This window comes from Propioniciclava sp. LT294 (genome assembly GCF_059516005.1).
Genome location: NZ_JCAKNG010000005.1, coordinates 223,919 through 280,248 on the forward strand (window position 1 = coordinate 223,919; position 56,330 = coordinate 280,248).

Sequence of the window (56,330 nt, forward strand, 5' to 3'; positions counted from 1 at the left end):
CGCCCGGTTCCTCGACGCCTACGGCATGCGCGGCGTGGCCGAGATCGACCTGGGCGCGCTCCGCTGGCGTGACGACCCCACGCCCGTGATGCACACGATCAAGTCCTACCTGTCGCTCCCGGCGAGCGCCTCCCCCCGCGCGCTCCACAAGGAGGGCCAGCACGAGGCGGGTCGCTCGATCCGCCGCCTGATGGACGCCTCGCCCCCCGCGCGGGCGCTGCGCATCAAGCGCTCGGCCCAGGCGATCCGGGGGCTGGCGGGCGGACGTGAGACGCCGAAGTTCACGATGATCCGGTGCTTCGGGATCATCCGCACCGGCCTGGACGCCTCCGCCGCCGAGCTCGTGGAGGCGGGCCGCCTCGGGGCGGTCGCGGACCTGGCGTTCTTGCACGTCGACGAGCTGAACCGCGCCTTCGCCGCCGACTGGCACCAGCTCGTCGCCCAGCGCAGGGCCGTCGCCGCGACCGAGGCGCGCCGCGCCCGCGTGCCCCGGGTGCTCGTCGAGGACGGCCGCGCCTTCCACGAGGGGATCTCCGCGGGGAACTCCGAGCTGGGCGGGATGGGCGTGTCGCCCGGGGTGGCGGAGGGTGCCGTCCGCGTGGTGCTCGACCCGCGCACCACGCAGCTCCACCCCGGCGAGATCCTGGTCTGCCCCGGCACCGACCCCGCCTGGACGCCGCTGTTCCTCGCCGCCGCCGGCCTCATCACCGAGGTGGGCGGGCTGATGACGCACGGGTCGGTCGTGGCCCGCGAGTACGGCCTGCCCGCCGTGGTGGGCGTCCACGACGCGACCACCCGCCTGGCCGACGGCCAGCGCGTCCGGATCGACGGGACGTCGGGAGCGATCGAACTGCTCTAGGGGGACGTGCGCCGCCCGGACCGGAGGGCACGCACGTCCGCCCGCGTCACGCGCGCCAGGATCCCGGCGAGCGCGGCGGCGACTCCGAGCACGGACGGCGCGACGAGCGCTGCGGACGCCCCCAGGGAGTCGATCAGCCAGCCGGCCGCCGACGCGCCGCCACCGACGCCCACCATCGAGGCGGTCGACAGGAGGGTGAGCACGAGGGTGTTGCCCGCCTCGGCGAGCCGCTCGGTGCCGGTGGACGCCGCGATCAACAGCGGGGCGACGCACAGACCGATGCCGAAGCAGGCCAGGGCCAGGGCCCACGGACGGTCGGTCAGGGCCAGGCCGGCGGCCAGCACGGCCAGGACCAGACCGGACCCGACGACCCGGACGGGCAGGGACCAGCGGCGCAGCAGGCGGTGGGCGAACGCACCGGACAGGGCGCTCCCCACGCCCATGGCGCCGTAGACGACGCCGGTCCAGACCTCGTCGGGGGTGCCCTGGAGGAGGGCGGCCAGGCCGGTCTGGGTGGTGCCGAACACGGCGCCGACCACGAAGGACACCGCCAGCCAGGCGGCGATCCGGCCCGGGACGCGGCCGTGGGGCCGGCCGCCCGCCGTGGTCCGGGCCGCGGGCAGCTGGAACGCGAACGCAGTCTGCGCGACGACGAGCAGCACCCACGCGACGCCGAGGGCGAACACCGGCGACAGCGACGCGGCCAGGGTCGCGCCCAGGATGGGGCCCGCGACGAAGGAGACCTCGTCGGCGACCGTCTCGTAGCTCATGGCGACCTCGACCTGGTGGAACCCCTGGGGCTCCTCGTCGAGGGCGGCCGACCAGCCGGCGCGCGCCATCGCCCCGACCTGGCCGTTGCAGGCGCCGACCACGGCGGAGACGAGGACCTGCACGGCCAGCGGTGCCGGCACGAAGGCCAGCGCGGCCAGCGCGGCGATCGACACGGCGGCCGCCGCGGTCAGCGCGAGCAGGGCGCGTCGGCGTCCGAACCGATCGGCGAGCAGCCCCACGATCGGGGCGCCCGAGGCGCCGCCGAGGCTGTACGCGGCCATCAGCAGCCCGGCCAGCGCGAACGAGCCGGTCAACGCCCGGCCGAACAGCACCATCGTGAGGGGGAGCATCGCGTACGGGAGGCGGGCGACGAAGGCGCTGGCGATCCAGCTCGGGCCGGCGCGACGCACCAGCGTCGCGTAGGCGCTCTCAGGCGTGCCTCGCCGCCTCAGGGCGCCACCACCAGCAAGAGGTCTCCGCCCTCCACCGCCTGGGAGTGCTGCAACGCCACCCGCTGGACGACGCCGGCGACCGGGGTCGTGATGGACGCCTCCATCTTCATGGCCTCGATGGTCGCGACCTGGTCGCCCGCCGCCACCTGGTCCCCCACCGCGACGGTCAGGGTCACCACGCCCGAGAACGGGGCCGGCACCTGGCCGGGCTCCGCCGGGTTGGCCCGCTCGGCCGCCACGACGGACGACGTCACCGAGGCGTCACGCACCAGCACCTGCCGCACCTGGCCGTTCACCGTCGCCAGCACCGGACGCAGGCCCCGCTCGTCGGCCTCCCCGATCGCCTGCAGGCTCATCAGGAGTGTCTTGCCGCGCTCGATGGGCACCTCGTGCTCGATGCCGGGCTCCAGGCCGTGGAGGAACTGCCGTGTGGTCAGCACCGACAGGTCGGAGTAGGTCTCGGTGGCCTCCTCGTAGTCCTTCGTCGGTCCGGGGAACAGCAGGCGGTTCAGCGTCCGCCGCGGGTCGGACGCCAGCGCCGCGGCGTCCGCGGCGGCCAACTCGGTCTCGACGGGCCTGGTCCGGCGTCCGGCCAACGCCTTCGTCCGGAACGGCTCGGGCCACCCTCCGGGCGGCCGGCCGAGGTCGCCGTTCAGGAAGCCCACCACGGAGTCCGGGATGTCGTGGCGCTGCGGGTCGTCGGCGAACGCCGCCGGGTCGATGCCCTGGCCGACCAGCGCGAGCGCCAGGTCGCCCACGACCTTCGACGAGGGCGTCACCTTCACGATGTTGCCGAGCATGGCGTTGGCGGCCGCGTACATGTCCTCGATCGCCTCGAACCGGTCACCCAGGCCCAATGCGATCGCCTGTTGGCGCAGGTTCGACAGCTGGCCGCCCGGGATCTCGTGGTGGTACACCCGCCCCGTCGGGCCGGGCAGGCCCGACTCGAACTCGCCGTAGAGCACGCGCACCGCCTCGAAGTACGGTTCGAGGTCGGACGCCGCCTGGAGGCTCAGGCCGGTGGCGCGCTCGGTGTCGTCCGTCGCCGCGATGAGCGCCGACATCGACACCTGTGAGGTCGTCCCGGCCCACGCGGCGTTGGCGACGTCCACGGCGTCCACGCCCGCACCGATCGCGGCGAGCAGCGTGCCCAGTTGACCGCCCGCGGTGTCGTGGGTGTGCAGGTGGACGGGCAGGTCGAAGTTCTGGCGCAACGCACTGACCAGCCTGGACGCCGCGGGCGCGCGCAGGAGGCCCGCCATGTCCTTCACCGCCAGGATGTGGGCCCCCGCCTCGACGAGTTGCTCGGCCAGGCGCAGGTAGTAGTCCAGTGTGTAGAGCCGCTCGCCGGGCGAGGTCATGTTGCCCGTGTAGCAGAGGGCGGCCTCCGCGACGGCGTGGTCGGTCTCGAGCACGGCCTCGATGGCCGGGCGGATCTGCTCGACGTTGTTGAGCGCGTCGAAGATCCGGAAGATGTCGACGCCGGTGCGCGCGGCCTCGGCCACGAACGCGTTCGTGACGGCCAGCGGGTACGGCGTGTAACCGACGGTGTTGCGCCCCCGCAGCAGCATCTGGAGCGGCAGGTTGGGCATCAGCTCGTGCAGGAGGGCGAGCCTCTCCCACGGGTCCTCCTTGAGGAACCGCAGGGCGACGTCGTAGGTGGCCCCGCCCCAGGCCTCGACCGAGAACAGCTGCGGCAGGGTCCTGGCGATGGTGGGCGCGACGTTGGCGAGGTCGCGCGTCCTGACACGCGTCGCGAGCAGGGACTGGTGGGCGTCCCGGAAGGTCGTGTCGGTCACCGCCACGGCCTCCTGGGCGCGCAGTGCCCGGGCGAACCCGGCCGGGCCCACGTCGAGCAGGCGTTGGCGCGAGCCGGCGGGCGGCGGGGCTGCGAGGTCGACCTTCGGCAGCTTGGTGCGGGCGACGACCGGGGTCCGGGGGTCGCCGTGGGGCTTGTTGATCGTCCGTTCGGCCAGGAACTGCAGGAGCTTGGTGGCGCGGTCGGCGGACTCGTGCGGGCGCAGCAGTTCGGGGCGCTCGTCGATGAAGGACGTGGTGGCCCGCCCGGCCAGGAAGTCGGGGTCGGCCAGCACACCGCGCAGGAAACCGATGTTCGTGCTGACGCCCCGGATGCGGAACTCCGCCAGCGCCCGCTGCGCCCGCCGGACCGCGGTGGGGAAGTCGCGGCCGCGGCAGGTGAGCTTCACCATCATCGAGTCGAAGTGCGCCCCGATCTCGGCGCCGGCGAACACCGTTCCGCCGTCGAGGCGGATGCCCGAGCCGCCCGGCGTCCGGTACACACTCAGGCGGCCGGTGTCGGGGCGGAACCCGTTGGCCGGGTCCTCGGTGGTGACGCGGCACTGCAGTGCGGCGCCGCGGACGTGGATGAGGTCCTGGGCCAGCCCGAGGTCGGCGAGGGTCTCCCCCGCCGCGATGCGCATCTGCGACGAGACCAGGTCGACGTCGGTGACCTCCTCGGTGACCGTGTGCTCGACCTGGATGCGCGGGTTCATCTCGATGAAGACGTAGCGACCGTCCGGGCCCAGCAGGAACTCGACCGTCCCGGCGTTCACGTACCCGATGTGGCGCGCGAAGCGCACGGCGTCCGCGCACATCTGGTCACGGAGTGCCGGGGGGAGGTTGGGTGCCGGGGCCAGCTCGACGACCTTCTGGTGGCGGCGCTGCACCGAGCAGTCGCGCTCGTAGAGGTGGATGACCTCACCCGTGGCGTCAGCCAGCACCTGCACCTCGATGTGCCGCGGCTGGTCGACGGCCTCCTCCAGGTAGACGCGGGCGTCACCGAACGCGGCGTCCGCCTCGCGCATCGCCTCCTCCAGCGCGGACGGCAGGCGAGCCGGATCGTCGACGCGCCTCATGCCGCGGCCACCGCCCCCCGCGACGGCCTTCACGAACACCGGGTAGCCGATCTCCTCGGCGGCGGCCACCAGGGTGGGCACGTCGTCCGACGGTTCGGCCCCCTGCAGCACCGGCAGTCCGGCCTCCTGCGCGGCCGCGATCGCCGTGGCCTTGTTGCCCGTCAGGTCGAGCACCTCGGCGGACGGGCCGATGAACGTGATGCCCTCCTCGCGACAGCGACGGGCCAGGCCGGCGTTCTCGCTGAGGAAGCCGTAGCCGGGGTAGATCGCGTCGGCCTGGGCCTCCTTCGCGGCCGCGATGATGCCCTCGACGTCCAGGTAGGCGCGCACGGGGTGACCGCGTTCGCCGATCTCATAACTCTCGTCCGCCTTCAGGCGGTACTCGGCCAGCCGATCCTCGTACGGGAAGACGGCGACGGTCTTGATGCCCAACTCGGTGGCGGCGCGGAAGGCGCGCACGGCGATCTCACCACGGTTGGCGACCAGGATCTTGGCGAACATGGGGTCAATCTAATGACGCGCGGCAACCCCTGCCAGAAGCCACTGTCCGCGCCTGGACAGCGGTAGGCTCCCACGCCATGGAGGCGCACAGCTACATCGAGAACATCGCCAATCGCACGACCATGCGGGGCGTGATCTCGACGATGACCCGGCTACTGCTCGTGGTCGTCGTGATCGGCGCCATCGCCATCCTCGTCCTGACCAACTTCCACCCCGTGGCGCTGATCGTGGGGGCCGTCCTGTTCGTTCTGTCGGTCGTGCTGGTACGCGATGTCGTCATCGTCGGCAGGCAACTCCGTGCGGAGCCGCTCGACCTCGCCTTCGAGCCCGCGCCGAACCGCGGGCTCGTCACGCCGGGCACGGTGTTCGGACTCGCCGGCGGCCTCACCCTGTTCGGCGTCGTGATGGGCGTGGTGATGTGGATCGGCTCGGGGAACAGCAGCTTCATCGGCCCCATCGCGCTCGTCGCGGTGGGCGTGGCGCTGGCGATCATGGGCATTCCCACCCTCGGCGTCCAGGACCGCAAGTGGACGGTGCTGGCGGACGCGCTGCGCGACCATCCCGAGCTGATCCCCTTCCTGCAGGACGCCCGGGCGCGATTCCCCCAGTCGGCTCCGTTCCCGTTCTCGGCGCCGACCGACCAGGTCACGATCCCCTGAGCGGTGGGCCACCCGGGCGGTGACCCGGCCCGACCGCGACGGCTCTCAGCGGGCGCGCAACTGCGGCGGCTCGTGGGCGCAGAACGGCTCTTCGGCGAGGTGGTCGCCGGTCATGGCGTAGGCCCGGGCCCTGCTCCCGCCGCAGGCGTCCCGGTAGCCGCACAGGCCGCACTTGCCCTTCAGCAGGGTGCGATCGCGAAGCTCCTTGAACACCGGCGCGTTGCGGTAGATCTCGATGATGTCGTCGTCGCGGATGTTCCCGGCCTTGATCGGCAGGAAGCCGGAGGGCATGACGTCACCGGTGTGGCTGATGAACACGAAGCCGTCACCGTCGTTGACGTTGCGCGCGCGACCGATGCCGTCGCTCTGGGAGTAGTGCATGCCGCGGGTCATCACCTCGTGGACGTCCTCGTCCGCCCCCGCGCGCACCTCGGCGCGCTTGCGCTGCATGACGACGCGTGAGTACTGCGGGGCGGCCGTGGCCTTGATGTCGAACGGCGCGGTCTTGCTCAGGTCGTAGAGCTGGTGGAAGACCTGCTCGAACTCCTCCGCGGACGCCACGTCGTCGGCCTTCGCGCGACCCATCGGGACGAGGAAGAAGACCTCCCAGAACACGACGCCGAGCGTCGTCATGAGTTCGGTCATGGCATCCATGTCGTCGATGTTGGCCTTGCGGATGACGGTGTTGACCTGCGTCGACAGCCCGACGTCCTGGGCGTCCTTCAGGATGCGGAGGCCGTGGTCGAACGAGCCCCTGACACGGCGGAACTCGTCGTGGATGTCCGCGTTGGAACCGTCCAGGGAGATGGCCAGGCGGGTCAGACCGACGTCCTTGAGCTCCTGCAACAGCTCCTTGGTCGCCAGCGAGGTCGTGGCGGGCGTGATGCCCATGCGCAGGCCGAGGTCGGCGCCGTACCCGACGAGCTCGACGATGTCGGGCCGCTTGAAACAGTCACCACCGGAGAAGACGAACACGATCGGGCCGAACTCGCGGAGGCGGCGCATCATCGCCTTCGCCTCCTCGGTGGTCAGCTCGCCGGCATTGCGCAGCGGCTGAGCCATGGCCCGGCAGTGCTGGCAGGCCAGGTCACAGGCCTGGGTGGTCTCCCAGATCGCGATGAACGGTGCGGAGTCGAAGTCGAGGTTCCGGCGCGACGGGGCGCTGTGCGGGTGCCCGCCGGGGTGGCCCCCCGGATGACCGGGGCGGGGCGGGGAGTTGCGGGTGGGCTGCGCTGCCGTCTGGGTCATGGGGTCAGGGTACTACGACACGGCGTAGGACATCATGTGGGCATGCGGCCCGCCCGCGGCCCCTGCCAGCCGGGGTGTCGGCCGCGGTGGGTTGGGTCGTGCTCGGTTGGTTCCGCTGAGGGACCCGCCCTACGCTGGCGGCGTGTCTCGCCTGATCCCCGGACTGGTGGGCCTCGTGGTGGCCGCCGTGGTGGTCACGGGCTGCACAGCCCCCCGGAACACCGCTCCGGCGCCGTCGGCCGCCTCCCCCTCCCCCGTTCACACCGTCGCCCAGCCCCCCGGTCGCGGCGCCGCGGAGGCGCGTCCCCCCGTCACGCCCCCTCCGACTCCCACCGACACGGCCACCACCCCTGGGCCCCGGCCGGGGCCGACCGTCGCCCCCACCGACTCACCCAAGGCAGGCAGGGCGACCGGCCCGATCACGGACACTCCCTTCGAGGTGAAGGGCATCCCTGTGGTGAGCAAGGACCATCGCCTGTCGGCGTCGTACGTGCCGCCCTGGGCCGGGCAGCCGCACGGCCTGCACCCGGACGTGACCGCCTCCTTCCAGCGGCTCCGGGCCGCCGCAAGGGCGGACAACCTGACGCTCACGATCCGGTCCGGTTACCGCGGCCACGCCACGCAGAAGGACAGTTTCAACAGGGCCCTGACGCAGTACCCCGAGAAGACGGCCCGGCTCTACTTCGCCGAGGCCGGGGCGTCCGAGCACCAGACCGGTCTGGCGCTCGACGTCTGGGACGGCCTCAACCGCGGCGCCGCCTTCGCCCGGACCGAGCACGCGACGTGGCTCGCCGCCAACGCCCACACGTACGGCTTCATCATCCGCTACCCGCAGGGCAAGACCCACATCACCGGCTACGCGTGGGAGTCGTGGCACCTGCGCTGGGTCGGCACCGAGGTCTCATCCCGGTTCGGCCCCCACTCGAGCCTCACACTCGAGGAGTATCTGGGCATCGGCTGACCGGTGCCCGTGGGGACGGTGCCTAAGGTGGGGGCATGACGAGGATCGGATTCCACGCCAACCACGAACAGATCTCTCCCCGACAACTGCTCAGCGACGTGCAGCACGCCGAGCACGTCGGCTTCCAGATGGCCATGTGCTCCGACCATCTCCACCCCTGGTCCGAGCGGCAGGGCCACTCCGGCTACACATGGAGTTGGTTGGGCGCGGCGTTGGCGACCACGAAGCTCTCCTTCGGCTGCGTCTCCGCGCCGGGGCAGCGCTACCACCCGGCCGTCATGGCCCAGAAGATCGGGACGCTGGCGTCCATGTTCCCCGGCCGGTTCTGGACGGCGCTCGCCAGCGGCGAGGCCGTCAACGAGGTCGTGACGGGAGAGCCCTGGCCCCGCAAGGAGGTCCGGGTCGCCCGCCTGGAGGAGTCCGTCGACATCATCCGCCGCCTGCTCGCCGGCGAGGAGGTCACGCGGACCGGCCTCGTCGACGTCCAGCACGCCCGGGTGTGGGACCGCCCCGATGACGTGCCCCCGCTGATCGGCCCCGCCATCTCGCCGGAGTCGGCCGCGCGCGTCGCCGGCTGGGCGGACGGCCTCATCACCGTCAACCAGAGCCACGACAAGCTCCGTGAGGTGCTCGACCGGTACGGGGAGGCGGGTGGCCGCGGCCCGCGCGTCCTGCAACTGCACCTGTCGTGGGCGCCCACCGAAACCGAGGCCGAGGCCATCGCCTGGGACCAGTGGCGCTCCAATGTGTTCAGCGCGACGGTCCTGGGCGAGGTGACCCATGTGTCGACCTTCGACGACCTCTCCCAGCACGCCTCCCGCGAGGCGGTCGCGGGTGCGGTCCGGATCGCGTCCGACCTGGGCCGGCACGCCGAGTGGATCCACGAGTACGCCGAACTCGGCTTCGACGACATCTACCTGCACTTCGTCGGCCAGGACCAGCGCCCCTGGCTGGACGCCGCGGGTGAGGACCTGCTGCCGGCCCTGCGCTGACCTCGACCCCACGAGACAAGGAGCACGATCCATGCGCATCACCGACACCAGCGACCTGTGGTGGAAGAGCGCCATCATCTACTGCCTCGACATCGAGACCTACCTGGACACGGACGGGGACGGCTGCGGCGACCTCGCCGGGCTGGCCCAGCGCATCGACTACCTGGCCCAACTCGGCATCAACACGCTGTGGCTCATGCCGCTCTACCCCAGCCCCGACCGCGACGACGGCTACGACGTGATGGACTTCTACGGGATCGACCCCCGTCTGGGCAACCACGGGGAGTTCGTCGAGGTCGTCCGGACGGCCCACGACCGGGGAATCCGCGTGATCGTCGACCTGATCGTCAACCACACCTCGGACCGGCACCCGTGGTTCAGGGAGTCGCGCAAGAGCGTCGACAATCCCTTCCGCGACCACTACGTGTGGCGGGACACCGACCCCGGTGACACCTCGGACGAGGTCGTGTTCCCCGACCAGGAGAAGGGCATCTGGACGAAGGACGACGCGACCGGCGAGTGGTACCTGCACCACTTCTACCGCCACCAGCCCGACCTCAACATGGCCAACCCGAAGGTCATGGACGAGATCCTGCGCGTCGTCGGCTTCTGGCTCGAGCTGGGGGTGGACGGCTTCCGGGTGGACGCCGTCCCGTTCCTGGAGCAGAACAAGCAGGAGACCGGCACCAGGACCATGGCGGTCGACCCCCACGACGTCATGAAGCGCATCCGCGGGTTCCTGAGCCGGCGCAAGGGCGACGCGATGATGCTCGGCGAGGTCAACGTCCCGCACGCGGACCAGAAGAAGTTCTTCGGCGGGGATGCGGCCGACGAGTTGCACATGATGTTCGACTTCATCGGGATGCAGGCGACCTACCTCTCGCTGGCCCGGGCGGACGCCCGTCCGTTGGCCAAGGCACTGCTCGCCCGCCCGCAGATCCACCCGACGTGCCAGTGGGCCACCTTCCTGCGCAACCACGACGAGCTCACCCTCGACAAGCTCTCCGAGTCCGAGCGGCAGGAGGTCTTCGACGCCTTCGGACCCGAGAAGGAGATGCAGGTCTTCGACCGCGGCCTCAAGCGGCGGCTCCCCCCGATGCTCGGCGGTGACCCACGCCGGATCCGGATGGCGTACAGCCTCCTCTTCTCCTTGCCCGGGACGCCCACGCTCTACTACGGCGAGGAGATCGGCATGGGCGAGGACCTCCGCGCCGACGGCCGCATGGCGGTCCGGACCCCCATGCAATGGGAACGCGGCCGCAATGGCGGTTTCTCGGACGCGGAGCCGCGCAGGCTGATCCAACGGGTCACGCCGGACGGCTACGGCCCGGAGCACGTCAACGTCGCGGCGCAGCAGCACGACCCCGACTCGCTGTGGTCCTTCATCCGCTCGCTGATCGGCGTCCGGCGGCAGCGGCCCGAGTTCGGCTGGGGCGCGTTCGAGGTGCTCGAGCAGCCGGAGAGGCAGGTCTTCGCGCACCGGATCGGCCTGGACGACTCCTTCGTCGTCGCCGCGCACAACCTGGGTGCCGACCCGGTGACCATCACCCTGGCCGACCAGCTGGGCGACGGTGACACCCTCGAGGACCTCCTCGACGGCGCGGCGGTCCTGCCGCACGACGGTTCCCTCGAGGTGGCACTCGAGGGCTACGGCCATCGCTGGTTCCGGGTCAAGGTCGCCGGGTGAGAGCAGCGACGGTCATCCCCCCCCCCCCCCGGCTAGGCTCGACGAAAGCCCCACGGCAAGGAAGGCGACGATGCCCACGATCACCGAGACCACCATTCCCGTGAGACTCCCGGGTCCCGACGGATCCGAGATGCCGATCACCCTCCTGCGGCCCGACTCCGGCCGCGGCGGCGGGATCGTTCTCGTCCAGGAGATCTTCGGCCGCAGTGACTACATGCGATCACGCGCCCGGGACCTCGCCGAGATCGGCTACACCGTCGTCCTGCCCCAGTTGTTCTGGCGGGTGGGTGAGGACGCGATCCCCGAGGACTCCCCCGACGCGCTGCAGGTGGCGATGGAGGTCACGGGGAGGCTCGACTGGGAGGCGGCCGTCTCGGACATCCGGGACGCGGTCCAGTGGCTGCGGGCGGGCGAGGACACCGACGGAGCCGTCGCCCTGGTCGGCTTCTGCCTCGGCGGCGGGCTCGCCTACGCCGCGGCCCAGGAGCCCCCGCGGGAGGCGCGCCCGGACGCCCTGGTCAGCTACTACGGGTCGGCCCTGCCCCAGCTCGTGTCCGGGGCCCGGCCGGGTGTCCCGAGCCTGCACCACTTCGGGGACTCCGACACGTTCATCCCGCAGGATCAGGTCTCCCGCATCCGGGAGGTCGTCGAGTCGGACGGCGCCGAGTTCCACCTGTGGGACGGCGCCGACCATGCGTTCGACAACCCGTCCCCGAGCTTGGGGTTCCACCATTCCCGGGCCTCGCGTGAGGCGTGGGAGGTCACCGTCGACTGGCTGGCCCAGCACCACCCGGTCTAGGACGGACCGCCGGGGACCTCAGCCCTTGAGCACCGCAGCGATCGACTCGCTGACGTGAGCGATGTTGCCCGTGTTCAGGGCCGCCACGCAGATGCGTCCGGTGTCGGTGCCGTAGACGCCGAACTCGTTGCGGAGGCGCACCATCTGGTCCTTGGTCAGGCCCGAGAACGAGAACATGCCCACCTGGTCGGTGATGTAGCTGAAGTCGCCCTCGACACCGGCGTCCTCCAGACCGGCCACGAGCGCGGTGCGCATCGACTTGATGCGGTCGCGCATCTCGCCGAGCTCCTCCACCCACTGGGCGCGCAGGTCGGCGTCCGACAGGACGGTCGCGGCCAGGAGCGCGCCGTGGGTCGGCGGGTTGGAGTAGTTGGTGCGGATCACGATCTTCACCTGGGAGAGGACGCGCTTGGCCTCCTCGGCGTCGGCGCACACGATCGACAGGGCGCCGACGCGCTCGCCGTACAGGGACAGGCTCTTGCTGAACGAGGTCGACACGAAGAAGGAGGGGACGCGCTCGGCGAACTTCCGGACGACGGCGCCGTCCTGTTCGAGCCCTTCGCTGAAGCCCTGGTACGCCATGTCGAGGAACGCGACGAGGTCGCCGGCGAGGACCGTCTCGACGACCTGGTCCCACTGCTCGTCGGTCAGGTCGTAGCCGGTCGGGTTGTGGCAGCAGGCGTGCAGGACGACGATCGTGCCGGGGGCGGCCGCCTTCAGGTCGGCGATCATGCCGTCGAAGTCCACGCCCTTGGCAGCGGCGTCGTAGTAGGTGTACTTGTCGACGGTGAACCCGGCGCGGGTGAACAGCGCCTGGTGGTTCTCCCAGCTGGGGTTGGAGATGAGCACCGTGGCGTCCGGGGACAGCTGGTGCAGGAAGTCGGCACCGATCTTCAGCGCGCCGGTACCCCCCAGGGCCTGCACCGTGACGACGCGGTCCTGAACGGCGGAGCCCTCACCGAAGACCAGGTCCTTGACGTCGGCGTCATAGGTGGCCAGGCCGTCGATGGGCAGGTACCCCTTGGCGGCGGCCTTCTCGGCGAGCTTCTTCTCGGCGGCCTCGATGCAACGCAGCAGCGGGAGCTTGCCGGTCTCGTCCTGGTAGACGCCCACACCGAGGTTGACCTTCTTCGGGTTGGTGTCGGCCTTGAACTGCTCGGTCAGGCCGAGGATGGCATCGGGAGCTGCCTGCTGGACATCGGAGAACAAGGACATGGGGTCCACCTTTCGTGCGCGGGAGCCAGCCTAGTGCGCGGGTGCCTCCGCGACACCGGTCGTCCGCAATGGCAGGGCGGCCATCGCGGCCAGCGCGTCGCCGTGGGTCCGGTACACGGTCCACTCGTCCATGGCGACCGCACCCATCGCCCGGTAGAAGTCGGTGGCCGGGGTGTTCCAGTCGAGCACCCACCACTGGAACCGCGTGTAGCCGCGCTCGACGCACCGCCGTGCGAGCGTGATGAGCAGGTCGCGGCCGAGCCCCGAACCCCGGAACGCCGGATCGACGTAGAGGTCCTCCAGGTAGATGCCGTGGCGTCCGTCCCACGTGGAGTAGTTCAGGAACCAGATCGCCATCCCGACGACGCGGCCCTCCACCTCGGCGACGTCCGCGAACAGCGCCGGCGCCTCACCGAACAGCGCTTCCTCGAGGTCGGACGCCGTGGCCCGCACGGCGTCCGGCTCGCGTTCGTAGACCGCCAGGTCCACGATGAACTGGTGGATCGCCGCGACGTCGCGTCGCTCGGCAGGCCGGATCATGCGAGCTGCCCCTCGGAGCCGGTGTCGCCCACCAGGGGGTCACGGATGAGCTCTGCCATGCCACCCAAACTAGCCGGACACCCCCGTCGACCGAAGGAGCCGCGCTCCGACCGAAGTCGGACGCCATTTCCTTCCGGCGCGTGGTGGGATGGGCACCGTGGACACCAGCACCCCCGTCATCGAGGTCGACGACTTCAGCATGCGGTTCGGCGACAGAACGGTCGTCGATCGGCTGAGCTTCCACGTCCAGCCCGGCGAGACGTTCGGCCTGTTGGGCGCGAACGGCTCGGGCAAGACCACGACCATCCGGGCGTTGCTCGGCATCCATCCCCCGACGACGGGCCGTCTCCTGGTGCACGGCGCCCCCTTCGACCCGGCCGCCGACTACTCGCTGGGCTACCTCCCTGAGGAGCGCGGCCTCTACCGCAGGGAGAAGGTCCTCGACGTGATGACCCACTTCGGCCGGCTCAAGGGCATGCATCGCGACCGGGCCACCCTGTGGAGCCTCGCCTTCCTCGAGCGCGTGGGGCTGGCGGACAAGGGCAACGCCAGGCTGACGACGCTCTCGGGCGGCGAGCAGCAGAAGGTGCAGCTCGGCGTCACGATCATGGACAACCCCAGCCTCCTGATCCTGGACGAGCCGACGAAGGGCTTCGACCCGGTGAACCGCCGCCTCCTGCTCGACCTGGTCGATGCGCACCGCGCGGCCGGTGCCACCGTCGTCATCATCACCCACCAGATGGACGAGGTGGAGCGGCTCTGCGACCGCGTCCTGCTCCTGAAGGACGGGAAGGCCGAGGCGTACGGCACGGTCGCCGAGGTGCAGGACGCCCACGGGACCGGCATCGTCCGCCTGCACTTCGGCGGCGTCCTGCCCGAGCCGCGGGGTTGGCGTCCGGTGATCGTGGAGCGGAACTACGCCGAGATCGAGCTGTCCCCCGGCACGGACGCCCAAGCCCTGCTCCGGCACCTGGTGGACGCCGGGGTCGAGGTCCGCAGCTTCGACGCGGCACGGACGTCGATGGAGCAGGTCTTCCTGACGATCTACGGCACCTCGACCGGGGAGGGTGCAGCCGCATGAACCTCCACAACGTGGGGACGGTCATCGGCTTCGACGTGCGCCGCACGCTCATGAGGCCGTCCTTCTGGTTGACCTCGCTCTCGGTCCCGGCGCTGGTCCTCGTGATCTTCGCGCTCATGTGGTTCTCGAACAACAGCGCCGCGGCCTCGATGCACGCGCAGTCCCAGCAGCGCACCCCCTTCACCTACACGGACGCCTCGGGAATCGTCGAGGCGGATGTCGCCCGGGAGATGCGCGGGACGTCGACGACGGACGCCGCTGCCGGCGCCGCTGCCGTGCGCGAGGGCCGGTCGCCACTGCACGTGGACATCCCGGTCGATCCCACGACACAGCCGGTGCGCATCGTGGGGCAGGACCTGGGGCTCGTGCAGTCGGGCCAATGGCAGGCGATCGCGCGGGAACTGGTGCAGCGCTCGGCGGCTGAACGGATCGGCGACCCGAGGCTGACCGGCGTCCTGGACGGGGTGCGTGTCACCGCCGAGCTCTGGAAGGACGGCACCCGGGCGCCCGGCATCGCCGCCGCCGTCGCACCGGGACTCTTCCTCCTCCTGCTCTACATGGGCGTGCTGATGCTGGGTCAACAGATGCTCAACATCACCGTGGAGGAGAAGGAGAACCGGGTCACGGAAATGATCCTGACCATGCTGGATCCGCGCGTGTTGATCATCGGCAAGGTGACGGCGGTCCTCTTGGTCGGCATCATCCAGGGCCTCGCCCTGCTGGTGCCGCTCACCGCTCTCGGTCTCCTGTCCCTGGGCCTGCCGTCGGGGATGGCCGCGGGACCCGCCGGAGCCGGGCCGACCCCGGACGAGATGGCGGCCCTGGGGCTCGACGGAGGCGTCGTGCTGGATCCCGTGCGCATCGCGTTGGCAGGGGGCCTGTTCACGGGCGGCTTCCTGGTCTTCACGGGGCTGCTGGTGTCCATCGGCGCCGTCATGCCGACCGCCAAGGACGCAGGCACCGCCTTCGGGACCATCATCCTGGCCATGTTCCTCCCGCTGTACACCGGGGCGATGGTGGTCAACGAGCCGACCGGCGTCCTGTCGGAGTTCCTGACCTGGTTCCCGTTGACGGCTCCTGTCACAGCCCTCCTGCGCAACGCCCTCGGCATCGTGCCCGTCGGGCAGGCGGTCGGGGTCGTGGTCGTGCTCCTGGCGTCCGCCACTGCGCTGCTGTGGCTGGGCGTTCGGCTCTTCCGGCAAGGGTCAATTTCGTACGACAAGCGCCTTTCCATCAGGAAAGCCTTGCGTTCATCTCGTTGATGGCTAAACATTTTTCGCCACGGGGGCACCGACGGCTTGATAGCATCAGGCATCGCCCGGGCCGCCGGCCCGTCTGTTGTGAGAGCTGGGAAACCATGGCCCTGGAACCCCGCAGCGACCGCCAGCGCGCCGCCATCGACGAGGTCGAGACCTACGGTGCGCACAACTACGCGCCGCTGCCGGTCGTGATCGCCGCGGCCGAGGGCGCCCGGGTCACCGACATCGACGGCAACCGGTACATCGACTGCCTGTCGGCCTACTCGGCGGTCAACTTCGGTCACGGACACCCGGCCCTGGTCGCCGCCGCGCAGGAGCAGTTGGCGAAGGTCACCCTCACGTCGCGGGCGTTCTACTCCGAGCCCTTCGGCCCCTTCGTCAAGGCGCTCGCCGACCTGTGCCGCAAGGACATGGTCCTGCCCATGAACTCCGGCGCGGAGGCGGTCGAGACCGCCATCAAGTCGGCTCGCAAGTGGGGCTACGAGAGCAAGGGCGTCCCGGAGGGCGAGGCGACGATCATCGTCATGGAGGGCAACTTCCACGGCCGGACGACCACCATCATCTCGTTCAGCAACGACGAGGAGGCCCGCCGCTCCTACTCCCCGTACACGCCCGGCTTCGTGCACGTCCCGTTCGGGGACGCCGCGGCCATCGAGGACGCCATCGACGACAGCACGGTCGCCGTGCTCCTGGAGCCGATCCAGGGCGAGGCCGGCGTGATCGTCCCACCGCTGGGGTTCCTGACCCGGGTGCGCGAGATCACGGCGCGGCGGGGCGTCCTGATGATCGCCGACGAGATCCAGGCCGGTCTGGGCCGCTCGGGCGCCACCTTCGCCTGCGACCGCGAGGGCGTCGTGCCCGACATGTACGTGCTCGGCAAGGCCCTCGGCGGAGGGATCATGCCGCTCTCGGCCGTGGTGGCCGACCGCGACATCCTCGGGCTGTACCAGCCGGGCCAGCACGGCTCCACGTTCGGCGGCAACCCGCTCGCCTGCGCCATCGGGTCGGCCGTGATCGACCTGCTGCGGACGGGTGAGATGCAGGCCCGCTCACGCATCCTCGGGGAGCGCTTCGCCGCGGGCCTGCAGCCACTGCTCGACAGGGGCTGGGCCACCGAGATCCGCCAGGCCGGGCTGTGGCTGGGCGTGGACGTCAACCCCGACCTCGGAACCGCCAAGGACATCTGCTACCGCCTGATGGTCAAGGAGGTCCTGGCCAAGGACACCCACGGCCACACCATCCGGTTCGCTCCCCCGCTGGTGATCAGCGAGAGCGACCTGGACGCCGTGGTCGAGCACACGCTGGCCGCGTTCGCGGACGCCGCGGGCCACGTCGGCGACGTCCATGCAGACGTGGCTGCGGAGATCGACGCCTGACGATGCGTGCGAGCACCCGAATGACAAGGCTGTAGTTTTCCCCACCTGGGGACAACCCTGGGGACAACGTGGGAATGCACGCGGGCCCCGTCCACGAAGGACGGGGCCCGCGGCGTCCGATCCAACAGCACCCACCCCCAGGGCGTCAGACCGGAAACTTGAGGAGCAGGATCAGGCCTGCTTGATGGCCGAAACCTCGAACTCGAGGACGACCTTGTCGGCGACGAGGAAGCCGCCGGTCTCGAGCGCGGCGTTCCAGGTCAGGCCGAAGTCGGCGCGGGAGATGGCGGTCTGGCCCTCGAAGCCGATGCGCTGGTTGCCGAAGGGATCGGTGGCAGCGCCCTGGAACTCGAAGGGGATGGTGATGGTCTTGGTGGTGCCGCGGATCGTCAGGTCGCCGGTCACGTCGACCGTGTCGCCCTTGATGACGAAGTCGGTGCCACGGAAGGTGAGCTCCGGGTAGGTCTCGACATCCAGGAAGTCACCGGAGCGCACGTGCGCGTCACGGTCCGCGTTGCGGGTGTTGATGGAGGCGGCCTTGATGTCGACGTTCAGGGTCGAGGCGGACGGGTTGGCGCCGTCGATCGTGGCGGTGCCGGTGTACTCGTCGAAGGAGCCACGGACCTTGGTGACCATCGCGTGGCGGGTCACGAAGCCGATGGTGCTGTGCGAAGGATCGAGGACGTAGGTCCCCTGGAGCTCGGTGAGCTGCGACATGTGTGTTGTCCTCTCGTGGGTTGCTTGCAGGAACAACGGTACCGGAACTTGCTTGAAGTGTCAACTACTTTCCGGTGGGGCCGTTTTGGCTCCTCGTGAATCCGTGCCTGTAGGGTGACGACCGAGCTACGACAACGCCTCAAGGAGGAGTTCAATGACGACCCCTGCCAGCCTTACCCACGGCGACAACACACTGGAACTTCCGTTCGTCCAGGCCACCCAAGGCAACAACGGTTACGACATCAGCAAGCTGATGGCCCAGACCGGGGACACGACGTTCGACATCGGGTTCGCGAACACCGCTGTCTGCAGGTCAGCCATCACCTACATCGACGGCGACGCGGGTGTCCTGCAGTACCGCGGCTACCCGATCGAGCAGCTGGCCGAGAAGTCCACCTTCCTCGAGACCTCCTACCTCGTGCTCTACGGCGAGCTCCCGACCAAGGAGCAGCTGGCCGAGTTCACCGAGAAGGTCACGAACCACATGGTGATCGACGAGCGCATCCGCGAGATGTTCCGCATCTTCCCGCGCAAGTCCCACCCGATGCCCGTGCTGTCCGCCGGCATCACGGCCCTGGGTCTCTTCTCCACCGACACCATCGGCTTCGACGACGAGCGCATCGACGCGGCGACCCACCGCCTCCTGGCCAAGGTGCCCACGATCGCGGCGTACTCCTACAAGAACTCGATCGGCTCGCCGACCCTGTTCCCGGACTACTCGCTCTCCTACGTCGAGAACTTCCTCCGGATGTCCTTCGGCACGGTCACCCACCCGTACGAGCTGGACGACGAGATCGTCAAGGCCATGGAGGTCCTGCTGATCCTCCACGCCGACCACGAGCAGAACTGCTCCACGTCGACCGTCCGCCTCGTCGGCTCGGCCCAGACGAACATCTACCAGTCGGTCTCCTCCGGCGTGAACGCCCTCTACGGCCCGCTCCACGGTGGTGCCAACCAGGCCGTCCTCGAGATGCTCGACGACATCGCCGCCCGTGGCATCTCCGTCAAGGACTACGTCAACAAGGTCAAGGACAAGTCCTCCAACGAGCGCCTCATGGGCTTCGGCCACCGCGTGTACAAGAACTACGACCCGCGCGCCGCCATCATCAAGAAGCATGCCGACGCCATCCTCCGCAACCGCGCGGGCGGCAACGACCGGCTGCTCGACATCGCCCTGGAGCTCGAGGAGGCGGCGCTCAGCGATCCGTACTTCGTCGAGCGCAAGCTCTACCCGAACGTGGACTTCTACACGGGCCTCATCTACCGCGCGATGGGCTTCCCGACCGACATGTTCACCGTCCTGTTCGCCATCGGCCGCCTCCCGGGCTGGATCGCCCAGTGGCGCGAGATGATCAAGGACCCGAGCAGCAAGATCGGGCGTCCGCGCCAGATCTACATCGGTGCCACCGAGCGCGACTACGTCCCGATGGACGAGCGCTGACATCAGGTCCACCGAAGGGGGTCGATCCGCGAGGATCGGCCCCCTTCGTACGTCACCGCCCGTCAGCGTCGGGACGTTCCCGTCCGGTTCGCCGCCGCGGGACGAGCGGGACGGACCAGCCGGCTCACGGCGTCCGCGAGACCACGGGCGGCGTCCGGGATCCGCAGCGTCCGGCGCAGGTCGAGCCGCCACTGGACGCCCGCGACGGACTCCACGAAGCCAAGGCTCTCCAGCCAGGTCGAGGGCAGGTGCCGGCAGTCGCCGGCCCGGTGGGTGCCACTCGCCACGATGCAACGGACGCGTGGGGGGGCTGTGGCAGCCAGGCGCTGGACCAACTGGGTGCCGATGAGCTCGCCGAGATCCTCCCGCCGCACCCACAGTTGCAGCACGACGACGCTGTTGGACGGGTACATGCCTCCCAGTTCGGACGCCGGCGCCGCGGCCAGCACCCCCACCACCTCTCCGTCGCGGACGGCCTTGAGGCCGTGGGTCGCGCCCCGCGGCGTCCGCCCGCACCAGGGGCACGCCAACGCGCGCAGGTCATGGCTGTCGAGCGCCACCAGTGACCGCATCGCCGCCTCCTTTGGGACCCGCGCCCGACCGGTGAGAGAATGGCCGGGTGAGCTCACTCGAACCGTCCCGCCGCGACACGCGGCTGGATCCGTACATCGACCAGTATGCAGACCGCACGGGATCCATGACCGTGTCCGCAGTACGAGCTCTCTTCGCCGTCGCCAACCGCCCCGAGGTGGTCTCGCTGGCCGGTGGCATGCCCAACATCGCCGACCTGCCCCTGGCCGAGCTGGGTGCGAGCTTCGACCAGCTGATCCAGGCCAAGGGCGTCCAGGCCATGCAGTACGGGTCGGGCCAGGGCGAGCTCTTCATGCGGGAGAAGATCGTCGAGGTGATGGCCGAGGAGTCGATCCAGGCCAACCCCGACGACGTGGTCATCACCTGTGGCTCCCAACAGGCGCTCGACCTCGTGACCCGCATCTTCGTCGACCCCGGCGACGTGATCCTCTGCGAGGCACCGTCCTACGTCGGCGCGATGGGGACCTTCAACGCCTACCAGGCCCGGATCCACCACGTGGAGATGGATGAGCACGGCCTGGTCCCCGGTGCGCTGCGCGAGGCCGTCGTGTCGCTGCGCGCTGCCGGCCGCCGGGTGAAGTTCCTGTACACGATCCCCAACTTCAACAACCCGACGGGCATCACCCAGCCGCTGGAGCGGCGCCGGGAGGTGCTCGCGGTCGCTCATGAGCTCGACGTCCTCGTCGTCGAGGACAACCCCTACGGCCTCCTCACCATCGAGGGAGCGCCCATCGACGCGATGCGCTCGATGGATCCCGACGTCATCTACCTGGGCTCGTTCTCCAAGACGTTCGCCCCGGGCTTCCGGGTGGGGTGGGTGCTCGCGCCGCACGCCGTCCGTGAGCGGCTCACCATCGCACAGGAGGCGGCCGTGCTGTCGCCGCCGGTGTTCAGCCAGTTCGCGATCACGAGCTACCTGGAGAACTTCGACTGGCGGGGCCAGATCGACGCCTTCCGGGGTATGTACCGGGCCCGCCGCGACGCGATGCTGGACGGCCTCGCCCTCCACATGCCGCCCGGCACCACCTGGACCTCGCCCAACGGTGGCTTCTTCGTCTGGGTCACCCTCCCGGAGGGCCTCGACTCCCAGGCGCTGCTCCCCCGCGCGGTGAACGAGCGGGTGGCGTACGTTCCCGGCACCGCGTTCTACGCCGACGGCTTCGGCAGCCGCAACATGCGCCTGTCGTACTGCTTCCCGACGCCGGAGCGCATCCTGGAGGGAACCCGACGCCTCGGCAAGGCCATCGCCGACGAGCTCGAGATGCACCGGACCTTCGGACTCGGCGCCCAGGCGCACCTGCACACCGACCGCAACCTCGGCCCTGCGCCGGACGTCTCCTGAGGAGCCCTCGTGACTGACAACGTGATCGTCCTGGCCGGTGGGCTCTCCCACGAGCGTGACGTCTCGCTGCGCTCCGGTCGCCGCGTGGCCCAGGCGCTGCGCGACTCCGGGCACACCGTCCTCGAGGCGGACGTGAACGCCGACCTGCTGACCACGCTCGCCTCGGTCGCGGATCCGGTCGTCTTCCCCGTGCTCCATGGCGGAGCCGGCGAGGACGGGGCCCTGCGCTCGGTGTTCGACCTGCTCGGGACGGCCTACGTCGGCTCGACCGGACCGGCGTCGCGCATGGGCTTCGACAAGTCGGTGGCCACGCCCATCGTGGCGCAGGCCGGTGTTCGGACGCCGCGGCAGTCGGCCCTGCCGCACGACATGTTCCGCGAGCTGGGGGCGGCCAATCTCGTGGCGGCGCTCGGCGAGAGGATCGGATTCCCCATGATGGTGAAGCCGGCACGCAGCGGTTCCGCACTGGGCTGCACGCGCGTGGACAAGGCTGCGGACCTCCCGGCCGCCGTCGTCGCCGCCTTCAGCTACGGCGAGGTCGCCATCGTCGAGGAGTTCATCGAGGGCACCGAGGTGGCGGTTTCCGTCATCGACGACGGTGAGTCGCTGCGGGCCCTCCCCGTGGTGGAGATCCGTCCCCGATCCGGCATCTACGACTACACGGCGCGGTACACCGCCGGGGAGACACGGTTCCTGGCGCCTGCCGACCTGCCCGAGGAGGTCGCTGCCGCCTGCGCGGAGATGGCGCTGACCGCTCACCGCGTGCTCGGGCTGCGCGACCTCTCCCGCACCGACATCATCGTCCGTGACGGCCGACCTTTCTTCCTGGAGGTCAACGTGGCCCCCGGGATGACCGAGACGTCCACCCTGCCCCTGGCCATCGAGGCCTCGGACGACACGTTCGCGGCCGTGTGCTCCGCGCTCGTGGCGGCGGCCCGCAAGCGCTCGGGGGGCGCCGATCCCGCATGAGCACCCGCCTGAAGCAGATCCTGGTCGTCTCCATCGCCGCTGTCGGGGCGTTGGTGATGGTGTTCCTGGGCCTGTGGCAGATGCAGGTGTTCGTCGACGAGGGGAACAGGACGGTGCAGGACCGCGCAGCGCAGGCTCCCGTGCCGCTGGACGAGCACATGGGGTCGGCCGGTGAGATCGGTGACATCTACGGCAAGCGCGTGACGATCACCGGGCGGTACCGCGACGAGCAGGTCCTGGTCCCGGGCGTCGGGGGTCGCCGCGTGCTCGCCGCCTTCGAGGTGCGGGACGGCCGGACGCTCCCCGTCGTGCGCGGCTTCGTCGCTGACGGGGTCCCCATTCCTCCCCCGCCGACCGGCGAGCGCGTCGAGACGGGGATCTTCCTGCCCGGTGAGGGTGATGTGAAGGACGACCGGAACATGCCCGTGCCGGTACCGCCGGGTCAGCTGGCCTCGGTGCGGATGCCCGCGCTGGCCCAGCTGTGGCCCCAGCAGCTCGTGCCGGGCTTCGTGACACTCGACGAGTCGGACGCCACGGCCCACGGCCTGGCGCCGGCCCGGGTGCACCTGCCCACGGGCGACGGATCGGCCCGCAACAGCGGGTACGCGCTGCAGTGGTGGGTCTTCGCCGCCTTCGGGTTGGGAATGGCGATCAAGATCGCCCACACCATGGGCGTCAAGGAACGACGCGCCGCCGACGCGGTGGCGCTCAGCAACAGGGAGGAACTTTCATGAGCATGTCGCTCGACGAGAGCCCGATCGAGGTCGACGAAGTACCGGGCATCCGGGGTGCCCTGGTGCGCTACCGCGTCATGGCATGGATCGTGGGCATCCTGCTCGCCGTTCTCGTCCTGGTGGGCTTGCCGCTGAAGTACTTCGGGGGCAACGACGCCGTCGTGGTGGCGACGGGTGTGCCCCACGGATGGTTGTACATGGTGCTGCTCATCACCGCCTACGACCTCGGACGCCGCGTCCGTTGGCCCTGGCTGCGCCTGATCCTGATCGCCCTGGCCGGGACGATTCCATTCCTGTCGTTCGTGGCCGAGCACCACGCCACGAAGGATGTCCGGGGGCGGCTCAGCGCGGTGAACGACTCCCTGTCCGCCTGAACGGCCCCCACGCGGCGCAGCCAGCGCCGTGACCCGCCCGGACGCCCACAGCCCCGTCGGCTGTGGGCGTCGTCACCTGTGTGGACGAGTCTCAGGTAGATGAAGCGGTTTGTCGATTTATTGCTCTGTTGCTATGCCTTGTTTGAGGACGGTCAGGATGCGTTCCAAGTCGTCCTCGCCCGCGAACTCGATGGTGATCCGGCCTTTGTTCCGGCCGATCTGGACGTTGACGCGGGTGTCCAAGGAATCGGTGAGCACCTCGGACAGCGCAGCGGCGCGGGGCGAAGGCGTGCGGAGCGCCGGCATCCGTCGTGCCTTCTCCGGCCGGTCCCCCAGCGAGACGATCTCCTCCACGCTGCGAACGCTGAGTCCTTCCGCCACGATGCGTTGGGCAAGGCGCTCCTGCCGGATCGGGTCCGAGAGGGCCAGGAGCGCCCGCGCGTGCCCGGCGGACAGGATTCCGGCGGCCACCCGGCGCTGGACGGGCGCCGGCAGACGCAGGAGGCGGATGGTGTTGGAGATCTGAGGCCGGGAGCGCTTGATCCGCAGGGCCAACTCTTCCTGGGTGCATCCGAAGTCGTCCAACATCTGCTGGTAGGCGGCAGCCTCCTCCAAGGGGTTCAGCTGCACACGATGCAGGTTCTCGAGCAACGCATCCCGAAGAAGGTCGTGATCCGCCGTCTCTCGGATGATGGCCGGGATGGTGGCGAGCCCTGCCTTCCGCGTCGCCCGCAGGCGGCGCTCGCCCATGACCAATTCGTAGGCGTCATCGACGCGCCGGACGACCACCGGCTGAAGGAGGCCGACCTCACGAATGGATTCGACCAGTTCAGCGAGGTCGTCCTCGTCGAACACCTGACGCGGCTGTCGGGGGTTGGCTGTGATGCGATCAACCGGCACCTCCAGGAACGCGGTGCCGGCGGGGGAGTGAACCAACTCCGCCTCCGTGTCGCCTGGGGCTGCCGGGTGTTCACGCTCGGCGTCCGGAGTGGTGGGCCGGATCAGGTCGCCGAGCCCCCGCCCGAGGCCGGTCCGCTGTCGTGGTGCTGCCATGGAGATCCTCTCAATCAGAAGCTGGTGGCGCCGCGTTCGGCGATCTCGCGGGCCGCAGCCAGATAGGCCTGGGCGCCGACGGAGTTGAGTTGATAGCTGATGACCGATTGCCCGTAGGACGGCGCCTCGGCCACCCGCACCGAGCGCGGGATCACCGTCTGCAGGGTCTCCCGGGCGAAGTGACGACGCACCTCATCAGCAACCTGCGCTGAGAGGTTGGTGCGAGCGTCGTACATCGTCAACATGACGGTGGAGAGCACCAAGCCGTCGTTCAGCCGTCCCTTGACGAGGTTGATCGTCTTCAGGAGCTGTGTGACACCTTCGAGCGCGTAGTACTCGCACTGGATGGGGATCAGGATTTCGTGGGCGGCCACCAGCGCGTTCAGTGTGAGCAGCCCCAGCGATGGGGGGCAGTCGATGATGACGTAGTCCACGTGGAAGTGGTCAAAGAAGCCGTCGAGCGCGGTCTTGAGGCGTGTTTCACGTGAAACGGTGGCAACCAAGCCGATCTCGGCTCCCGCCAGGTCGATCGTGGCCGGGAGCACCCACACATTGGGGTGATCCGTGCTGCGCTGAAGCGCGTCCACCAGTGGGTGCTGGTCGACGAGGACTTCGTACGTCCCCAGGGTTCCCTCGGTGTGATCCACCCCGAGCGCCGTGGAAGCGTTGCCTTGGGGGTCGATGTCGACCACCATCACCCTGAGGCCACCTTCTGCGAGCCCGGCCGCCACGTTGACCGCTGTCGTCGTCTTACCCACGCCACCCTTCTGGTTGGCGACCACCATGATCCGCGGTGACCCTGGTTCTGGGAGTGTCGGCGTTTCACGTGAAACACCGGCCGCCAAGTCGTCGGGCGGCTCCGGTTGGCTGAACGACTCCTCCGGTACATCAAAGGCGATGCGCCGAGGTGTCGTGGGGGAGCTGGTCACTACTGGGCCACCTTTCCAGGCTTGCAAGGGACGCCCTCAATCTATCGGAGTCCAACACCCGCACGACGCCGGGCCCACCACGCAGGGCCCACGACTTCAGGCCCACCCCGCCATGGGCGGACGCGACCAGGCCGCGTCGCTCGGCTGACCAGCGCCGGCCGCCACCGCCGCCACGGCCGCCGCGCTACCCGCCCGCGCGGAACAACGCGGGGGCTGGCCGGCCGGGCTGGTCCTGAGTCGCGATGGCGACGCCGGCATCAGCGCAGCCGTGAGGAAATCGTGCACTCATGTCGTCAGGTGGTTTTGTCGACATGCAGATCAATACCTAGATACTTCTATCGATCCAGCGCCACGTTGCCACTCAGGGCCACCTTGCCCGTGTGCGTCGGGCCCACCGCCAGACGGGATCCCATACCTTGCCGGATCCGCACCGCTCGACCCAGGTGGTGCGCCAGGAGCATCGCGGCCGATCCGGTGGCTTCGTCCTCTGCCACGCCGATCTCGTCCACGAACGCCCTCGCCCTCACCAACCCGCTCGCCTCATCGATCCAGGCCCAGACGTACTCGTGGGAACCCTCCCACGGCCGATAGTCGTCCACGACCTCGGGAGACACCACCTGGGTCAGGTCGATCGCGGGGCTCCAAGCCGGGTCACCCAGAATGGTGGCCCCTTCCCGTGTGGCCACGCAGTGCACCCTCCCGGCGTCGCACTGAAGGGAATGCACTTCGTGCCCGAGGTGGTCGATCAACCACGCGGCACCCACGGTCGGGTGACCCGCGAACGGGAGCTTCACGCTCGGCGTGAAGATGCGCAACCGCCCGGACAGCACGTCATCGATGAACACCGTCTCACTGAAACCCAGGGCCGACGCACGTGACTGACACACCTCGTCCGACCAACCCGCCGCATCGAGGAAGGCACCGAGGAAGTTGCCGAAGCGGTTCTCCTCGTCGGTGAAGACGCGCAAGACGTGGTCAACGGGTCGCATGGCCACCAAGACTATCGCCGACTCCTGAACCCATCGACTTGCGCCAAGCAAAACCCATTCGTATGCTTATTGCGTCCCACTGATCTGACATCGTATGTCTAAATGCTGGATGACAACGCACGACCCCGCGACCGCATGGAGGCGGCGTGGGCACATGAGAAAGCGGAAGCAATGACGACAACCGTGACGGGCGAGCAGGATCTCGCCCTCAAGAACGACCCGTACGTCCTCGATCCTGCCAAGATCCAAGAGCCGCCCGAGGGCTGGCGCGCGAGCCTCAAATACCTCGGCCCGGGCATGGTCACCAGTGCCGCCGTCGTCGGATCGGGAGAGCTGATCACGGCCACCACGCTGGGAGCCCAGGTCGGATTCATGCTCCTGTGGATCGTGCTCATCTCCACCTTCGTGAAGGTCGCCGTCCAGATCGAGCTGGCCCGGTGGTCGATCTCAACCGGCAAGGTCGCCATGACGGGCTACGACCAGGTCCCCCCGAGGATCGGCAAGCGCGGCTGGATCTCCTACATCGGTCTGCTCATGTTCCTGCAGATCCTCATCGGTCAGGCTGGCGTCCTCGGCGCCGCGGCTCTGGCCATGTCGATGATCCTGCCCATCGGCGGTGACCCGATGTCGACGGTCTCGCTCGGCTTCTGGATCGCCGTGATGGTGGTCCTGGCCATCGCCATCCATGCGGCCAACAAGTACGACGTCGTCGAGAAGGTCTCCACCGTCCTGGTCGTCCTCGTGACCCTCCTCGTGGTGGCGATGCTCTTCGGCGTCCAGTTCACGCCCTTCAACTGGACCGCCGGCGACCTCGCCCACGGCCTCACCTTCCAGATCGCAGCCGGCTCCATGGGCGTCGCCCTCGCCATGTTCGGCCTGACCGGAGTCGGTGCCGGAGAGATCACCGCCTACACCTACTGGTGTGTCGAGAAGGGCTACGCCGCCTGGACCGGCAGGAACGACGGTTCCCAGGCGTGGGCCGCTCGGGCACGCGGTTGGGTCAAGGTCATGCAGCTCGACGCCTGGGTCTCCTGGGTGATCTACACGGTCTCCACCGCCGCCTTCTACATCCTCGGTGCCGCCGTCCTCCACCCGCAGGGTCTCGTGCCCAAGGGCAACGCCGTGCTCGAGACCATCTCGCACATCTTCACCGACACCATGGGCGGCTGGGCCGGCGTCGCCTTCCTCATCGGCGCCGCGGTCGCCCTGTTCAAGACCATCCTCGCCAACGCCCCCGGCTTCTCCCGCCAGGTCACCAACACCCTCGCCGTCTTCGGGGTCTTCAGCTGGACCGACCTCGTGGCACGGGACAAGTGGATGCGGGCCCTCGTCATCGCCCTCCCCATCGCCTGGGGCCTGTTCGCCGTCGTGTTCAAGTCGCCGCTCGAGCTCCTCATCATCGCGGGCATCGGCAACGCCCTCTTCCTGATGGCCGTCGTGGTCGCCGTGCTCCACCTGAACCGCACGGAGACCGATCCGCGCATCAAGGGCCACGGTGCTTGGTACGTCTACCTGTGGGTCTCTGCCATCGCGGTGTTCGCCGTGGGTGCGCTCGGCCTGTGGGACCAGATCCAGAAGATGCTCTGAGGAGGCTGACCATGAAGGCAGTGGTGGTGCATGCGGCGGGCGACCTGCGCGTCGACGACATCCCGGATCCGACCTGCGGTCCCGACGAGGTCCTCGTCTCCATGGAGTGGGGCGGCGTGTGCGGCTCCGACGTGGCCTACGTCCGGTCCGGCACATCGGGCACGGCGGTCCTGCGCGACCCGCTCGTCCTCGGCCACGAGGTCGCCGGCACGGTGGCCGAGGTCGGCGCGCGGGTCACCGGGGTCCAGGTGGGGGATCGGGTCACCGTCCATCCCGCCACCCCGGTGGGGAATTTCGACGTGCCCGAGGAGGTGGCGCACCGGACCAACCTGTGGCCGCAGGTCCGCTACTTCGGCTCGGCGGCGTTCCACCCGCACGAGCAGGGCGGCTTCTCCCGGCTCCGCGCCGTGCGACCGGACCAGCTCCGCCTGCTGCCCGCCGGTGTCTCCACCAAGGAGGGCGCCCTCGCCGAGCCGTTCGGCGTAGCCCTGCACGCGGTCAACCGCGCGGGTGACATCGCCGGTCGCTCCGTCCTCGTCAACGGCGCTGGCCCCATCGGTGTCCTCGCGGTCGCGGCCGCCAAGGCGAAGGGTGCCACCACGGTCTACGCGTCCGACCTCTCGGAGGCCGCCCTCGGCATCGCGGCCGCCATGGGGGCAGACCGTGTGGTCCGCGTGGCCGGCGGCGAGGCGCTGCCCACCGACGTGGACGTCGCGATCGAGGCGTCCGGCGCGCCGGGCGCACTGGGTGGTGTCATCTCCGCTGTCCGGCGCGGCGGAACGCTCGTGCAGGTGGGCAACCTGCCGGGCGGGGAGATCAATGCCGTCCTGGGCAACATCGTCACCCGGGAGATCGACTTCAAGGGGTCCTACCGCTTCGTCGACGAGATCAGCGAGGCCGTCGCCCTGATGGACGGCACCGTGGACGTCTCCCCGCTGATGACGCATGAGTACCCGCTGGAGGACGCCCTCGAGGCCTTCGCCGTTGCCGGCGACCGCTCGACCGGGTCGTCCAAGGTGATGCTGAAGCTCTCCTGACGCGAGTCGTGAGAGGCCCCCGCCGTTCGGCGGGGGCCTCTCACGCATTCTCAGTCGATCTCGTGTCTCACCACGGACACGATGCCCCGGGCGAAACCCTCGGCGGCGTCCTCGTCGCGCCGGCCGATGGCGGTCGCGAGTTCACGGTGCCGTTCGAGGTTGCTGGGCGCGGGATCGGCCGGCGTGAGTCCCACGGCATTGCGACCCTCGAGGCACGCGATGATGCTCTCCACCAGCGCACAGAACGCATCGTTGCCCGTCGCCTGCAGCATCGTGCTGTGGAAGACCACGTCGGCTGCGAGGAACTCCGGGCTGTCGCCGCGGCCCCCCCGTCCGAGTTCCACCATCTCCTCGGCCGCACGCACCATCTCCCGTACCTGCGCGGATGAGGCGCGCCGGGCGGCGAAACGGGCCGCCACGGGTTCGATCGCGGAACGCAGTTCGGTGAGCGCCTGCAATTGGACGCGGCGCTCCGGCCCGGCGACACGCCAGCGGATGACCTGCGGCGCGAGGACGTTCCAGTCCTCGCTCGGCTGGACGGTGGACCCCACCCGGGTGCTCGCCCGCACCAGACCGAGGCTCTCCAACACACGGATCGCCTCGCGGGCCACCGAGCGGGACACCTGGAACTCGCGCTCCACGTCAGCTGTGGTGAAGGTCGATCCCGGCGCCAATCGCCCCGCGACGATCCTCTCGCCGAGCGCATCCACGACGCGCGTGTGCAGGCTCCTGGCGACCATCAACGGTGCCTGTCGCACACGATGAGCCAGGTCGGGTCGGCACCGGGATGGGTCACGACCGCGCGCACCTCGGCGCGGAGACCGCGACGGCGGAAGGCGGCCGCAGCCTCCACGACCTCCGCCTCGGCCGAGCTGCCCTTGAGCGCCACCAGCCGTCCCCGGGGCGACAGCAGGGGAACACACCACTCGAGCAGGCGGGGGAGCGGCGCCACAGCCCGGCTCGTCACCACGTCATAGGTCCGGTGGTGCCCCAGCGGATCCTTGTCCGCGGCGGCGACGGCCCGTCCGCGCACCACGGTGACGCGGTCACCGAGGCCCAGCTCGTCCACCACCTCAGCCAGGAAGGTCGCCCGACGGAGCAGTGGCTCCAACAGGGTCACGCGCAGGTCCGGCCGGGCCAGTGCGAGGGGGATCCCCGGTAGCCCGGCACCGCTGCCGACGTCGACGACCGAGGCGTCCGCCTCGATCGCAGCCCCGACCGCGACGCTGTTGAGGACGTGGCGCTCCCAGATCCGATCCACCTCGCGGGGTCCGATCAGGCCCCACTCGATTCCCTTGGTGGCCAGCAGCTCCGCGTAGCGAGCAGCGCGTCCGGCCTCATCGCCGAACACCGACGCCGCGGCCGGATGGGCCGCGGCGTCAGGCGTCTCGGGCCCCGGGAGACCCACGGTGTCAGGCCTTGGGGAGGACGACGACTCGGCGACGGGGCTCCTCGCCCTCCGACTCGCTCACCAGGCCGGCCGCCGCGACCGCGTCGTGCACGATCTTGCGCTGGTACGGGTTCATCGGCGCCAGGCGGGCGGCCTCGCCCGTCTGCTTCACCTCGGCGATGGCGTCGGCCGCGAGGTCCTGGAGCGAGGCGCGCTGCCGGTCACGGTAGCCCGCGACGTCCAGCATGAGGCGGGACCGGTGCCCGGTCTCCGTCATGACCGCGAGGCGCGCGAGCTCCTGGAGCGCGTCCAGCACCTCGCCGTCCTTGCCGACCAGGACCTCGGACTCGGTGATGATCGAGATGTGCGCCCGGCCACCCTCGTTGAAGGTGTCGATGTCACCGTCGAGGTCGGCGATGTCCAGCAGTTCCTCGAGATAGTCGGCAGCGATCTCACCCTCGTTGTTCAGGGCCTCCTCGCGCTTGCTGACGCGGGGAGCGGCGCCATCCTGCTCGTCGCTCTCCTCAGCGGTCCCGGCGTCGATCGCCTCGACCTCGGCGTCCTCGGGCGTCACGCCCAGGGCGTCCTCACTCATGTGTCACTCCTTCGTGCCGCCGTCCGCCTGACGCGGGCGTGCTTGCTTGCGGTTGGCGCGCGTGTTGCGGCTCGGCTGCTGCCGGCGGACGCGCTGCGTGGTGTCGTCTGTGGCGTCCGCCGTGCCGTCGGCCGGCGCCGGCGCTGCGGTGCTGCCGCCGGAACCCTGGCGGGCGACCTTGGTGGGATCACCCGGGGTGGCGACGGGGCCACCCCTCTTGCGCCGCATCTTGGCGGTGCGCTGGCGGATGATCTCGTCCGGGTCCTTGCCCTTGGCGCGCATCCGCTCCTCCCAGTCGACGAACGCGGGGGTGTTGGGCGTGGGGTTGTTGTGGATCAAGAGGTACTGCTGCCCGATCGTCCACAGGTTCGAGGCGAGCCAGTAGATCATCACGCCGATGGGGAAGGCGTAGCCCGTGAACAGGTAGATGGCCGGGAAGAGGTACAGCATCATCTTCTGCTGTTGGGCGAACGGGCCCTCGAGCGCCTCCGGCGGCATGTTCTTGCGCATGAGCATGAGCTGCATGAAGAACAGCGAGACCACCATGGCGATGACCAGGAAGCCGGCCACGAAGAGCGTCGACCCGACCACGAACCCGTTCTGGGCGAGCGTCGCCGAGATCTTGGCCCCGAAGATCGTCGACTCGCGCAGGGAGTCGACCAGGTGCGGGTTCGTCTCGAACCAGAACCCCGTGGGGTGCCCGGTCGCCGCGCCGTTCAGCACGTAGAACAGGCCCAGGAACACCGGCATCTGCAACAGCAGGGGCAGGCAGGAGGCGGCGGGGTTGACGCCCTCCTCCTTGTACAGCTTCATGACCTCCTGGCCGTACCGCTCGCGGTCGGAGCCGTACTTCTCCTGGAGGGCGCGCGCCTTGGGCGCGACCAGCTGCATGGCCCGGGAGCTGTTGATCTGGCGCACGAACAGCGGGATCATCAGCGTCCGCACCACCACGGTCAGCGAGACGATCGCCAGCACCCAGGTCCAACCGGAGTTCGGGTCGAGGACGGTGCTCCACAGCGAGTGGGCACCGACCAGGATGCCCGACATGACCCAGTAGATGGGCTGCATGAGCGTGTCGAGGAATTCAAGCACGATGCACCTTCTGTGCGTCAGTGGTCGGCACGGGGTCGTAACCGCCGAGCGACCAGGGATGGCAGCGCACGAGGCGCCTCAGGGTGAGCCAGGTCCCCTTGATGGAACCGTGGATCCGGACCGCGTCCAACGCGTAGGCGGAGCAGGTCGGGTGGAACTTGCATACGTCGCCGTACAGGGGGCTGATCACGGCGCGGTAAACCTTCAGCAGTCCGATGAGCACGTACCTCATGGGATCACGCCGTCCGGCCGAGCTTGGCCACCGCCGACGCCCAGGCCGAGGCGAACTCCTCGGCCAGGGGTCCGGACGCCGCGGGCGCGAGCGCGCGCACCACGACGTCCAGGGGAACGGGGGACGTCGACAGGCTGCCGGCCACGAGGTGCCGCAGGCGCCGCTTGACCCGGTTGCGCGTCACGGCGTTGCCGACGGCCTTGGACACGACAAAGCCCGCCCGTGACGGCGGGCCCTGCCTGGGACGTGCGTGCAGCACGAGCGTCGGCCTGCCCACCCGGATGCCACCGCGCACCACGGAGCGGAACTCGTCCGAGGCGCGCAGTCGGTGCGGGGCGGGCAACACCGCGACGGAGGCGATGCGTCAGCCGGCGAGGCGGACGCGGCCCTTGCGGCGGCGGTCCGCCAGGATCGCGCGACCGGCGCGGGTGCGCATGCGGAGGCGGAAACCATGGGTGCGGCTGCGACGCCGGTTGCTCGGCTGGAAAGTGCGCTTGCTCACGCCATTCTCCCTTATCTTGTGACCACGGGTGCGGATCGACTGCGCCCACAGTGGACACAGGCATCGCCTCGGCGGCGACTGTCCAACGATACGCGGCCCACCCGGGTCGGGGCAAACTGACGGTTCGGTTGGCCCAAGTCGAGCCGACACGCCGCACGATGTCCAAACTGGGCCGTCGACCATTTGCTCGACCAGGGGCTTCGGGCTAGCGTTGCCTCTCCCGGCCACTCCAACGCGTTTTCCTGTTGGAGGTGCCGGCCATCATGCATAGTTGTCCACATCATGTGGACAAACATGTGGATGAACGGACAACCAAGGGAAGTGATCCATGACGCAGGACGGTGTTGACGCCCTGAACGGAGCATGGAACCGGGTTTGTGAACTCGCCGACACACCCTTGAAGCCGTGGCTCAAGTCCGCCAAGCCGGTGACGATGGTCGGCGACACGATGGTCATCGTCGTGCCCAACGATTTCTCACGCGAACGCGTCGCCGTGAAGTACCGCGAGTGGATCGAGACGACGCTGGCCGGCCACTACAACATGCCGATCAAGCTCGCCGTCTCGGTCGACAACACCTTGGAGGTCGACCTCGAGGAGGGCACGGCCGCTGCCCCGGAGCTGCCGCTGGAAGCCCCCAGCCTGGGGCTGGGCACATCCCAGGCGCCCGGCGCCCCGGGCAATGGTGACCGCCTGAACCCGAAGTACACCTTCGAGAACTTCGTCATCGGCTCCTCGAACCGCTTCGCGCACGCCGCCGCGGTGGCCGTCGCCGAGGCACCCGGCAAGTCCTACAACCCGCTGATGATCTACGGCCCGTCCGGCCTGGGCAAGACCCACCTGCTGCACGGGATCGGCCACTACGTGCGCCAGTACTTCCCCCAGGTGCGCGTGAAGTACGTCTCCACCGAGGAACTCACCAACGACTTCATCAACGCGATCTCCGAGAACCGCACCGTCGAGTTCCGGAAGACCTACCGCGAGATCGACGTCCTGCTGATCGACGACATCCAGTTCCTGGAGAGCAAGATCCAGACGCAGGAGGAGTTCTTCCACACGTTCAACACGCTGCACAACGCGCAGAAGCAGATCGTGATGACGTCCGACCGCCCGCCGAAGGCGCTGGAGGCACTCGAACCCCGCCTGCGGTCCCGGTTCGAGTGGGGCCTGCTGACCGACATCCAGCCGCCCGACCTCGAGACGCGCATCGCGATCCTGCGCAAGAAGGCCACCGCTGAGCATCTGGTCGCCACGCCCGAGGTGTTGGAGTTCATCGCCGACAGGATCGCGACGAACATCCGCGAACTCGAGGGGGCGCTCATCCGCGTGACCGCGTTCGCGTCCCTGAACCACCAGCCGGTCGACCTGCGCCTGGCCGAGGAGGTGTTGAAGGACCTGATCCCCGAAGGGGTCGAGGCCCAGATCACGCCGCCGCTGATCATGAGCCAGACGGCCACCTACTTCAACATCACCGTCGACGACCTGTGCGGCCCGGCCAGGACGCACGTGCTGGTGACCGCCCGGCAGATCGCCATGTATCTGTGCCGGGAGCTGACCGACTTCTCGTTGCCCGCCATCGGACGCCTCTTCGGCGGACGTGACCACACGACGGTCATGCACGCGAACAAGAAGATCCGCCAGCTGATGGCCGAGCGCCGCACGATCTACAACCAGGTCACGGAGCTCACCAACCGCATCAAGCAGGCTGCCTCCGCCCGCTGAGGTGGGCGCGCGGTTCCGCGTCGGTGTCTTGGGGGGGCGCGCTCCTGCTCGGGGGCCCGACACTCAGACTTGTCACAAGAGTCCCTGTGGCGCCACCAAGGCCCCGGTGGCGAAGTTGAGTGTCGGCGCAGGAGCCCCCACCCAGGAGCCCCCACCCTCGAACACCGAGGACCCCTCCGGACCAGCCAACCAGTCCCGCCGAGTTGGGGAAGTTCTCCCCAACAACCCTGTGGACAAGCCGGGTCAGCTGTGGAAAGTTCAAACATCCCCGTCGGGGCTCCACAAATCCTCCCCGTGTGATTTCGAGTTGCCCACAGCTTGGCAAGGCGCGAATCGCCGAGACGACAAGCAACGACGAGGGTTCTCCACGGGATCCACACCCGTGATGACGATGAAGAGAAGTAAGACATCTCCATCTCTTCAACCTCACGAACCTGCCCAGGTGTGGGCAACCCGATTCACCGCTCACAGCGCGCTAGGATCGCTGCAGCCACCCGTGTACCTCCGGGTGGGTAACCGACTTGGGAGCCATCAGTGAAGATTCGTGTCGAGCGTGACATCCTGGCCGACGCCGTCCAGTGGGTGGCTCGCAGCCTGCCCAACCGGCCGAGCGTTCCGATCCTGGCTGGCCTGCGGCTCGAGGCGACGGGTGACCAGGTCGTGCTGTCGAGCTTCGACTACGAGACCTCGGCCAAGGTGACGATCAAGGCCGAAGTGCACGACGAGGGCGTCTCGCTGGTGTCCGGCCGCCTGCTGGCAGACATCGCCCGCAGCCTGCCGGGCAAGCCGGTCGACCTCACGTCCGACACCTCCAGGATGGAGATCGTGTGCGGTTCGGCGCGGTTCACGCTGCAACTGCTCCCGGTGGGGGAGTACCCCGAACTGCCCGAGATGCCCGTCTCGACCGGCACGGTGACCCCCGACACGTTCGCCCAGGCCGTCTCCCAGGTCGTGGTGGCGGCGGGGCGAGACGAGCTGCTGCCGGTGTTCACGGGGGTCCGTGTCGAGATCGAGGGCGACACCCTGTCGCTGCTGGCGACCGACCGCTACCGCATGGCGCTCAAGGAGCTGCCCTGGCACCCGACCTCCCGCAACACCGAGGCGGCCGCGCTCGTGCCCGCCAAGGTTCTCGCCGAGTCGTCCAAGTCGATGACCGCGGGCGAGAAGATCTCCCTGTCCCTGTCGTCCGGCGACAGCGGTGACGGCCTCATCGGCTTCGAGGGCGAGGGCACCAACGGTGTCCGCCAGATCACCACCCGCCTGCTGGACGGCGAATTCCCGAAGGTCCGTCACCTGATGAACGTGCAGCCGACGGTGACCGTCCGTGCGAACACGTCTGAGATCGTCTCCGCCGTGAAGCGCGTGGCGTTGGTCGCCGAGCGCAACACGTCGCTGCGCATGGTCATCGCCGAGGACCACATCACCCTCGAGGCGGCCACCGGCGACCAGGCCCAGGCCGTCGAGGCCGTCGAGGCCACCGTCGTCGACGAGACCGGCTCCGGGCTGTCCATGACCGCGGCCGGCTTCAACCCCCATTACCTGCTCGACGCCCTCAACGCGCTCGACACCCCGTACGTGAACTTCTCCTTCACGGCTCCCGGGAAGCCCTGCCTGCTGAGGCCGCTGGTCGAGATCGACGGTGACCCGTCGGCCGACTATAAGCACGTCATCATGCTCATGCGCCTCCCGCAGTAGGTTGTTCGTCACCCACCTGAGCCTGGCGGACTTCCGGTCCTGGGAGTTCGCCGAACTCGCGCTGGAACCGGGCGTCACCACGCTCACCGGGCGCAACGGTCAGGGCAAGACCAACCTGGTCGAGGCGGTCGAGTACCTGGCCACGCTGGCGTCCCACCGGGTGGCATCCGATGCTCCGCTGATCCGGTTCGGGGCACCGCGGGCGATCGTGCGGGCGCGGGTCCAGGCCGGCCTCGATGACTCACGCACCCTCGCCCTCGAGGTCGAACTGCATGCAGGCAGGCCCAACAAGGCCTCGATCAACCGCGGTCCGCTGCGGCGGGTCCGCGACATCCTGGGTGCCCTGCGCGTGGTGCTCTTCTCGCCCGAGGACCTCGCCCTCGTCAAGGGCGACCCGTCCGAGCGCCGGCGCTTCATGGACGACCTGATCACCCAGCGCTGGCCGCGTCTGGCCGGCGTCCGTGCGGACTACGACCGCGTGCTGCGCCAGCGGTCGATGCTGTTGAAGTCCTTGTCCGGACGCCGTGGGCCCGTCCAGCCGGACGCGGCGGCGACGCTGGACGTCTGGGACGACTCGCTGGCCACCCTCGGCGCGGACATCATCGCCGCTCGACTGCGGACCCTCGCCGACATCGCCCCGCACGTCGCGGACGCCTACCTGGCCATCGCCCCGAGCAACAACGTGGCATCCGTGGCCTATCGGTCCAGCTCGCTCGGCCTCGATCCGCAACCCGGCGAGGGCGACGTCCCGGACGCCACCCCCGAGGAGATCGCGACCCGCCTCAGGGAGCGGATGGCCGAGCGGCGCGGCGAGGAGGTCGCCCGCGGCGTCACGCTCGTCGGCCCGCATCGCGACGACCTGGTGCTGTCCCTGGGCCGACTCCCGACCAAGGGGTACGCCAGCCACGGGGAGTCCTGGTCGTTCGCGCTGTCGCTGCGGCTGGGGGCCTACGCGCTGCTGCGGGCCGATGGCGTGGAACCGGTGTTGATCCTCGACGACGTGTTCGCCGAACTGGACGAGGTCCGGCGGTCCCGGCTCGCCGAACGGATCGCCGGTGCCGAGCAGGTGCTCATCACGGCGGCGGTGGCTTCCGACGTCCCCGAATCCCTGGCCGGGAAACGCTGGATCATCGCCGACGGAACCGTCACGCTGGACACTGACGAGGGGGACAGCGAACCGGACGAGGAGGCGGGCACCGATGACGCGTGAATCGGACAACGAGGACGAGTTGCCGGACATCCCGTTCGACCCCACCGGGCTCGACCTGGCTCGCCGGATCGCAGCCGCGGCCGGTCGGACCGTTCCGGCGCAGCCGCCCCGGAAACCCACGCCGCGCGCGAAGCCCGGGGAGGGACGCAGGGCGTCCGGCAAGGAGAAGGGCGACCCGCTCAGCCTCGGGGAGGCGCTGGAGGGCGTGATCGAGCGGCGCGGCTGGGGCACCCAGGTGAACGTGCACCTGCTGCTGGGCCGCTGGCCCGAGCTCGTGGGGGACGCCGTCGCCGAGCACTCCCAGCCGGAGGCCTACAAGGACAAGGTCGTGGTGGTCCGGACGACGTCGACGAACTGGGCCGCGCAGTTGCGGCTGATGGCACCCCAGATCGTCGCGAAGATGAACGCGACGCTGGGGGATGGCACCGTCAAGGCGGTGCGGATCCTGGGGCCGGAGGCACCGTCCTGGCGTCATGGGCCGCGCACGGTGAAGGGTCGGGGGCCGAGGGACACGTACGGCTGACCTGTGCTGCATTTTGTGTGGGCAGAGCTGGTCATCATCGGGGTATTTCGCCTACACAAAATGCAGCACAGGGGGCTCAGGCCGGGACGACGTCCAGGACCTCGATGGACTCCCACCCGCGGGTCATGTTCGTGAGCCGGGCCTTGCGCTCGCCGATGCGGAACGACGTGACGTACTTGACCAGGGCGTTGAGGGCCGCCTGCACCTCGAGGCGGGCGAGGCCCTGGCCGGCGCACCCGTGGATGCCGTAGCCGAAGCCCAGGTGGTCGATCGGGTTGCGCTGGATCCGGAACGAGTCCGGATCGTCGTAGTGCCGCGGGTCGCGGTTGCCCGAGGCGATCATCACGGCGGCCTGCGCGCCGGCCGGGATCGTCACGCCGTCGATCTCCACGTCCCGGGTCACGCCGCGGCCGGCCACCGGGAGGGGGGAGTGGTAACGCAGCACTTCGTTGAGCGTGGCACCCACCAGCGACGGGTCGGCGCGCAGCAGTGCGTACTGGTCGGGATGGTCACCGAGCAGCGCCAGCGCATTGCCGATGGACGCGATGGTGGTGTCCATCCCGGCGGCGATGTACTGGTGGATGATCATGCCGCAGCTCTCGTAGGCGATCTCACCGCGGTCGGCGGCGCTGAAGATCGCGTGGCCCATGCTGCCGGGGCGCAGGTCGGCTGCGGTGCTGTTGTGCGACCAGCCGTACAGCTCCTTGGCGCGCGGCAGGTAGGCCTCGGACCGCTGGTTCATGGGGCCGAGCAGGTTCATCGCGGCCTCGCCCCAGTCGATGAGCTGCGCCTTGATCTCGTCCGAGACACCGATCATGTCGGCGACGATCGTCAGCGGCAGCGGGCGGGCCAGGTCGGCCACGCCGTCGAAGCTGCCCCGCTCGACGAGTGCGCGCACCATCGTGTCGGCCTTCTCGTCGATGGCCTCCTTCTCCTTGCGGAGGGCGCGAGGGGAGAGGTTCTCCGTCAGGACGGCCCGCAGAGGGGCGTGGTCCGGCGGGTCGGTCGCGAGGCTCGTGCCCTTGAGCACCTCGTTGATCATCGGGTTGAACCCCACCTTCGTCGACGAGAAGGTGGCCGGGTCCCCGAGCGCGGCGCGGACGCCGTCGTAACGGGTGACCGCCCACAGGTCCCGTCCGGGCAGGTGGACGACGGGCGCGGTCTCCCGGATGCGCTGGTAGGTCTCGTACGGGTCGATGAGGACTGCGTCGTCGAACAGGTCGACGTCCTCGATCTGGGAGTTGGTCATGGTGCTGGTCCTTCCTCGTTGACGGGTCAGCGGGTGCGTTCCAGTGAACGGAAGGTCCAGCGCATCAGGCAAGCCGATCTTTCGTATGGACTACATGCGCGAAGTGAATACGTACGGCGCGGTCGCGTCCCGCAGGGTGCGATCCAGCCACGTCCGGTACGTCGGGTCGCCCAGCCAGGGGTTCCACACCAGGTCGATCCCCAGGCCGAGCAACGGGAACGGGAACTCGGCCATGTGGATGCCCGGCACGTGCCGTTGCATCGTCATCGCCACGCTGTGCCGCTGGAACGCGATCCGTGACGTCCCGGCCACCAGCATGGGGATCAACAACTGGTCGTTGGCGCGCTCCCGGACGGTGAAGGTGATGCCGCGCTCGTGCAGTACCTGGTAGGGGCGCAGCGGCTGCGGCGAGTCGTAGACCACGTGCGGACGCCGGGCGATCGCCTCCTCGACGAGTTCACCCGCGCCGAGCGGCTCGCCGGTGATCACCACCCATCGATCGTGGAACAGCCGCGTCCGTGGGTGGGGCGTGGGGTGGCCCTGGGAGAGGAACAGGACGTCGGCTCGCTCCTGGGTGAAGACCGCGTCGGTGATGTCGGTCGTGGTGATGATCCGGACGGTCGACCGCGGGGCCTGCTCGGCGATCGCCCGGGTGAACGTGGGTGTTGTCACGAAGGCCGTGCTCGTCGTCATCGCCAGGGTGATCGTGCGCGTGGTCTGGACCGGGTCGAAGGATGCCTGGGACACGAGCGCCGCCGTCTGCTGCAGCACCCGGCGCAGCGGGCCGATCAGGGCCACCGCGCGGGGAGTCAGCGAGAACTCGTTGCCGCGCCGGACGAGCACCTCGTCGCCGAGCAACCGGCGGATCCGGCGCAGCGCATGGCTCATCGCCGGCTGGGAGAGGCCGACCCGTTCGGCGGCGCGGGTGACCGACCGCTCCTCGAGTACCGCGAGGAGCGGCACGAGCAGGTTCAGGTCGATGGAGGTGACCCGGGAGAGATCGCTGGTCGGGGCCGCGCTGCCGTCCGTCATGTCATTCCCCCTGTGAATGGTGATGATGACAAGTATGCATTAGACGCACAACCGAATCCTGGGTGAGACTCGAAAGCGGGTGGTCGGCCACGAGGGCACCCGACCCGGACTGCACGACTCGAGGAGGGGCCATGCGCATCGAGGTTGACCAGGCACGTTGTGAGGGCCACGGACTGTGCGAGGAGGCCGCACCGCACCTCCTGCACCTCGACGACGACGGCATCCTGCACATCGACGTCGACGAGCTGCCGGCCGGCGACGAGGCCGCCGCCCAGGCGGCTGTCCGCGTCTGCCCCGTGGCTGCGCTGCGCATGGCCTGACATGGAGCGCATCGTCGTCGTCGGTGGGGGCATCGCCGGGCTCACCGCCGCTCATGTCCTCCGCGACGAGGGCTTCACCGGGGAGCTGACCCTCGTCGGCGAGGAGCCGACCGCCACGTACAGCCGTCCCGTGCTGTCCAAGGCGGCCCTCATCGGCGCCGAGGTGGGCGGGCACGAGCTCTCCGATCCGACCCATGGGGGGACCGAGTTGCGCGGGATCCGCGCCACCGGAGTGCGGCTCGCCGACAGGGTGGTGGAGCTGGACAACGGCACCGAACTGCCGTTCGACGGGCTCGTCATCGCGACGGGTGCGGGCGTTCGCAGGCTGACTGGCAGCCCCCATGAACTCACCCTGCGCACCCTGGCCGACGCCGAGGTGGTCCACGCCCGCCTCGGCGAGAGGCCCAGCGTCGTGGTGGTCGGTTCGGGCCCGCTCGCGATGGAGCTGGCGTCCGGAGCGGTCGAGCGGGGGTGTGCGGTCACGGTGGTGTGCGACGGCGTCCCGATGGAGCGCCACCTGGGTCACCACCTCGCGCGCCTGCTGGCGGAGGCGGCCGCGGCCCACGGCGTCCGGCTGGTGGGGAGCCGTGCGATCCACGCCGAGGCCGGCCCGGGTGCCGCCCGCGTGGAGACGGCCTCCGGCGAGGTCGTCGCCGCGGACGTCCTCGTCACGGCGATCGGCGACCGGACGCACGACGACTGGCTGGCCGGCTCGGGCCTGCTCACCCACGGACACCTGTTGGTCGACACCCGCGGCCGCGTGCTGGACGCCGAGGGCACGCCCCGTCCCGGCATCGTCGCGGCGGGGGACGTCTCGTGGTGGCCCAGCCCCGCCGGCCCCCGCCGGTCACCGCTGTGGACGAGCGCGCTCGACCAGGCGACCGTGGCCGCCCGGGGGCTCCTGCACGGCGACGCCGCGCACCCCTTCGAGGCCCTGCCCTACTTCTGGACCGAGCAGTTCGGGCTGCACGTCCGCGCGGTGGGCCCTCTGCCCGTGGCGGGCGAGCCGGTCGTGGTGGAGGCGGACCACGGATCGCCGCGGGCGTTGCTGCTCTGGCCGTCAACGGTCGCCGTGGGCACGGCGGTGGCCGTGAACTACCGGATCCCGATCCCCAAGCTGCGGCGGCTCGCGCTCGCCGAGCCGGCGACGCCCTGACCCGGGTCGAGGACCCTCTTGACATCGCGGACGTTACTGTCTGTATCTTTGATTTACAGTGTGTCACTGAATGACCATTGCGTCGTGCCAAAGGGGGCCCGGCCTCGAGAAAGGTGATCCATGACGGAGACGACGAAACCGAGAGCAAGGGTGAACACCGTCCTCGGTCCTGTCCCCGCCGAATCCCTCGGCGTCGTGGCGGTCCACGAGGCGTTGTTGTCGGTGGTCCCCGGGGCTGAGTACGCACCTGACGTCACCTGGGACCGCGCCGAGATCGTCACCGAACTGGTGGGCAGGCTGCGGGCCTTCAAGGCGGCCGGCGGCGGCACGATCGTGGACGCGACGGGCATGTTCCACGGACGCAACGTCCCGCTGTTGGAGGCCGTCTCGAGGGCAACGGGCGTGAACGTGGTCGCCTCCACCGGCATGGGGCCGGAGGAGTACCTGGGCGGCTATTTCCGCACCCCGCAGACCAACCCGCCCACGCCGTGGCCGGCCGAGAAGTTCGCCGCCCTCTTCTCGGCGGAGGCCACGGAGGGCATGGTGGTCCCGCGCATCGAGCGTCGCGGCAAGGCCGGGCTGGTCACCACCACCGGGACCCGGGGAGGGCTCACCGGCACCGACGAAAGCCTGTTCAAGGGTGCGGGTCGGACGGCCGCCGCCACGGGAATCCCGCTCTCGTTCCGTCACGGTGCCGATCCGGTCGCCGAACTTGAGCTGATCCTGGCCGAGGGTGTCGTCGCCGGCCGCGTGCTGGTCGCCGACCTCGACCGCACGGACGCCGCGGGCGCGGCGAAGCAGGTGGCGGAGAGGGGGGCGCTGGTGGGCCTCACCAACGTCGGCACCGCGGGTGGGGGCTTCCTCACCGATGCCGAGCGCGCCGACCTGGTCGCCGAGCTGGTGGCGTCCGGACACCGCGACCGGATCCTGCTGGCCAGTGGCGCCATCGGTGTGGCGAAGGGGCTCGAACCGTCCGTCGTGGGCTTCGACCACGTGCTCACCACATTCGTCCCCCGGCTCAGGGCCCTCGGCCTGTCCGACGCGGACGTGCAGGCCCTGCTCACCACCAACCCGGCCACGTGGCTGGCCGTCCAGACCGAGGAGGCCTGACCCATGGCCCACGTCAACACCGTCCTGGGCCCGGTGGCCCCCGAGGAGCTCGGCCACGTCGCCATCCACGAGCACGTCGGCTACGGCATGCCCGGCAGCGAACTCGACACCCAGTGGTGGAAGCCCTTCGAGGCCAAGGTGGCTGAGACCGTCGCGCAGTTGCGGCAGTTCCATGAGTACGGGGGCCGCACGTTCGTGGACATGACCGGCATCTGCAACGGTCGCGACGTCGACTACTACCAGGTGCTGTCGGCCAAGACCGGCGTCCACATCGTCGCGTGCACCGGCTTCGTCGGCGGCGACACCGCCCTCGTGCACTTCTCGCGCGCCTCGGTGGAGTACCTCGCCGAGGTGTTCACCCACGAGATCACCGTCGGGATCGGCAACACCGGTGCCAAGGCGGGCGTGATCAAGGTCGGGGTCAGTCGCGGCGGGCGCATGACCGACCTCGACAAGCGCATCTACCGCGCTGCGGCCCGCGCGGCCCGCGACACGGGCGTCCCGATCGTCACCCACCTCGCCATCGACGCCGAACCCGCCGTCGAGATCTTCCACGAGGAGGGCATGCCGCTGGACCGCGTCCTCTTCGGCCACGCCGACGACGGCGTCAACCACGACAAGACGCGCCACAGCTGGATCGCCGACCAGGGCGGCATCGTCGGCTTCGACACGTTCGGTTACGACCTCGAGCTGCCCGACCCGCCCTTCTGGGGGCGCAAGCGGGCCGAGCGCCTGGCGCACTTCCTGCAGTTCCACGCCGAGTACCCCGACCAGGTGCTGGCGGGCGTGGACGCCAACTGCAGCCCTCTCGGATGGCCCGGCGTCAAGGGCCACACCGTCAACTACCTGTTCGAGGAGCTGATCCCCGACCTGAAGGAGGCCGGCATCGACGACGCGGAGATCACCCGCCTCTTCGTCACCCGCCCGGCCGAGTTCTACACCGTCACACCCTGAACCGACCCAGCCTGACCACGACCACCACCACCGACCACGCCTCAAGGAAGAGACACACCATGAACACCGACCAGCTCAAGAACCTCCGCGTCGCCATCGTGGGCGGCGGATACGGCGGCGCGTCCGCCGCCAAGGCCCTCAGCAACCTGGGCGCCCAGGTCACCGTGTACGAACAGGCCAAGGAGATCCGTGAGGTCGGCGCCGGCATCGGCCTGCGTCCCTCGTCGATGCACCAGTTCCGGCAGTGGGGGATCTTCGACGCCATCGCCTCGGTCACCTCGCCCAGCGACTACTTCGAGATCCTCACGGCCGAGGGCCACTCGATCATGAAGGACCAGTGGCCGGGCATGGATGACTACGAGCCCAAGACCCACACGCACCTCGTGCACCGCAACGACTTCATCCAGGCCCTGCTGGGTGTCCTGCCCGACGGCATGGTCAAGACCAACCACAAGCTGGAGACGATCGTCGACAACGGCGACACCGCGACGCTGAGGTTCGCCAACGGCGAGACCGTCGAGGCCGACCTGGTCGTGGGCGCCGACGGCATCCGTTCCACCGTCCGTGAGCAGCTGTTCTCCGACCAGCAGCCGGTGTTCGCCGGCGAGCACGCCTACCGCGTGGTCGTGGACGCCGACGCGGCGCACGGGCTGGTCACCGACGACAACCTGCGCATGTACCTGGGCCGCGGCACCAAGGTGTACGTCCTCCCGCTGCGCCACCGCAACCAGATGTCGTTCGACGTCACGGCACTGAACTCCGACCCGACCCGCAACCCCGTCCGCACCAAGGACGATCTGCTGGCCACCGTCGAGGGCTTCGACGAGCGCATCATCAAGCTCGTCCAGGACCTCGACATGGACAAGGTCAACATCCGCGCCGTCTACGACATCGACCCGGTCGACACGTGGCACTCCGACTCCGTCGTCCTGCTCGGCGACGCCTCCCACGCCATGTGCCACCACCAGGGCCAGGGCGCCAACTCGGCCATCCTCGACGCGGGCGCCCTTGCGGACGCGCTGGTGGAGGCCGATTCGGTCAAGGAGGCGATCGCCCAGTACGCGGCCCTCCGCAAGCCCGTCACCGACGAGCTGCAGCGCATCTCGCGGCAGGGCTGGTCCGAGGACGAGGTCAACGACGTCTTCCCCGGCCAGAAGCGTCCCGGCGAGAAGGTGGGTGTCGACGAATGATCCACCCCCAGATCGGTCAGGTGCTGGCGTCGCTGCCGGCATCTGACCCGGGGCCGCTCGACCCGGCCGCCATGCGCGCCGGCGAGGCCGCCCAGGTCCCCCCGGTGGCCGACCGCATCCCGGTCGGCTCCGTCGACGACTCCGTCGCCAACGGTGTCCCCGTGCGGATCTACCGAGGGGTCTCGCAGATGGCGGTGACTTCTTCCCCGCAGTCGGGTGACAAGTTCACCCCAAAGCGAGGCACTCTCGTGTACTTCCACGGAGGGGCCTTCTTCCTCGGCAGCCTGGACACCCACGACCACGTCGCGCGCCACCTGGCCAACGCCACGGGGTGGACCGTCGTGTCGGTCGACTACCGGCTCGCGCCCGAGCACGCGTTCCCGGCCGGGCTGGAGGATGGCTGGGCGGTCGTGACGTGGGCGGCCGAGCAGGGCGGCCCGGTCGCCCTGGCCGGGGACAGCTCCGGCGGCACCTTCGCCGCCGCCCTCGCCGCCCGCGCCCACGACGCGGGGCTGGACGCCGTGACGCACCAGATCCTCTACTACCCGAGCCTCGACCTGGACTTCGACGAGTCGCGCTACGGGTCGCTGCGTTCCGAGGCCCGGGGCCACGGGCTGGAGACGGTGGGGCTGAAGCCGTTCAACGCCTTCTACCTCGACTCCGGAGCCGACCCCGCCGACCCGCGGGTGTCCCCCATCAAACGCGCCGACCTGTCGGGGTTGCCCTCCGCCCTCATCGTCACCGCCGAGCACGACCCGCTCCGTGACGAGGGGGAGCTCTACGGCCGCCGCCTCGCCGAGGCCGGCGTCCCCACCACCGTGAGCCGCTACGACGGGGCCAATCACGGCTTCGTGGCCAACTTTTCGTGGATCCCCGAGTTCGCACGGGTGTTCGACGAGACGGCCACCTTCCTCAACCCCTGATCCCGACCCACGAAAGACCCACATGACCGTCGCAGTCCATCCGCTGGTCTCCCCCTGGGGGCGCTTCGGGCTCTACAGCTTCTACATCGACGCCCCCGAACCGGCCATCGTCGACACCGGCATCGCCAGCTCGCCGGGTGACGGCATGGCACCGGAGCTCGCCAAGCTCGGCCGACGCATCGAGGACGTGAAGTGGATCCTCCTCACCCACGGCCACATCGACCACCTGGGCGGCGCCCGCGCGTTGTGGGAGCTGACCGGACGCCGCGCACAGGTCGTGCTCCACGCCGCTGACGTGCCGCTCCTCGCCTCGCGCGAGGCGCACGTCGCCGACTACGAGACCGGACGCGGACAGTACCTCAACGACCCGGACGGTGCGGCGAGGGAGCGATCCGCCGCGCAGGCTGTCATCGCCGGCGAGATGGAGCCGACGCTCGTCGTCCACGGCGGGGAACGCCTGGACCTGGGTGGGGGAGTGACCGTCCGGGTCCACCACCTCCCGGGCCACACGCCCGGCTCGGTCGCGTACGTCATCGAGGGGCAGGGCGACACCTTCGTCGGGGATGCCGTGCAAGTGCACGGCGCGGCCAACGGCTTCCCCGGCTACACCGACCCGGACGCCTACCGCGCCAGCTTGGTGCACCTGCGCGACGAGGTCCAGCCCCAGCGGCTCTACCTCGGCCACCCCTACCGGACGTCCGCGGGTGTGCCCTACGGCGTCCAGCTCGACCGCGAGCAGGCCGAGGCCGCCCTGGATGAGTCGATCGCGATCGAGGCTCGCATCCGCGACGCCGCGGAGCGCTTCGGCGTCACCGAGACCAACTCGCCCCACTCGCCGTTCGAGGCGGTGGCGGCGGAACTCGGGTACACCGGTGACCCGACGTCGATGCCGTCCCCGTTCTTCACCACGCTGCACGGGTACCGGCAGCTGTTCGCCCGTTGACAAGGAGAGAGATGCCCGAGACCAAGAGGATCAAGGCCGGCGCGCAGGACATCGTCGTCCTCAAGGACGTGCGGGTCCCCATGCGGGACGGTGTGGAGCTGGCCGCGGATGTCTACCACGGGACGGAGGAGAAGCCGCGCCCGGCGCTGGTGGCGCTCAGCCCGTACGGCAAGGAACTCCAGGCCCTCGCGCTGACCATGCCCCCACAGCGGCGTCCGTCCCCCATGTGGGACGGCTGCATCGAGGCCGGCGACATCGCCCGGGTGGTGGCGGAGGACTACGCCCACGTCATCGGTGACCTGCGCGGCACCGGGTACTCCGACGGTGAGCACATCGGCAACTACAACGCGGGTGGGGTGTCGCTGGGCCAGGACGCGTACGACTTCATCGAGTGGGTCGCCGCCCAGCCCTGGTGCGACGGCAACGTCGGGATGATCGGTATCTCGTACTTCGGGTCGATGCAGGTGATCGCCGCGGCCGAGCGCCCGCCGTCCCTGAAGGCGATCTTCGTCTCGGGCGGCCACTACGACTTCTACGAGACGACCTATCACGGCGGCATCATGTGGCTCATGCCCCGTGCGGCCCGCGAGGGGCGCGGTGGCGACTCGGGGTGGGCGTTCACCGACGGCGTGAAGTCGCGCATGCTGGAGGAGCTGTCGGCCCACGAGGTGAAGGCGCGCGTCGCCGAGCGGCTGGAGGATCCCGACGTCAGGGCCTGGCCGAACCTGGTGCACGTCCTGCACTACCCGAAGAACCACGAGGCGTGGTTCGACATCATCACCAACGAGCTGGACGGGGAGTGGTACACCGAGCGCAACCCGAACGAGCTCGCGCACCGGATCGACATCCCCGTGTGGCTCCAGCTCGACCACGGCCGTGGCTGGACCCTGGACGGCACGATCGAGGTCTTCAACGCCGTGCAGGGAGTCAAGAAGCTCGACATCGGCCCCTACCCGCCGATGCAGAGCCGCCCGTTCATCGAGGAACACGACAAGATGTTCCGCTGGTACGACCGGTGGTTGAAGGGCATCGAGAACGGCGTCGAGGACGAGCCCCGCGTGACGGTGTTCCTGGAGGGCTCGAAGCAATACGTCACGGGTGAGGAGTGGCCGCCTCGGCCCGCCGAGCACCGGGAGCTCTTCCTGCGACCCCGCCGCAGGCTGTCGCCGGAGCCGGAAGAGATGGGGCCGGAGTACGCGGCGCCCGACGGCTTCTTCCAGGCGCCGCTGACGGTCACCGACCGCGTGGAGATCCTGAACTGGGAGACCGCGCCCTTCACCGAGACGACAGCCCTGATGGGCACCGGAGCGGCACACATCTTCGCCGAGATCGACGCCGAGGACACCAACTTCATCCTGCGCCTGTGGGACGTCGCGCCCGGCGGCAAGCGGCAGATCGTGACCACCGGCTACCTCAAGGCGTCGCACCGCGAACTGGACGCGGAGCGCTCGGCGGTGGGAAGCCCGGTGCACCCCCACACCCGTGCGGTGCCGGTGGAACCGGGCGTGGTCGAGGAGTACGTCATTCGCCTCTACCCGTTCGCCACCACGTTCCTGCCCGGCCACAAGCTGGTGCTGGAGCTGTCCAACAACGAGCCGATGGCCGACGAGCACAACGCCCTGTTGCCTCCGGATTCGTTCCACCTGCCCGTCGGGCGTCCGGTGAACCACAAGATCTACCGGGACGCCGACCACCCGAGCCGGCTGGTGCTCCCCTACGTCGAGCTCTGAGACCGCGTGTCCGGACCGGTGAGCAGGTGAGCCCAGGAGTCGGTCATGTTGCGCAGCATGACCTCCCGGGGCGTCCGCCAGCCGAGGCTGAAGTAGCGGCGGGCGGTGTACTCGAACTGGCCGAAGGCGAGCACGGCCCGGGCCCGGCGGTCGGGCTCGGGGTACCGGTTGCTGCGGTCGAGGCCGCGCTGCATCGAGGTGATCGTCTCCTCGAACCACGCGATCAGCGACTGATGGATCACGGCGTCCGTGGGCGCCGCCTCGTAGGCGGCCGACATGTACGGGCGCAGCTTCTCCCAGTTGTCGAAGTTGCGGTCGAGCCAGCCGCGGAGCTTCGCGGGGTCCCCGCTGGCCACGCAGTCCTCCAGCTTCGTCTCGTCGGCGCCGATGACCTCACCCGCGATCCGCTTCAGCAGCTCAGCCAGCAATTCGCTCTTCGAGGTGAAGTGGAGGTAGAACGTGGTGCGCGTCGTACCGGCTGCGGCTGCGATGTCCTCGATGGTGGTGGCGTGGTAGCCCTTGTCGGAGAAGAGTGCGAGCCCGCGCTCGAGCAGGAGTTCGCGGGTCATGCGCTTCTGCGCTTCCCTGAGGGTTGCCATGGCTCGACGGTACAGCAGTCGGATTGCACAGCGACAGCCCTGTTGACATGTAGTTCTTTCAGTGGCTCCAGTGTCGTCCAGGATCCATGTCGCCCCGCACCGCGTCCCGGGTATTGACATGCTGTCGTGTGAGTTTCTACTTTGTTTAGTGACGTGACCATCCGTCAAAGACGACGACCCAAGGAGAGAGAATCATGTCCCCCAACCTCGTGAAAGGCACGTTGGTCGAGGCCGCGCTGGGAGCGCTCCTGATCACGCTGCTGCTGCTGCCGGTTCAGGCCGCCTTCCCGCACATGGCTGCCTACACGCCGTTCGCGATCCTCCCGATCCCGCTGTTCTTCGCGCTGCGCATGCCCCTGGGCGGCCTGGTGGCCCTCTTCCTGAGTTTCTTGGCCGGCACGGTCTGGGGCTTCGCCTTCACCCTCGTGGCCGGCCCCCTGATCGGTGCCAACCCCGCCTCCACCCCGATGGTGCTCGGCGTCGGCGTCACCGTGGTGATCTTCCTGATCCTGGCCGTGCACCCGCTCCTGCTGGGCCGGACGCCGTTCGGCGTCGTGCCCGCGGTGCTGATCGGCTTCCTCGAGATGCTGATGGTGCTGCTGATCTTCAACAACCCGGGCATCGTGCTCCCGGACGCCCCGGTCCTGAGCTGGGCCTGGGTCGTCGGGATCTTCGCCTACGGCTGCATCATGACCGCGATCATGGTCGTCGTCTCCGGTGCCGCCGCCGACAAGGTGGCCGGCAAGGGCTGGAACCCGCACCGTGGGGCGCCTGAGGCCCAACCGCAGCGCGCTGACTCCGCCTCCTGACGGACGCTGGCCCCCGTGCTGCATTTTGTGTGGGCATAGCTGGTCATCATCGGGTTACTTTGCCCACACAAAATGCAGCACGGGGGCCGGGCCCCGACGTCGGTCAGGCAGAGACGCGGACGAGGTTGCCCCAGGGGTCGTCGAGCTCGATGGCCGTCCCGGTCTCGCGGATCGCGACGCCGCGGGTGCGCGCCCGGTCGCCGAGGGCGGTGACGTCGTCGGCGCCCGGGAGGACGATGTCGACGCGGCCCAGGCCCAGGCCCGGGGTTCGCAGGCCGACCCCCTCGGAGGCCCACGTGTTCATCGCCATGTGGTGGTGGTAGCCCCCGGCGGACACGAACAGCGCGCCCGGCAGCTCGGCGGTGATGTCGAAGCCGAGGGTGTCGACGTAGAAGTCCTTCGCCTGGCCCGTGTTGCCGACCTTCAGGTGCACGTGGCCCACGACGGTGTCGTCGGGCAGGGAGCCGCGGCGGTCCGGCGCGGTCTCGACGAGGTCGCGCGCCTCGGGCGTGAGGTGCTCGCCGAGGAACTGGTTGGGGTCAATGCCCAGGGTCGCCATCTGGACGCGGCCGTCGACCCACGTCCACTGGTCGCGGGGGCGGTCGTAGTAGATCTCGACGCCGTTGCCCTCGGGGTCGTCGAGGTAGAAGGCCTGCGAGACGAGGTGGTCGCCCGGGCCGGTGAACAGGTGGACGTACGGGCTCACGGCGAAGGCGGCCAGCGTGGTCGCCAGTGCAGCGGGTGTCTCGTGGAGGATCGCGGTGTGGAACAGCCCGGCCGTCCGGCGCTCGCCGCGGGGGAGGTCGGGGCGGTGGCGGAGGGTGACGAGCGTCTCGCCGTCGCGGCCGAGGTCCACCTGGTCGCCCCGGTCGGCGACGTGGTCGAGCAGCAGGGCCTCGCGGTAGAAGGCGCTCATTCCGTCGAGGTCGGCGACGTCGAGCGCGACGCCCCCCATGCGGGTGGTCGTGGGCAGGGTCTGCGTACTGGGCATGCCTCCTCAACGGTTGAGCCGTCAACCATATTCCGCAGGGGTGGCAACCCTGCCCGTCACCCTTCCGGTGCAAGCCTCTGGGCGTCCATTCACCCCCCGGACCCATACCGGGGGTCGGATTCGGGGGAGGACGGGCGTCCAAACCGGCCCAGAGGCCCGCCCACGGCCAAATCTCTCCTCACAGAGCACCGATTCGTGGGGCCTTCCTAGTAGGATGGTCGAGTTCAAGGGTCGCCGCCCCGCACATCAGTCGAGGGCGGCGTCCGCGTGCAAGGAGAGATGAAACCTGTGACGGCAGAGAACCAGTCGGCGCCCCGCAACGGTTCCTCGCACTCGGTGGAGGCGGGCGTCTACGACGCCAGTGCCATCACCGTCCTCGAGGGCCTGGAGGCGGTCCGCAAGCGGCCCGGCATGTACATCGGTTCGACCGGTGAGCGCGGCCTCCACCACCTCGTCTACGAAATCGTCGACAACTCCGTCGACGAGGCCCTGGCCGGGTACGCCGACCTGATCACGGTGGAACTCCTCCCCGGTGACGGTGTGCGGGTGACCGACAACGGCCGTGGATTCCCGGTGGACCTCCACCCCAAGGAGAAGATCCCGGCCGTCACCCTCGCCCTGACCGTCCTGCACGCGGGAGGCAAGTTCGGCGACGGCGGCTACAAGGTGTCCGGCGGCCTGCACGGGGTGGGTGCGTCCGTGGTGAACGCGCTGAGCGACAAGTTCCAGGTGGACGTCCGCCGGGACGGTTACCACTGGCGGCAGGAGTTCAGCCTCGGCGTTCCCGACTACGACCTGCAGCGCCTCGAGCCGCTCACCGACGAGGACGAGATCGGCACCACGATCACGTTCCACGCGTCGCCGCACATCTTCGAGACCACGCACTACAACTGGCAGACGCTCGCCATGCGGTTCCGCGAGATGGCCTTCCTGAACAAGGGCCTCACGATCAAGCTGATCGACGCCCGACCCGTCCCGGGGGGCCCGGGGGAGAAGGACGACCTCGCGGACTTCGTCGACGACGTCGACGGCCACGAGGAGGAGATCACCTTCCGGTACGACGACGGGCTGATCGACTACGTCAAGTACCTGACCGGGACCAAGGACACGATCCACCCGAGCGTCATCGCGATCGACGCCGACAACCCGGCCGACCGGCTGTCGCTCGAGGTCGCGATGCAGTGGAACAGCTCGTTCTCCGAGAGCGTGCACACGTTCGCCAACACGATCAACACCCACGAGGGCGGCACCCACGAGGAGGGCTTCCGCGCGGCGCTCACCAACACCGTGAACCGGTGGGGCGAGACGTGGGGCATGATCAAGAAGAAGGAGGACCGTCCCTCCGGCGACGACATCCGTGAGGGCCTGACCGCCATCATCTCGGTGAAGCTCGGTGAGCCGCAGTTCGAGGGGCAGACCAAGACCAAGCTCGGCAACACCGAGGCCAAGAGCTTCGTGCAGAAGGTCGTCAACGACCTGCTCGGCGACTGGTTCGAGAAGAATCCCGCCGAGGGCAAGGAGATCATCCGCAAGTCGCAGGCCGCGGCGCAGGCGCGGATGGCGGCCCGCAAGGCGCGCGACATGGCCCGTAACCGCAAGGGACTGCTGGGCTCCACGTCGCTCCCGGGCAAGCTCGCCGACTGCTCGAGCCGCAACCCGGTCGAGTGTGAGGTGTTCATCGTCGAGGGTGACTCCGCCGGCGGTTCGGCCAAGGGCGGACGCGACCCGCGGACCCAGGCGATCCTGCCGATCCGTGGCAAGATCCTGAACGTCGAGAAGGCCCGCCTGGATCGCATCCTGGCGAACAAGGAGGTCGAGGCGATCTTCAATGCCCTCGGCACCGGCTTCTCCGACGACTTCGACATCGACCGCCTGCGGTACCACAAGATCGTCCTGATGGCCGACGCCGACGTGGACGGCGCTCACATCCGGACGCTGCTGCTGACCCTGCTGTTCCGGTTCCTGCGCCCGCTCATCGCAGCCGGCCACGTGTATCTGGCCCAACCGCCGCTGTTCCGCCTGCGCTGGACGAACGCGCCCCACGAGCTGGCCTACTCCGACGAGGAGCGCGACGCGATGCGCGACGCCGGCCTCGCCGCGGGCAAGAAGCTGCCGAACGTGAACCCGATCCAGCGGTACAAGGGTCTGGGTGAGATGGACGCCGAGGACCTGTGGAACACCACCATGGATCCCGACCAGCGCACCCTCGCGTTGGTGACCCTCGAGGACGCCGCGGCGGCGTCCGACATGTTCAGCATCCTGATGGGCGAGGACGTCGAGCAGCGCAGGAACTTCATCCAGCGCAACGCCAAGGACGTCCGCTTCCTCGACATCTGATCCACCGAAAGAGACCTGACTGATGAGTGACACGCCCAACGAGCCGCCGGTGGACGGCGACGACACCATGCCGGAGACGCCCTCCAGCCCCGAGACCCCCATCTCGCCGGAGTCGCCGCCCGAGGTGAGCGACGCGATCAACGAGCAGCTGGACAAGCACGACGCGTTCGTCCCCGACCCGGGCGAGCGCCCGGTCGCGGCCGTGGCGTCCGACAAGGACGCCATCGTCGAGCTCAGCGGCAAGATCGAGGAGATCGACCTCAACGAGGAGATCCAGAGGAGCTACCTCGACTACGCGATGAGCGTGATCGTGGGGCGTGCGCTCCCGGATGTCCGCGACGGCCTCAAGCCGGTGCACCGCCGTGTGCTGTACACGATGTACGACGGCGGCTACCGACCCGACCGTGGCTGGAACAAGTGTTCCCGCATCGTCGGCGACGTCATGGGCAAGTACCACCCCCACGGTGACACTGCGATCTACGACACCCTGGTGCGTCTCGCCCAGCCGTGGGTCATGCGGCACAAGCTCGTCGATGGCCAGGGCAACTTCGGCTCGCCCGGCAACGACGGCGCGGCCGCCATGCGGTACACCGAGTCGAAGATGAACCCGCTGGCCATGGAGATGGTCCGCGACATCGACGAGAACACGGTCGACTTCCAGCCGAACTACGACAACAAGGACACCGAGCCGACCGTCCTGCCGGCGCGGTTCCCGAACCTGCTCGTCAACGGCTCGACCGGCATCGCCGTCGGCATGGCGACGAACATCCCGCCGCACAATCTGCGCGAGGTGAACGACGCCGTCCAGTGGATGCTGGCGCACCCCGAGGCGTCCAAGGAGGAGAACCTCGAGGCGTGCATGCAGCACATCAAGGGGCCCGACTTCCCCAACGGGGCACTCATCGTCGGACGCAAGGGCATCGAGGACGCCTACCGCACCGGCCGCGGCCTCGTCAGCATGCGCGCCGTCATCGAGGTCGAGGAGGACAGCAAGGGTCGCACCTCGCTCGTCGTCACCGAGCTGCCCCACATGTGCAACCCGGACAACCTCGCCCTCAAGATCGCCGAACTGGTGAACGCGGGACGCCTGACCGGCATCGCCGACATCCGCGACGACTCCTCGGCCCGCACCGGGCAACGGCTCGTGATCGTGCTCAAGCGGGACGCCCAGCCGCGCGTGGTGATGAACAACCTGTACAAGTTCACCCCGCTGCAGGACACCTTCGGCTGCAACATGCTGGCCCTGGTCGACTCGGTGCCGCGCACCCTGAGGCTGGACCAGTTCCTCGGCTACTGGATCCGCCACCAGGTGCAGGTCATCCAGCGGCGCACCCAGTACCGCCTCGACCAGGCCGAGCGGGACGCCCACATCTACCGTGGTCTGGTCAAGGCGCTGGACGCGCTCGACGAGGTCATCGCGTTGATCCGCGCCTCGCGGACGACCGAGGAGGCCCGCACCGGCCTCATGAAGCTGCTCGACATCGACGAGGTCCAGGCCAGCGCCATCCTCGAGATGCAGTTGCGCCGTCTGGCGGCCCTCGAGCGGCAGAAGATCATCGACCGCCTGGCCGAGTACGAGCGCCAGATCGCCGACCTGAAGGACATCCTCGCCAAGCCCGAGCGCCAGCGTGAGATCGTCTCCACCGAGCTGCAGGAGATCACCGACAAGTACGGCGACGAGCGGCGCACCCGCATCGTCGCGGCCGACGGTGACCTCTCGGACGAGGACTTCATCCCCGACGAGGACATGGTCGTGACCATCACCTACGGCGGCTACGTGAAGCGGACGCGCTCGGACCAGTACCGCGTCCAGAGGCGCGGCGGCAAGGGCGTGCGCGGGGCGTCCCTGCGCAGCGAGGACGAGGTGCAGCACCTGTTCACCGCGTCCAGCCACGACTGGTTGTTGTTCTTCACCAACTTCGGACGCGTCTACCGCACGAAGGTGTGGCAGCTGCCCGAGGCCTCGCGGGACGCCAAGGGTGGCCACGTCGCCGGGCTGATGTCGTTCCTGCCGGACGAGCGGATCGCGTCGATCCTGACCATCCGTGGCTACGAGGACAAGCCGTACCTGCTCCTCGCGACCAAGAACGGCCTGGTCAAGAAGACCGACCTGACGGCGTACGACAGCTCGCGGGCAGCCGGTCTCATCGCGGTGAACTTCCGTGAGGAGGGCGACGAGCTCATCGGCGCGTCCATCTGCTCCACCGACGACGACGTCCTGCTCATCTCGAAGAAGGGCCAGGCGATCCGGTTCCGTGCCGACGATGCGCAGCTGCGGCCGATGGGGCGGGCGACGTCCGGCGTGACGGGCATGAAGTTCCGGGAGGATGACGAACTGCTGAGCATGGCCGTCATCGACTCGGACACCCCGGAGGACGACCGCTTCGTGTTCACCGTCACCGACGGTGGCTTCGCCAAGCGGACGGCCGTGTCCGAGTACCGCCTGCAGGGTCGTGGTGGCCTGGGCATCAAGGCGATGAAGCTGAACGAGGACCGCGGGTCGCTCGTCGGCGGGCTCGTCGTGAGCGAGGACGACGAGGTGATCGCCATCAAGCAGTCCGGCCAGGTCATCCGGTCGTCCGTCTCGGACGTGCCCGCGAAGGGGCGCGACACCATGGGCGTCAAGTTCGTGGGCCTCACCGGCGACGACACCGTCACCGTCATCGCGCTCTACCCGGAGACGGACGAGCCCGAGGCCGAGGCGGCCCTCGAGCCCGCTGCCAATGTGGAGGCCCCCGCAACGGCCGACGCGCAGGAAGCCGGGGCAGCGGCTACCGTTGAAGCACCGGACGTCGCGCACGACGTCCGGGGCGAGGAGGAATCCGGTGACTGACGCGCAGAAGCAGGACGTGCGGACGACGTCCGGCATGAAGCTGGCCCCGGCGGCGAACCGCAAGGGGGCCACCGACGTGCCGACGCGTGCCGGCCTGAGGACCCGCCGGGCCCGCCTCCGCATCTCGCGCGTCGATCCGTGGTCGGTGATGAAGAC

Annotated in this window: 53 protein-coding genes (2 of these 53 running past the window's edge); 32 read left to right on the forward strand and 21 right to left on the reverse strand. The window is 69.4% G+C overall.

Annotated features, from left to right (window positions below):
* Positions 1-859 carry the 3' end of a PEP/pyruvate-binding domain-containing protein gene (locus AC5YDA_RS08845; RefSeq protein ID WP_496189028.1) on the forward strand. It extends 1,712 nt beyond the left edge of the window, so only the last 859 of its 2,571 coding nucleotides appear in the window; the start codon falls outside the window, past its left edge; its stop codon occupies positions 857-859.
* On the opposite strand, the gene AC5YDA_RS08850 is transcribed toward AC5YDA_RS08845, so the two are convergent.
* Positions 856-2,040, reverse strand: a complete 1,185-nt coding sequence (locus tag AC5YDA_RS08850; RefSeq protein ID WP_496189029.1) for an MFS transporter — start codon at positions 2,038-2,040, stop codon at positions 856-858. The two genes, AC5YDA_RS08845 and AC5YDA_RS08850, sit on opposite strands and share 4 nt — an antisense overlap.
* Positions 2,041-2,078: 38 nt before the next feature.
* The gene (locus AC5YDA_RS08855) at positions 2,079-5,459 is read right to left on the reverse strand and encodes a pyruvate carboxylase (protein ID WP_496189030.1); all 3,381 of its coding nucleotides are present in this window, start codon (positions 5,457-5,459) and stop codon (positions 2,079-2,081) included.
* 77 nt (positions 5,460-5,536) lie between these two features.
* Here AC5YDA_RS08855 and AC5YDA_RS08860 point away from each other — a divergent pair, with 77 nt between their 5' ends.
* Positions 5,537-6,118, forward strand: a complete 582-nt coding sequence (locus AC5YDA_RS08860; RefSeq protein ID WP_496189031.1) for a hypothetical protein — start codon at positions 5,537-5,539, stop codon at positions 6,116-6,118.
* A 45-nt stretch (positions 6,119-6,163) separates the two neighbouring features.
* Here AC5YDA_RS08860 and AC5YDA_RS08865 read toward each other — a convergent pair whose 3' ends face one another.
* Positions 6,164-7,366 carry a TIGR04053 family radical SAM/SPASM domain-containing protein gene (locus tag AC5YDA_RS08865; protein WP_496189032.1) on the reverse strand — a complete coding sequence of 401 codons (1,203 nt, stop codon included), beginning with the start codon at positions 7,364-7,366 and terminating at the stop codon, positions 6,164-6,166.
* Between the two features lie 142 nt (positions 7,367-7,508).
* Between AC5YDA_RS08865 and AC5YDA_RS08870 the strand changes: the two genes are divergently transcribed.
* The 4 genes from AC5YDA_RS08870 (at position 7,509) to AC5YDA_RS08885 (ending at position 11,805) form a co-directional block, all read left to right on the forward strand.
* Positions 7,509-8,327, forward strand: a complete 819-nt coding sequence (locus tag AC5YDA_RS08870) for a M15 family metallopeptidase (protein WP_496189033.1) — start codon at positions 7,509-7,511, stop codon at positions 8,325-8,327.
* 35 nt (positions 8,328-8,362) lie between these two features.
* Entirely contained in the window at positions 8,363-9,319 is a 957-nt protein-coding gene (locus tag AC5YDA_RS08875) for a TIGR03885 family FMN-dependent LLM class oxidoreductase (protein WP_496189034.1), read from the forward strand.
* A gap of 31 nt (positions 9,320-9,350) precedes the next feature.
* Complete coding sequence (locus AC5YDA_RS08880; RefSeq protein WP_496189035.1) at positions 9,351-11,006, forward strand: alpha-amylase family protein; 1,656 nt, start codon at positions 9,351-9,353, stop codon at positions 11,004-11,006.
* 70 nt (positions 11,007-11,076) lie between these two features.
* Positions 11,077-11,805, forward strand: a complete 729-nt coding sequence (locus AC5YDA_RS08885; protein ID WP_496189036.1) for a dienelactone hydrolase family protein — start codon at positions 11,077-11,079, stop codon at positions 11,803-11,805.
* Between the two features lie 18 nt (positions 11,806-11,823).
* Here AC5YDA_RS08885 and AC5YDA_RS08890 read toward each other — a convergent pair whose 3' ends face one another.
* On the reverse strand, positions 11,824-13,020 hold the full coding sequence (locus AC5YDA_RS08890; protein ID WP_496189037.1) for an amino acid aminotransferase: 1,197 nt from the start codon (positions 13,018-13,020) through the stop codon (positions 11,824-11,826).
* Positions 13,021-13,050: 30 nt separating this feature from the next.
* Positions 13,051-13,560: a GNAT family N-acetyltransferase gene (locus AC5YDA_RS08895; RefSeq protein ID WP_496189038.1), complete on the reverse strand. Its 510-nt coding sequence runs from the start codon at positions 13,558-13,560 to the stop codon at positions 13,051-13,053.
* A 157-nt stretch (positions 13,561-13,717) separates the two neighbouring features.
* Between AC5YDA_RS08895 and AC5YDA_RS08900 the strand changes: the two genes are divergently transcribed.
* The 3 genes from AC5YDA_RS08900 to rocD all read left to right on the forward strand — a co-directional run bounded on the left by AC5YDA_RS08900 (position 13,718) and on the right by rocD (position 17,276).
* Positions 13,718-14,641: an ABC transporter ATP-binding protein gene (locus tag AC5YDA_RS08900; protein ID WP_496189039.1), complete on the forward strand. Its 924-nt coding sequence runs from the start codon at positions 13,718-13,720 to the stop codon at positions 14,639-14,641.
* Positions 14,638-15,903, forward strand: coding sequence for an ABC transporter permease (locus AC5YDA_RS08905; protein WP_496189040.1), 1,266 nt, complete (start codon positions 14,638-14,640; stop codon positions 15,901-15,903). Before AC5YDA_RS08900 ends, AC5YDA_RS08905 begins: the two co-directional genes overlap by 4 nt.
* Positions 15,904-15,998: 95 nt before the next feature.
* Positions 15,999-17,276, forward strand: coding sequence for an ornithine--oxo-acid transaminase (gene rocD, locus AC5YDA_RS08910; protein WP_496189041.1), 1,278 nt, complete (start codon positions 15,999-16,001; stop codon positions 17,274-17,276).
* Between the two features lie 171 nt (positions 17,277-17,447).
* Here the strand turns inward: rocD and AC5YDA_RS08915 are convergent, their stop codons facing one another.
* On the reverse strand, positions 17,448-17,993 hold the full coding sequence (locus tag AC5YDA_RS08915; RefSeq protein ID WP_496189042.1) for a YceI family protein: 546 nt from the start codon (positions 17,991-17,993) through the stop codon (positions 17,448-17,450).
* Between the two features lie 154 nt (positions 17,994-18,147).
* On the opposite strand from AC5YDA_RS08915, the gene AC5YDA_RS08920 reads away from it, so the two are divergent.
* Positions 18,148-19,434: a citrate synthase gene (locus tag AC5YDA_RS08920; RefSeq protein ID WP_496189043.1), complete on the forward strand. Its 1,287-nt coding sequence runs from the start codon at positions 18,148-18,150 to the stop codon at positions 19,432-19,434.
* Between the two features lie 62 nt (positions 19,435-19,496).
* Here the strand turns inward: AC5YDA_RS08920 and AC5YDA_RS08925 are convergent, their stop codons facing one another.
* Positions 19,497-20,006, reverse strand: a complete 510-nt coding sequence (locus AC5YDA_RS08925) for a hypothetical protein (protein WP_496189044.1) — start codon at positions 20,004-20,006, stop codon at positions 19,497-19,499.
* 47 nt (positions 20,007-20,053) lie between these two features.
* On the opposite strand from AC5YDA_RS08925, the gene AC5YDA_RS08930 reads away from it, so the two are divergent.
* From AC5YDA_RS08930 to AC5YDA_RS08945, 4 genes are read left to right on the forward strand one after another with little or no spacing between them, the layout of a single operon-like run.
* Positions 20,054-21,367: an aminotransferase-like domain-containing protein gene (locus tag AC5YDA_RS08930; RefSeq protein WP_496189045.1), complete on the forward strand. Its 1,314-nt coding sequence runs from the start codon at positions 20,054-20,056 to the stop codon at positions 21,365-21,367.
* Positions 21,368-21,376: 9 nt separating this feature from the next.
* A complete protein-coding gene (locus AC5YDA_RS08935; RefSeq protein ID WP_496189046.1) occupies positions 21,377-22,336 on the forward strand; it encodes a D-alanine--D-alanine ligase family protein in 960 nt (319 codons plus the stop codon).
* On the forward strand, positions 22,333-23,070 hold the full coding sequence (locus tag AC5YDA_RS08940) for an SURF1 family protein (RefSeq protein ID WP_496189047.1): 738 nt from the start codon (positions 22,333-22,335) through the stop codon (positions 23,068-23,070). The genes AC5YDA_RS08935 and AC5YDA_RS08940 overlap by 4 nt, the downstream gene beginning before the upstream one ends.
* Entirely contained in the window at positions 23,067-23,444 is a 378-nt protein-coding gene (locus AC5YDA_RS08945) for a DUF3817 domain-containing protein (protein WP_496189048.1), read from the forward strand. The genes AC5YDA_RS08940 and AC5YDA_RS08945 overlap by 4 nt, the downstream gene beginning before the upstream one ends.
* Before the next feature lie 117 nt (positions 23,445-23,561).
* On the opposite strand, the gene AC5YDA_RS08950 is transcribed toward AC5YDA_RS08945, so the two are convergent.
* From AC5YDA_RS08950 to AC5YDA_RS08960, 3 genes are all read right to left on the reverse strand, one after another.
* The gene (locus AC5YDA_RS08950; protein WP_496192927.1) at positions 23,562-24,497 is read right to left on the reverse strand and encodes a ParB/RepB/Spo0J family partition protein; all 936 of its coding nucleotides are present in this window, start codon (positions 24,495-24,497) and stop codon (positions 23,562-23,564) included.
* A 14-nt stretch (positions 24,498-24,511) separates the two neighbouring features.
* Positions 24,512-25,426 (reverse strand): ParA family protein, encoded by a 915-nt coding sequence (locus AC5YDA_RS08955; protein ID WP_496189050.1) that lies wholly within the window; start codon positions 25,424-25,426, stop codon positions 24,512-24,514.
* Between the two features lie 335 nt (positions 25,427-25,761).
* Positions 25,762-26,415, reverse strand: coding sequence for a PhzF family phenazine biosynthesis protein (locus AC5YDA_RS08960; RefSeq protein ID WP_496189051.1), 654 nt, complete (start codon positions 26,413-26,415; stop codon positions 25,762-25,764).
* 171 nt (positions 26,416-26,586) lie between these two features.
* On the opposite strand from AC5YDA_RS08960, the gene AC5YDA_RS08965 reads away from it, so the two are divergent.
* Positions 26,587-28,002 carry an Nramp family divalent metal transporter gene (locus tag AC5YDA_RS08965; RefSeq protein ID WP_496189052.1) on the forward strand — a complete coding sequence of 472 codons (1,416 nt, stop codon included), beginning with the start codon at positions 26,587-26,589 and terminating at the stop codon, positions 28,000-28,002.
* Between the two features lie 11 nt (positions 28,003-28,013).
* The gene (locus tag AC5YDA_RS08970; RefSeq protein ID WP_496189053.1) at positions 28,014-29,039 is read left to right on the forward strand and encodes an L-idonate 5-dehydrogenase; all 1,026 of its coding nucleotides are present in this window, start codon (positions 28,014-28,016) and stop codon (positions 29,037-29,039) included.
* Between the two features lie 50 nt (positions 29,040-29,089).
* Here AC5YDA_RS08970 and AC5YDA_RS08975 read toward each other — a convergent pair whose 3' ends face one another.
* Genes AC5YDA_RS08975 through rpmH form a run of 7 tightly spaced genes read right to left on the reverse strand, consistent with a single transcriptional unit; the run spans position 29,090 to position 32,850 of the window.
* Complete coding sequence (locus AC5YDA_RS08975; RefSeq protein WP_496189054.1) at positions 29,090-29,779, reverse strand: FadR/GntR family transcriptional regulator; 690 nt, start codon at positions 29,777-29,779, stop codon at positions 29,090-29,092.
* Positions 29,779-30,447 carry a 16S rRNA (guanine(527)-N(7))-methyltransferase RsmG gene (gene rsmG / locus AC5YDA_RS08980; protein WP_496189055.1) on the reverse strand — a complete coding sequence of 223 codons (669 nt, stop codon included), beginning with the start codon at positions 30,445-30,447 and terminating at the stop codon, positions 29,779-29,781. Before rsmG ends, AC5YDA_RS08975 begins: the two co-directional genes overlap by 1 nt.
* A 4-nt stretch (positions 30,448-30,451) precedes the next feature.
* The gene (locus AC5YDA_RS08985) at positions 30,452-31,024 is read right to left on the reverse strand and encodes a Jag family protein (RefSeq protein ID WP_496189056.1); all 573 of its coding nucleotides are present in this window, start codon (positions 31,022-31,024) and stop codon (positions 30,452-30,454) included.
* A gap of 3 nt (positions 31,025-31,027) precedes the next feature.
* Entirely contained in the window at positions 31,028-32,092 is a 1,065-nt protein-coding gene (gene yidC, locus AC5YDA_RS08990; RefSeq protein WP_496189087.1) for a membrane protein insertase YidC, read from the reverse strand.
* A 16-nt stretch (positions 32,093-32,108) separates the two neighbouring features.
* Positions 32,109-32,348 carry a membrane protein insertion efficiency factor YidD gene (gene yidD / locus AC5YDA_RS08995; RefSeq protein WP_496189057.1) on the reverse strand — a complete coding sequence of 80 codons (240 nt, stop codon included), beginning with the start codon at positions 32,346-32,348 and terminating at the stop codon, positions 32,109-32,111.
* A 4-nt stretch (positions 32,349-32,352) separates the two neighbouring features.
* Complete coding sequence (rnpA, locus tag AC5YDA_RS09000; protein WP_496189058.1) at positions 32,353-32,694, reverse strand: ribonuclease P protein component; 342 nt, start codon at positions 32,692-32,694, stop codon at positions 32,353-32,355.
* Between the two features lie 18 nt (positions 32,695-32,712).
* Positions 32,713-32,850, reverse strand: coding sequence for a 50S ribosomal protein L34 (gene rpmH, locus AC5YDA_RS09005; protein ID WP_182817337.1), 138 nt, complete (start codon positions 32,848-32,850; stop codon positions 32,713-32,715).
* Between the two features lie 328 nt (positions 32,851-33,178).
* Here rpmH and dnaA point away from each other — a divergent pair, with 328 nt between their 5' ends.
* From dnaA to AC5YDA_RS09025, 4 genes are all read left to right on the forward strand, one after another.
* Complete coding sequence (dnaA, locus tag AC5YDA_RS09010; protein WP_496189059.1) at positions 33,179-34,570, forward strand: chromosomal replication initiator protein DnaA; 1,392 nt, start codon at positions 33,179-33,181, stop codon at positions 34,568-34,570.
* 534 nt (positions 34,571-35,104) lie between these two features.
* A complete protein-coding gene (gene dnaN, locus AC5YDA_RS09015) occupies positions 35,105-36,265 on the forward strand; it encodes a DNA polymerase III subunit beta (RefSeq protein WP_496189060.1) in 1,161 nt (386 codons plus the stop codon).
* A gap of 1 nt (position 36,266) precedes the next feature.
* Positions 36,267-37,475 carry a DNA replication/repair protein RecF gene (recF, locus tag AC5YDA_RS09020; RefSeq protein WP_496189061.1) on the forward strand — a complete coding sequence of 403 codons (1,209 nt, stop codon included), beginning with the start codon at positions 36,267-36,269 and terminating at the stop codon, positions 37,473-37,475.
* Positions 37,465-37,998 carry a DciA family protein gene (locus tag AC5YDA_RS09025; protein ID WP_496189062.1) on the forward strand — a complete coding sequence of 178 codons (534 nt, stop codon included), beginning with the start codon at positions 37,465-37,467 and terminating at the stop codon, positions 37,996-37,998. Before recF ends, AC5YDA_RS09025 begins: the two co-directional genes overlap by 11 nt.
* 76 nt (positions 37,999-38,074) lie before the next feature.
* Here the strand turns inward: AC5YDA_RS09025 and AC5YDA_RS09030 are convergent, their stop codons facing one another.
* Positions 38,075-39,247, reverse strand: a complete 1,173-nt coding sequence (locus tag AC5YDA_RS09030) for a cytochrome P450 (protein ID WP_496189063.1) — start codon at positions 39,245-39,247, stop codon at positions 38,075-38,077.
* A gap of 90 nt (positions 39,248-39,337) precedes the next feature.
* Positions 39,338-40,279: a LysR family transcriptional regulator gene (locus AC5YDA_RS09035; RefSeq protein WP_496189064.1), complete on the reverse strand. Its 942-nt coding sequence runs from the start codon at positions 40,277-40,279 to the stop codon at positions 39,338-39,340.
* A 131-nt stretch (positions 40,280-40,410) separates the two neighbouring features.
* On the opposite strand from AC5YDA_RS09035, the gene AC5YDA_RS09040 reads away from it, so the two are divergent.
* From AC5YDA_RS09040 to AC5YDA_RS09075, 8 genes are all read left to right on the forward strand, one after another.
* Complete coding sequence (locus AC5YDA_RS09040; protein ID WP_496189065.1) at positions 40,411-40,599, forward strand: ferredoxin; 189 nt, start codon at positions 40,411-40,413, stop codon at positions 40,597-40,599.
* 1 nt (position 40,600) lies between these two features.
* A complete protein-coding gene (locus tag AC5YDA_RS09045; protein ID WP_496189066.1) occupies positions 40,601-41,755 on the forward strand; it encodes an NAD(P)/FAD-dependent oxidoreductase in 1,155 nt (384 codons plus the stop codon).
* 120 nt (positions 41,756-41,875) lie between these two features.
* Positions 41,876-42,865 (forward strand): phosphotriesterase family protein, encoded by a 990-nt coding sequence (locus AC5YDA_RS09050; RefSeq protein WP_496189067.1) that lies wholly within the window; start codon positions 41,876-41,878, stop codon positions 42,863-42,865.
* Between the two features lie 3 nt (positions 42,866-42,868).
* Positions 42,869-43,819 (forward strand): phosphotriesterase family protein, encoded by a 951-nt coding sequence (locus tag AC5YDA_RS09055; protein WP_496189068.1) that lies wholly within the window; start codon positions 42,869-42,871, stop codon positions 43,817-43,819.
* Between the two features lie 59 nt (positions 43,820-43,878).
* Positions 43,879-45,009, forward strand: coding sequence for an FAD-dependent monooxygenase (locus tag AC5YDA_RS09060; RefSeq protein ID WP_496189069.1), 1,131 nt, complete (start codon positions 43,879-43,881; stop codon positions 45,007-45,009).
* Entirely contained in the window at positions 45,006-45,932 is a 927-nt protein-coding gene (locus AC5YDA_RS09065) for an alpha/beta hydrolase (protein WP_496189070.1), read from the forward strand. Before AC5YDA_RS09060 ends, AC5YDA_RS09065 begins: the two co-directional genes overlap by 4 nt.
* 22 nt (positions 45,933-45,954) lie before the next feature.
* The gene (locus AC5YDA_RS09070) at positions 45,955-46,875 is read left to right on the forward strand and encodes an MBL fold metallo-hydrolase (protein ID WP_496189071.1); all 921 of its coding nucleotides are present in this window, start codon (positions 45,955-45,957) and stop codon (positions 46,873-46,875) included.
* An 11-nt stretch (positions 46,876-46,886) separates the two neighbouring features.
* Positions 46,887-48,605: a CocE/NonD family hydrolase gene (locus AC5YDA_RS09075; RefSeq protein WP_496192928.1), complete on the forward strand. Its 1,719-nt coding sequence runs from the start codon at positions 46,887-46,889 to the stop codon at positions 48,603-48,605.
* Here AC5YDA_RS09075 and AC5YDA_RS09080 read toward each other — a convergent pair.
* Positions 48,590-49,204: a TetR/AcrR family transcriptional regulator gene (locus tag AC5YDA_RS09080; protein ID WP_496189073.1), complete on the reverse strand. Its 615-nt coding sequence runs from the start codon at positions 49,202-49,204 to the stop codon at positions 48,590-48,592. The genes AC5YDA_RS09075 and AC5YDA_RS09080 overlap by 16 nt on opposite strands.
* 194 nt (positions 49,205-49,398) lie before the next feature.
* Here AC5YDA_RS09080 and AC5YDA_RS09085 point away from each other — a divergent pair, with 194 nt between their 5' ends.
* A complete protein-coding gene (locus tag AC5YDA_RS09085; protein ID WP_496189074.1) occupies positions 49,399-50,013 on the forward strand; it encodes a hypothetical protein in 615 nt (204 codons plus the stop codon).
* 103 nt (positions 50,014-50,116) lie between these two features.
* Here AC5YDA_RS09085 and AC5YDA_RS09090 read toward each other — a convergent pair whose 3' ends face one another.
* Positions 50,117-51,004, reverse strand: coding sequence for a VOC family protein (locus AC5YDA_RS09090; protein WP_496189075.1), 888 nt, complete (start codon positions 51,002-51,004; stop codon positions 50,117-50,119).
* Between the two features lie 279 nt (positions 51,005-51,283).
* On the opposite strand from AC5YDA_RS09090, the gene gyrB reads away from it, so the two are divergent.
* The 3 genes in view from gyrB to AC5YDA_RS09105 are tightly spaced (at most 22 nt apart) and all read left to right on the forward strand, a layout consistent with a single transcriptional unit that may run on beyond the window.
* Positions 51,284-53,341, forward strand: a complete 2,058-nt coding sequence (gene gyrB / locus AC5YDA_RS09095) for a DNA topoisomerase (ATP-hydrolyzing) subunit B (RefSeq protein WP_496189076.1) — start codon at positions 51,284-51,286, stop codon at positions 53,339-53,341.
* A gap of 22 nt (positions 53,342-53,363) precedes the next feature.
* Positions 53,364-56,174, forward strand: a complete 2,811-nt coding sequence (gene gyrA / locus AC5YDA_RS09100; protein WP_496189077.1) for a DNA gyrase subunit A — start codon at positions 53,364-53,366, stop codon at positions 56,172-56,174.
* A protein-coding gene (locus AC5YDA_RS09105) for a DUF3566 domain-containing protein (RefSeq protein WP_496189078.1) crosses the window boundary here: on the forward strand, positions 56,167-56,330 show its 5' end (the start). 313 nt of this gene lie beyond the right edge of the window; only the first 164 of its 477 coding nucleotides appear in the window; the start codon lies at positions 56,167-56,169; its stop codon lies off the right edge, out of view. Before gyrA ends, AC5YDA_RS09105 begins: the two co-directional genes overlap by 8 nt.

Excerpts from the sequence above, each read along its gene's own strand:
- AC5YDA_RS09045 (WP_496189066.1), top strand. The coding sequence starts at position 40,601 with ATGGAGCGCATCGTCGTCGTCGGTGGGGGCATCGCCGGGCTCACCGCC.
- AC5YDA_RS09030 (WP_496189063.1), bottom strand. The coding sequence starts at position 39,247 with ATGACCAACTCCCAGATCGAGGACGTCGACCTGTTCGACGACGCAGTC.
- AC5YDA_RS08895 (WP_496189038.1), bottom strand. The coding sequence starts at position 13,560 with ATGATCCGGCCTGCCGAGCGACGCGACGTCGCGGCGATCCACCAGTTC.
- AC5YDA_RS08890 (WP_496189037.1), bottom strand. The coding sequence starts at position 13,020 with ATGTCCTTGTTCTCCGATGTCCAGCAGGCAGCTCCCGATGCCATCCTC.
- AC5YDA_RS09055 (WP_496189068.1), top strand. The coding sequence starts at position 42,869 with ATGGCCCACGTCAACACCGTCCTGGGCCCGGTGGCCCCCGAGGAGCTC.
- AC5YDA_RS09060 (WP_496189069.1), top strand. The coding sequence starts at position 43,879 with ATGAACACCGACCAGCTCAAGAACCTCCGCGTCGCCATCGTGGGCGGC.
- AC5YDA_RS08985 (WP_496189056.1), bottom strand. The coding sequence starts at position 31,024 with ATGAGTGAGGACGCCCTGGGCGTGACGCCCGAGGACGCCGAGGTCGAG.
- yidD (WP_496189057.1), bottom strand. The coding sequence starts at position 32,348 with ATGAGGTACGTGCTCATCGGACTGCTGAAGGTTTACCGCGCCGTGATC.
- gyrB (WP_496189076.1), top strand. The coding sequence starts at position 51,284 with ATGAAACCTGTGACGGCAGAGAACCAGTCGGCGCCCCGCAACGGTTCC.
- AC5YDA_RS09075 (WP_496192928.1), top strand. The coding sequence starts at position 46,887 with ATGCCCGAGACCAAGAGGATCAAGGCCGGCGCGCAGGACATCGTCGTC.
- AC5YDA_RS08885 (WP_496189036.1), top strand. The coding sequence starts at position 11,077 with ATGCCCACGATCACCGAGACCACCATTCCCGTGAGACTCCCGGGTCCC.
- gyrA (WP_496189077.1), top strand. The coding sequence starts at position 53,364 with ATGAGTGACACGCCCAACGAGCCGCCGGTGGACGGCGACGACACCATG.
- rocD (WP_496189041.1), top strand. The coding sequence starts at position 15,999 with ATGGCCCTGGAACCCCGCAGCGACCGCCAGCGCGCCGCCATCGACGAG.
- AC5YDA_RS08865 (WP_496189032.1), bottom strand. The coding sequence starts at position 7,366 with ATGACCCAGACGGCAGCGCAGCCCACCCGCAACTCCCCGCCCCGCCCC.
- AC5YDA_RS08855 (WP_496189030.1), bottom strand. The coding sequence starts at position 5,459 with ATGTTCGCCAAGATCCTGGTCGCCAACCGTGGTGAGATCGCCGTGCGC.
- AC5YDA_RS08965 (WP_496189052.1), top strand. The coding sequence starts at position 26,587 with ATGACGACAACCGTGACGGGCGAGCAGGATCTCGCCCTCAAGAACGAC.
- AC5YDA_RS08960 (WP_496189051.1), bottom strand. The coding sequence starts at position 26,415 with ATGCGACCCGTTGACCACGTCTTGCGCGTCTTCACCGACGAGGAGAAC.
- AC5YDA_RS09070 (WP_496189071.1), top strand. The coding sequence starts at position 45,955 with ATGACCGTCGCAGTCCATCCGCTGGTCTCCCCCTGGGGGCGCTTCGGG.
- dnaA (WP_496189059.1), top strand. The coding sequence starts at position 33,179 with ATGACGCAGGACGGTGTTGACGCCCTGAACGGAGCATGGAACCGGGTT.
- yidC (WP_496189087.1), bottom strand. The coding sequence starts at position 32,092 with ATGCAGCCCATCTACTGGGTCATGTCGGGCATCCTGGTCGGTGCCCAC.
- AC5YDA_RS08940 (WP_496189047.1), top strand. The coding sequence starts at position 22,333 with ATGAGCACCCGCCTGAAGCAGATCCTGGTCGTCTCCATCGCCGCTGTC.
- AC5YDA_RS08880 (WP_496189035.1), top strand. The coding sequence starts at position 9,351 with ATGCGCATCACCGACACCAGCGACCTGTGGTGGAAGAGCGCCATCATC.
- AC5YDA_RS08970 (WP_496189053.1), top strand. The coding sequence starts at position 28,014 with ATGAAGGCAGTGGTGGTGCATGCGGCGGGCGACCTGCGCGTCGACGAC.
- AC5YDA_RS08975 (WP_496189054.1), bottom strand. The coding sequence starts at position 29,779 with ATGGTCGCCAGGAGCCTGCACACGCGCGTCGTGGATGCGCTCGGCGAG.
- AC5YDA_RS09050 (WP_496189067.1), top strand. The coding sequence starts at position 41,876 with ATGACGGAGACGACGAAACCGAGAGCAAGGGTGAACACCGTCCTCGGT.
- AC5YDA_RS09085 (WP_496189074.1), top strand. The coding sequence starts at position 49,399 with ATGTCCCCCAACCTCGTGAAAGGCACGTTGGTCGAGGCCGCGCTGGGA.
- AC5YDA_RS09065 (WP_496189070.1), top strand. The coding sequence starts at position 45,006 with ATGATCCACCCCCAGATCGGTCAGGTGCTGGCGTCGCTGCCGGCATCT.
- AC5YDA_RS08950 (WP_496192927.1), bottom strand. The coding sequence starts at position 24,497 with ATGGCAGCACCACGACAGCGGACCGGCCTCGGGCGGGGGCTCGGCGAC.
- AC5YDA_RS08915 (WP_496189042.1), bottom strand. The coding sequence starts at position 17,993 with ATGTCGCAGCTCACCGAGCTCCAGGGGACCTACGTCCTCGATCCTTCG.
- AC5YDA_RS09080 (WP_496189073.1), bottom strand. The coding sequence starts at position 49,204 with ATGGCAACCCTCAGGGAAGCGCAGAAGCGCATGACCCGCGAACTCCTG.
- AC5YDA_RS09025 (WP_496189062.1), top strand. The coding sequence starts at position 37,465 with ATGACGCGTGAATCGGACAACGAGGACGAGTTGCCGGACATCCCGTTC.
- AC5YDA_RS09040 (WP_496189065.1), top strand. The coding sequence starts at position 40,411 with ATGCGCATCGAGGTTGACCAGGCACGTTGTGAGGGCCACGGACTGTGC.
- AC5YDA_RS08920 (WP_496189043.1), top strand. The coding sequence starts at position 18,148 with ATGACGACCCCTGCCAGCCTTACCCACGGCGACAACACACTGGAACTT.
- AC5YDA_RS08945 (WP_496189048.1), top strand. The coding sequence starts at position 23,067 with ATGAGCATGTCGCTCGACGAGAGCCCGATCGAGGTCGACGAAGTACCG.
- AC5YDA_RS09090 (WP_496189075.1), bottom strand. The coding sequence starts at position 51,004 with ATGCCCAGTACGCAGACCCTGCCCACGACCACCCGCATGGGGGGCGTC.
- AC5YDA_RS08925 (WP_496189044.1), bottom strand. The coding sequence starts at position 20,006 with ATGCGGTCACTGGTGGCGCTCGACAGCCATGACCTGCGCGCGTTGGCG.
- AC5YDA_RS08860 (WP_496189031.1), top strand. The coding sequence starts at position 5,537 with ATGGAGGCGCACAGCTACATCGAGAACATCGCCAATCGCACGACCATG.
- AC5YDA_RS08905 (WP_496189040.1), top strand. The coding sequence starts at position 14,638 with ATGAACCTCCACAACGTGGGGACGGTCATCGGCTTCGACGTGCGCCGC.
- AC5YDA_RS08875 (WP_496189034.1), top strand. The coding sequence starts at position 8,363 with ATGACGAGGATCGGATTCCACGCCAACCACGAACAGATCTCTCCCCGA.
- AC5YDA_RS09035 (WP_496189064.1), bottom strand. The coding sequence starts at position 40,279 with ATGACGGACGGCAGCGCGGCCCCGACCAGCGATCTCTCCCGGGTCACC.